The organism is Lentibacillus salinarum (genome assembly GCF_042679865.1).
Classification (GTDB): Bacteria; Bacillota; Bacilli; order Bacillales; family Amphibacillaceae; genus Lentibacillus; species Lentibacillus salinarum.
In genome coordinates, this window is sequence record NZ_JBHTNH010000003.1 from 1 (window position 1) to 57,671 (window position 57,671).

Consider the following 57,671-nt stretch of genomic DNA (forward strand, 5'->3'; position numbering starts at 1 on the left):
CCGTAGGAGTCTGGGCCGTGTCTCAGTCCCAGTGTGGCCGATCACCCTCTCAGGTCGGCTACGCATCGTGGCCTTGGTAAGCTTTTACCTTACCAACTAACTAATGCGCCGCGGGCCCATCTGTAAGCGACAGCCAGAGGCCGTCTTTCAATACCGCTTCATGCGAAGAGATATATTACCCGGTATTAGCTCGCGTTTCCACGAGTTATCCCGATCTTACAGGTAGGTTGCCCACGTGTTACTCACCCGTCCGCCGCTCGTTCCACAGGCATCACCCCCGAAGGGGATCTGCCTGCTTCCCGCGCTCGACTTGCATGTATTAGGCACGCCGCCAGCGNTCATGGAGGTCAAAAAAGTCCGGTGAAAAGGACGCATCGCAGAGGGGAACTTCTGCTAAAACCGCCCACGTCCTGTGGGCAACGCAGAAGTCACCACTTCCTGTAGCAGCTCGTTGGCTTACTTTTCCGCTGCTCATGTATTAAAAGCATACACTCCGCTGCTCAAATCTGCGCCGCCTCGAACTGCTCGGTCCTTTCCATCCTCCTTTTTGACTCGTATTTAATAAGATTGACACCGATCAATCTTATGCCTATCTTAGCTTCAAAAATTGATACAGGGTTTCGAGGTTTTCATCCAATCAGATCAGTGATCTGATTTCCGACCGCTTACCTGACATCTGTTTCAGGCTGGTTGTTTTGTTCAGTTTTCAAAGAGCAAATTCAATGTCGCCTCTCGAAAAGCGACTTAACTAATATACCATCTTTCAAAGGAAAAGTCAATAACTTTTTATTGATTTTTTGAAAGTGTGTCGCGCTGTTAAATGCGACGATATATAAAGTAACATGATATCCTCATTTTATCAAGAGAAAATTTTAAAGGGTTTTGTCGGCTGAATTCGCTATGAATTTTTGCGACGGATCTAAATGTACCATGCACAAAAATGAAAGTCAACAAGAATTTTTAAAAGATCGCCACCCCTGCTTACACGGCCAATTGACTTGGAATTCTGACGCATAGTTTAGCCGGAGGAACCAGCAGATATTCTGAATCCATCCGGCAGTCTAACTCCCATTGTATTTCCGCCAATTAAACTACCATTCATGTTTACATACAACAACTGCAATCCAACGCAAAATGACTGTATTTCAATCTATGCCGGGTTTTGAATAACCCCAAACAGGTTGTCAGGACATATCAAACCAATAGTGACGGTGATACACCCCGTGAGCATTTGTTTCAACTTTGTCAGTCATGATGATATCTTTTTCAGTTAGATAGTTGAGCATCGCTGTTAGATCCAGTTCATATGGTTTAACACCAGGATGCTCCCTAATTCCTTCATATGACCACGGACCATCCTTTGTTCTCATGATATCCAGTAAATGTTTTGCTGATACCCTTGCCCTTTTACTGATGACGAAATCCGCAGCCAGTAGCATAAGCTGGACACGTTTTTCGATATCTTCATGGCTTTCAATTAGTTCATCATACAGTTTATACACTTCCGGATCGATCTTTTTAACTTGGTCCCATAATGTCACTTCGGGAAAATAACCTTTTTCGATGACAACCAGTCGCGCCAAATAATGGAGTGAATTGACCATTTGACTGAAAGCATCTTTGTATTGCCCCGTTTGATATAGGTCTCTCACTTCAGTATAACTTTTGAGCAGCTTGCCGAATTCCATCGCTTTGCGCAAATCTCTTTTATCATGGGGGAATGTCCTTAATTGTTCCTTTAACCGGGATACATACGCATCACGGTCAAAAATGATTTTGCCAGCCATAGCCCACTCGACCGCTTTTCGGTATCCGCTTGTATCGATCCATCGCCTTAACAAGTGATCAGTTATGGTATGCATTGCGCCTATTTTATCATTAAATTGATAATGTCTTTCCTGCCACTCCGTTTCTGCTGACCTCACAATAACAAGCAAAATAACGTCAAAATTATCGGTTATCGGGCTGTCCGGTTTCTTTTTTTCGATTAAAATAATACCCAATGTATCGGGGTTACTTGCGCTTTCCTCGTAAATCGGCTTTAACAAATTTTCCATTCCACAAATCCTCCATTACTTTCAGTCCTATACATAATTCGTTATCATGTCCTGAAATCCTTTTTCTGAATCTAAAAATCCGGTAAAATATGCTATACTGGCTTCGGAACATAATAAGGAGGACTATGCATGGCAGATAAGTTGGTCTATTCCAGTAAAATAAATAAAATTCGTTCGTTCGCGCTGATCCTGATTTTCGTCGGGTTTGCCGTTATGTACGGCGGATTGTTATCCAAAAACATCGAATGGCTGATGTTGACGCTATTTCTGCTCGGTCTTTTGTTCATTCTATTCAGCTGTGTCGTTTACTTCTGGATCGGAATGCTCTCAACGAAAGCCGTTCCAATCCTTTGCCCGAACTGTGAAAAGCCGACAAAAATGCTCGGAAAAGTGGACGCCTGCATGCACTGCAAACAGCCGCTAACCCTTGATAAGGATTTGGAAGGCTTGGAATTTGACGAGAAATACAATAAACGGAAATACCGGGCTGAAGCAAAATCTCGCATGAAAAATGAATAATAGCGCAAAAAATGCCGGCTGCATTAACGACAGCTGGCATTTTTAATAATGTCATATAACATTGCGGGGCAAAAACCAATTTCCAGAAACTGGTCTCCGAAAAGGAAATAATCACTTCAAGACGATGTTCAAGAAGTCGTTGACAAGCCTTTTTTTCGTCTCTTCAAACATGTACTTTAATGCTTTTGCGTTGCGACTTGCTGGCAGTCTTCACATTTACCATAAATTTCCATACGGTGATGACTGACATCAAAACCGGTCACTTGTTCAGCCAATGATTCAACTTCATCTAGTGTTGGATAATGGAAATCCACGATTTTGCCGCATTCTTCACAAATGATATGATAATGCTCACTTGAGTTATAATCAAAACGGCTTGACGAATCGCCATAGGTCAACTCCCGGACAAGGCCGATTTGACGCAAAACGCGCAAGTTATTATACACTGTTGCCACACTCATATTAGGGAATTTCCCCTCAAGTGCTTTATAGATGTCATCGGCTGTCGGGTGGACCATCGAGTTAATAATATACTCGAGAACCGCATGACGTTGTGGTGTTATACGTACGCCAGAGTCTCTGAGTGTGTCGATTGCTTCCTGCAGTTTCTGATCTTCAGACACCGTCATGCACCCCACTTTCAGTATTTATTCAAATCCAAGTCATATTCTTATATTATAATTCTTATAATTAAAGTGTACCCGCTCTTACTGTACGCTGTCAATATAAGTATATTGCCAACTTATTTATATTATTAACTCAGATTTTTAAAAGAGCGATGCCAGTTTTTGGTCATCGCTTTTGTTATCCTTAAATATCCGCTTTTAATAGACGTTCTTCCCCATTCAGTTGCTTATTGACGTAACGTGCGGCCACAAACAGAAAACTGAGTGCCAGCCCGATCATGGAATTGGCCTCATCACACGTGCCATACGCCTCCACCCGCAGGTCCGTTTTCGGCACCCGTTTTCCATAAATTAAAGATGTGTCACCTTTATCACCTTTTCGTGTATAAATGCGCATCCTTAATACCCCCTGGTCAGATCAATTTTGTTCACATAGTTCGAACCGCCATCCAGATATGTGTCCAGATTCTGTGCAAAAATGTCGAGTGCGCGCCGCTGATAATGCGGCGAGACCCCAGATAAATGTGGTGTTACAATGATATTGGCTTCTTCCCAAAACGGATGGTCTGCCGGCAGCGGTTCTTCGTCAAACACATCCAATACCGCATGAGCAATCGCACCTTCACGCACTGCTTTCAAGATTGATTCATCCCGGGCGACATCGCCGCGACCCATGTTTAAAAACACAGCATGATTTGGCATTTTCCGGAAATGATCATCTGTGAAAAATGCCTTCGTCTCCGGCGTACTTGGGAGGACAGAAACGACGGCATCCACTTCAGGCAGCACCTTCTCCAGCTCGTCCTGGGTAAAATTTTTGTCAAAATAGTCCAGCTGCTGCCCACTTCGGGAAATGCCATATACCGTCATCCGAAAAGCTTTTGCCAGTCTGGCCACTTCCTGACCAATTGCACCGGCCCCGGCGATAAGCATCGTTTTTCCTGTTATTTCCTGCAACCGTACTGACCGATCCCATTTCCCGGCTGCTTCATTTTCCATCAATTGTTTGCCCTGGCGATAAACTTGCAGCAACATCGAAATGGCATACTCAGCCATCGGGTATTTGTGGATGCCTCGCGAATTGGTCACCAAAATCCCCCGGTCACGAATCGCCTCAAACGGCATTTTGTCCATACCGGCGGAAAGTACCATAATCCATTCCAAACGGGTCGCCTCTTCAACCAAACCGGCCGTAAGATCTTCCCCATAAGTCACTAAAATAGTCGCTTTATCTATGTCGTGACTGGCTTCATCCATATTTTTTAAAAACGTAAACGTTGTGTCAGGAAAACGCTCCCGAAGTTTTAGTTGATGTTTTTCTGAGATTTTTGCTGAAAATAGGATATTCAAGCGAATCCCCCCTTTTTTATCCTATATCTATCGTAACCGTTTTTAGCTGAAAATGCCATTTCAAAAAAACACTGGGGGTTATCATATTATTTTTTAGTGGCCAGCTCCAAATACGCTTTTTTTCGTTTAATTAATTCAAACTGATTGCGCCATTTTACTTTTAAAATAAGCACCAATAACCTGCCGCGCAATGTTTTTGGAATAAAGCTTTGGTATTCAATAACTTCTTCACCACCGAATCCCTTTTTAAATTTATTAATATTTTGGTGATCTCTATCATCTACATTTAATGATAAACCAAGAAAATCATAGGTTTTATAGTTTTGTTCTTTAAAAAATAACATGTCATGCCAATGCAGATAACGATTTGCTCGACCTATCTCTATGTTTGGAATATCTGTATTGGCAAACCGTCCGGAGCACGAGTAAAGCATTGTAGCACGTTTACCATTGGCGATATATAAATGACCTGCAAGTTTTCGCCCATCTTTATGACAAACGTATGTCATGACTAACATACCACTCAGCTTTAGCCCTCTTACCCGGTCTTCCCGAAATAATTCAATCCCTTTATCCCTGGAGAAAGCGTTATAAAATGTCTTGAATTCATTAATATCTTCAAGAGAAGGCTCGCGTATGGTATTGATAGATAATTCATCTCTTGATCCCCTATTTATCTGATAACGAGTTGTTCGGTTGAGCGCTTTTCGTAATTGCTCTTCTGTTTTGTTTAGGTCAACACATAAGGTTAAAAATTTTTTATGGATGGCACACCATTTGTCTAACCCAATTAGTTTTGGTTGTTGATAATAATAGTACATATCCGCTTTTGAAAGTTCTTCATCTTCATCCTCCGATCCTGACTCGTATATCTCTCTAATCGTGAAAAAATATTTCTTCCACTGTACCGACACCATACAATCACCCTTTATTAAAATTTGTGGTTAGTCGCAGGCCGTTTATCCAAACTATTCGATTGCCAGTTCACCCATTGTTCTACTCCTGAATGCATAGGTTTTTTTTAGAAACCAAAAGTATTCAAGCAATTCCTCTAAAAATTTGATGTTTCTCTTCGTGTCTATACCAAAATTATGTGGATGCCACCATAAATGATAAATTTCACCCTTCTTAGCCGCGTGCTTCATGTCCATTTTAATTCGGTGCAAACGAAGGCCTTCCAGCAATTTTAATCTTCTTGAATATGGGGTCAGAAAACGGCTTGATTTAATATTCATTGGCATATCGTTGTTTACTTCCGGCAATGTATATGTCTGGTGACCAAACAAATTGACATATCTGTCCAGAAAGCGTAACCCCCTTTTTAAATAGCGTCTTCGTTCATTTGATCGCAGCCGGTAAACCCAGCTTTCTTCATTACCACGATAGGTCAGTAGCCCCAGTTTTCTGCACGCCTTCAAATAATCTTGATTGATCTGGTTCCGCGGAAAAACAATCGATTTCACGTCACTTCCATTTGCTTTACTTATCTCCATAGCTAATTGCAAGTCTGTTCTAAATTGTTCTTTTGTCTGTCCTTTTTCCAATGTATAGTAATGAGAGAATGTGTGGGTAGCCATTTCCTGTTTTGGTGTGGATTGAATTTTTTCAATCAAATATGGTGCAAAAAATAAACAGTTGTCATGATCGTTTATTGGATTGGCGGCGAGATAAACATATGGTGATAAGTATTTTTGAATATAGGTGGGTTTCTGTTCGGGTATAGACTTCGTAAGTTCGTTGACATTATTGAAATACATCATGCCGACAATTGCCCATGTAGCATGAATCTGATGGGCATGAAATTTTTCCAGAATGGTCAATACTGCTTCGTGTGCTCCCTTGACATTAGCTTCATATTCCTTTTTTTCAAAGACATCATGTACGCCCCAAAACAATTCGAAATCCAGTGAAATAACCAACGTGCCAGCTCTTTTTTTCCTCATGTCACACCCCCTCTTTTTCTAATTGCCGGTTGTATAAAACCTCATCTCATTGATATGGGCATACGTCTCTGCTAAACCTTCCTCCAGCCGATATTTCGGTTTCCATTGCAAAAGCTTCCTAGCTAAATCGTTCTGCAAACAACTATGGGCAATATCTCCGGGCTTTTTGTTTCTATAGTTTACGATCGTTGATATCCCTGCATTTTCTGCCAGTAATTCAATAAGCATATTAAGCGAAACTTTTTTACCGCTGCTTACGTTAATCGTATGTGACCCGGAAAGTGACGACGCCATCACACATGCCTCTGCAACATCTTTGACGTAAATAAAATCCCGTGTCTGTGTCCCATCCCCATAAATTGTAAATGGGAGATTTTCACTTATTTTGTTTAAACAAATGGAAATAACGCCTGCTTCCCCATCAGAAGCCTGTCTTGGGCCATAAACATTGGAAAACCGAAAAATGCTATAATTGAGACCGTACAATTCCCGATATAATCTGATATACGTTTCCGCAGCAGATTTGGAAATACCGTAAAAAGATGTCGGTTGAATTGGATGGGTTTCTTCAATGGGCAGGTAATCCGGCTTGCCATATACAGAGGCACTTGAGGCAAAAATAATCTTTTTTACCTTGTATTTAACCGCACACTGCAATATACGAAGCGTTCCAACGATATTAACGTTTGCATCTGCAATCGGGTCAGCAATTGACCGTGTTACCGAAATCTGGGCTGCGAGGTGATATATTATATCAGGTTTTTCATGTTCGATAATGTTGCGCAGTCCCGAATCAAGAATATTCATTTCATAGTATGTAACATTGCTATTTTCCCACCTATTATCCCCTGACATGTCGACCACTGCCACTTCAACATTTTCATCCAGAAGCCGGTCGACAACATGTGAACCAATAAATCCTGCACCACCTGTTACAAGTACTTTCATACGAAGATACCCCTCCGTTTCATTTTTTACTTTTTATAGTCGATAAACGAACCCATGGCATAGCCAGCAATAACCACATATGACGCCAATGAATGGTATCGATAAAAATACTGTTGAATATAATGCCAATTAACGATGCAGCAATGATGACAAAATACCCCTGGATGTCCGGGGGTGCCTTTATCACTAACTGGAGTGAACGGCTTAAACAAACAACTAGAAAGCCGATAAATGATAGCGCCCCGAAAATACCATTTTCTGCTATCAATCTGATATAAAGACTGTGCGCGGCTATATCCAACACGATTTCAGATTGACCTGGCCCAAACCCTAATGGAAATCGAAATATGTTATCAAGTGCATTCTCCTGATTTTGAAATCGTGTTTGGTCATAATCCTGCAAGCCGAACCGCCCAAAAAATAATTCTCCAACAGCGGTCGACGTAACAAAATATATCAATATTGGAGCAGCAGCAATTAGCAGCAGAAATAGTGTTTGAACACGTTTATGTGTACCGTTGTTTATAAGAAGAAAAAACACCCCAATCGCTAAAACCAATTGTCCCCACGCAGCCCGTGAATAACTAAGCAAAACACCTGTTGATAAAAGCACAAATAAACACAGCCACACGATCCTCATTTTACGGCGAGTCCTTCGCCTGCCCAACTGAAGCAATGTATACAATGCTGGTGGGACAAGAAAGGGGCCAAACACATTCGGGTCTTTAAAGAAGCCTTGCACGCGGCCCTGCATCAATAGAAAGTCCAAACCCGGGATAAGCTGAACGTATGCCGCAATCCCTGACATAACCGTGATGACCGCCGCAGCTAAATAGGCACTAAAAATATACCGGTACAGGTTAACGTGAAGTCGTGAACTAACCCCGGAAAACAAGAACCAGCTCACTGCCAAATAAACTGTTATCAAAAAATAACTAAACGCTTGTGCAAAATCCCTGGCGAAATATAACGATATCAGATTAGTTAAGGTGTATATGATCAGTAGCATTGCCGGGAAGAAATGATCCTTATTAAATTCAACAAGTCCGTAGAAAAATGCAATAAAACACAGAACAACCATCAATAAATCATATGGGGCAGGCTCCATTAGTACGATGGAACTAGTCGTCATCATGACAAAGATTAATCTTAAAAATCCTCTCTCCTCTTTCGCCAACGTTTTGGTCATAGATATCCCCTCAAGATTTGTAGACGTTTCTTTTTTGTTTTTGATAAAGTCCTAATGTGTACCACGAACAGATACCAATAACCAAAAAGCCGAGGGCGTGCGCAATACTCAGACAAAGAATGACAAGCCACGCTTCAGCCACCCATACATGAACAATGACCATTCCCAAAGCCAATAAGATAAATCTGAGAAGTTCGCAATACATTTGAATATGCTGCAGTTCAAGCAGATCAAAATTTGTACTGACAGGACCGACGATAAGCTGAATGAAAGGCAGAATGCTCATACACTGTACGAATACACCCGCTTGTTCCCATGACGAACCGAATATGACTGCGAAGGCAAATGGTGCGATGACTGCCGCTAATGAAAAAATGATGAAACTGATAAGGCTAAGTTTTTTCACTGTTTCCCAAAATAAATGGACAAATGAATGAAATGAGGTGTGAATAACTTTTGCTGATTTTGCCAAATATACCTGCTCAACCGAATAACCGAGTAAAGCATCCGGAAATGACAGAATCCGATGTGCAACTAAATACCAGCCGGCTTCCTTAACGCCTAAAGTCCCCGCTATATAAAGCGGTGGTAAATGGTGGGATAACCCCCCCAGTAAAGTGGACCAGCTCGTTATTAGCGGAAAACGTCGGTAACGGATAGCCATTCGCTTTATTTTCGTCAATGACAGGCTGGACAAATTGCGCTTAATATGCCTCCAGGATAAGGCAGCTAAGCCGAATCCCCCGGCAATCCGCCCAACCGCCTCTCCGAAGATCAAACTTGATGAGGTAGCAGACCATAAACCTAACCCGGACTGACTTCCAATTGTTGCCAGGTTCATTTGGACTTTTCCCCTGGCAATTATTGCGTATGTTTCTTCCCGGAGTGACCACAATTGAAATATTTGAAAAATACCTAAACCAAAAAGACTGAGCGGAAGATACCAAAGATAGTCTCCCAGTTCCGGGGTACCGATAAAGGCTGTAATGGCATGACTAAAATAACCTGTCATCATCGCGATAATACTGGTACAAACAGCCAACATGATAAGTGATAGTGCGAGCAAATTAATCGCATCTTCATCTTTTTCGGGCAGTGGAATAGCCACTTCATATTGCAGGGAATGCAAAAGCCCTAATGTATACAAAATAGATAAATATACGGAAAATAGGCCAAATGCCTCCGGACCATACAGCCTGGTAAGAAAGGGGGTCATCAGGACCACCGCGATTTGGGAAAAGGCACTACCGGACATTAAAATGGTTACACTATTGGCGAAGCTGCCATCGGTAATTTTTTGTTTAATGTTAAACAGTTTATTCATCATTAATACCTTTTTACATAGGCATAATAGTTTGCAAGGTGTTTTTTCTTATCTTTCTTTTTATTTAATACAGCCCCCGAAATCCTTGCATCAACATTCTTAAGTTGCTCAAGGGATTGCTGTGCGTGATTGACCTTGGTTACGCCAGCATTTACGATTAACACACAGCCATCAACCTTCGTTGCTAAGATGGACGGATCTGAAAAAAACATTGGTGTACTGTCAATAATAATCATATCAAACTGCGATCTCAGTTGTTCCAGAAGCTGATCCATACGTTCAGATGATAGCAGCTCCGCCGGGTTTGGCGGTATTGGGCCTGAACTTATGGCCGTCAAATTGGGAAAGGATGTGTCTGATAAAATATTATCTGCTTCTGCATAACCGGCTAAATAGTTTGTCAGCCCATACTGACTGTTGTCAGATCCCGGAAATCTATGGTCTTCTGCCTTACGTAAATCAGCATCAATAACAACTGTTTTCTTATTATCGATTGCCATGACGATTGCCAGATTTATCCCTGTTACGGTTTTGCCATCCCCTTTTTCCGAACTGGTTATCAGCAGTGATTGCATCGATCTGATGGAGCGTTGAAACTGGATATTCGTCCTGATTGTCCGGTAAGCTTCAAACGCCGGTGTTGTTGAAGGGGTCGTACGGGAAATTAAGTGTAAATAATTAGCCGTCCCTTTCTGCTTGTTATGTTCCTTCTGATGGGAAAATCCTTTTGAAAAAATTCCAACTGATCCTAAAAGTGGAACCTGCAAATATTTCTCCACATCCGTTCTGGAGCTTAACTTCGTATTAAAATAAGCGGATAAAAAGACATGTGTACAAGAATACATGATCCCAATAAGGAACGACACGATTGTATAAATGATCGGTTTAGGGCGAATTGGGTCGTTAAGGTCAGCTGGTTCTGCTTTTGTCAGGACATTTACATTGTTCATATTCATTAACGCAGTAACCTCTGCCTGAAATATACTGGCAAATGTATTAGCAATTTCAGCAGCCATTTCGGGGTCGTTATCTTCTATATAGAGTGAGATGATCTGGGAATCTGCATTTGTTTCAACACGGAGTTTCCGTTTTAAGTCGTTGCTCGTATAAGTTTGATTTAATTCCGCCGCAACTATATCGCGGATCCGTTTACTTTTGATAATTAATTGATACGTCTCAATCAACCGTAAATTCATTTCAATATCTGTTGATGATAATGGTTCATCTTCTGTTGTTGCAGTATGATTAACCAGTAAATCGGACCGCGACTCATAAACAGGTGTAACCAGATAATAGCTGATCAGCGCTCCAGCTAACGTAAAGGATAGCGAGACGACAATGATAAATATCATCCGCTTCTTAAATATCATTAAAAATTCTTTTATTTGGAATGATTGCTCCATATACGTAACCCTTTCTTATTTGGTATCATGAAGCCGTCAAACTGCTCCATTTGCTTTAATCACCTGTATAATTGTCCGAGCGATAATTTTCAGATCAAGAAAGAATGAACAATTCTCAATGTAATACAAGTCATAAGCAATCTTCCGGCCGTGATTCATGTTTGCCCTGCCATTTATTTGTGCGTATCCCGTTATTCCTGGCTTCATGAGCAACCTTTTTTCTTGATTCTCATTATAATATTGGGTGATTGCTGGTATCTCCGGTCTTGGTCCTACCAGACTCATCTCCCCTTTCAATACGTTGATCAATTGCGGCAGCTCGTCAAGACTGTATTTTCGCAGATGTCTGCCAATCCGGGTTACGCTTGTGCTCATATTGGATTTAAAGATAAAATGATTCGGTACACCCCTCACCCATCCAGCAGAAAATGTTCCCGATGACACGTCGTTTGCAGAAGCAGTCATCGTCCGAAACTTTACAATAATAAATGGATCGTTATGTTTTCCAATCCGGGTTTGCTTAAAAAAAACAGGCTTTCCATCTTTTATATAAAGCACCAGACAAATGATTAAAAATAAAGGGGCCAATAACACCAACAGAATGAAACTGACGGATATATCAAGGGTTCGTTTTAGTAAAAAATACATGGTACCCCGCTTATCTGTTAGTTCCTGTTGTGCTTCCATGGCTTACCCCTCCATTTTCATGCTGATTTTTATTGTCTGCTGTATTTTAGTTCATTCTATTCAGGCATTTTTTCCTATATAACAACTATTTGAAAATTATTTATGTCAACCCGATATAATACTTTCAGCCCACAATAAAAATCTCTTTCTGTTTATAACAGAAAGAGGTTTTTTAAAGTTATTTTCCATTTGATTGCATTAACATACGATAATAGCTGAATGTATCTTCAAGCATTCCTTCAAACGAAAAACCCGCTTCATATTTTTGTCTTGATCGTCGACCCATTTGTTCCCGCAAGTTCGGGTTTAAGATGAGCATTTTTAAGCGATCTGCCAGTATGTCTATATCGTCTTTGGGAACCAGATATCCATTTACATTATCTTCAACCATTTCACTCACTCCGCCAACATCCGTGGCTATAACCGGTATCCCACTTCTCATCCCCTCGATAATGCTAAGTGGTAACCCCTCCAACTTAGTTGTAAGAATGCATACTTGTGATTGGACTGCTAAATCGGCAACATCACCCCTATCTCCGAGAAACCGGATTCTGTCAGAAAACGTATAATGGCTGCTGTATGTTTCCACTTCCTTGCGCATGGGGCCATCACCAACGAAGTCGAGTTCCCATTCCAAAGCCTGAAGCCTTTCAAGTGCTTTTAACAGTAAAAGATGATCTTTTGGGAAGGCAAAACGAGCTACCATCATGAGTTTTGGGGGGTGTTTTTCCGGTTTACTCCTTTTGATATGTGGTACGTCTGGAATGCCGTTATGAATAACTTTCATTTTACTTCCTGGAATAACGTTATGTTTCAATGCCAGGTTATAATCATATTTAGAAACGGTTATGATCGCTCGTGAAAATTTGCCGACAATTTTCTCTATTGTTAAGTACAATTTCCTTTTCCTTTCAGGGACACCTTCCGTAAAAGCCCAGCCATGCGCAGTAAAAACAGTTGGAATACCAAGTGTTTTCCCGGCAATCCTTCCGATGATTCCGGCCTTTGATGAGTGTATGGCCAATAAGTTAGGTTTTATCGTTTTTAATAAACGCCGTATTTCAAAAACAGCCCTTAAATCATGGAAGGGATTAATACCGTGGACCAGATGATTTAATGGCACAAAGCTTATCCCATGGTCTGTTAATTCCTCGGTTATCGGACCCTTTCCCAGTGCGATTACAATAACCTCACATCCATCATTGGCAAGACCAATGGACAGATCTCTTACATGGATTTGCGCTCCCCCAAGAACATCCATTCTCGTTACGAATTGAACAATTTTCATGTCGACACCGCTCCCCTTAGGTATGTCTACCCAAACCATGACAAAAGACTCATGAAATGGCAGTCGATATACTATACTCATGGGATGAAAGATTTATTACTTGCATCGAAGAGGTGGTGTACTTTTTATGGCACGAGGAATAGGGGGGACAGGCTCACTGCCCCGCACCGGTTAAGCGGGCTAAGCTTTCCTCTCTTTGAACAAAAAACAGCCCACTTAAAGGTGGACTGTCGTTTTTTAGTTAACTAGCTTTCCGTAAATAGTCAAGGGCTTCCTCCACATGGCCATCCACTTTCACTTTGCGGAATTCTTTCTGCAGGTTGCCTTCTTTGTCAATGATGAACGTTGATCGTTCAATGCCACCATTCCAGACACCATAATCTTCAGCCACTTGGTGATCCTCATCTGCCAAAAGCATAAACGGCAGTTCATGTTTGTCAATGAATTTCTGGTGGCTTTCCACCGGATCTGGGCTGACACCGATGATGACAGCATCAAGATCACTGAATTTTTCCTTGTTATCCCGAAAATCACACGCTTCATTGGTACAGCCCGGTGTCATATCCTTCGGGTAAAAATAAAGGACGACATGTTGGCCTTTGAAATCTGACAGGCTGACTTGTTCACCGTCCTGATTCATCAGTGTAAAATCGGGTGCTTGCTTACCTGCTTCTGCACGCATTGGAATCCCTCCGTCATTTATCATGGTCATGTTCAAAGAAAGGCTGAGCCGATCTCTTGGAACAGCCTGTTATGTCCACTATAGCATATCCTTTTTTCTCTCTCTATTATCCTGATTATTTTGCACAAGTTTCAGTACGAATGCTGCCGGCAGAACATAGCCAATCAGCGCCTGCACAAGGGCAATCAGCCGCCCAATTCCAATCGGTGTGATATCGCCGTAACCGATCGTCAAGAGCGTGACACCACTGAAATAGATCGAACGCATGAGCGAGCCAACGATACTCTCGTCCCGAAGCTCGCTGTTTTCCACCAATAACACATGACTCATGGACAACACAAAGTAAACAAGGCCAAACCCAATAATTACAACTAAATAAATTATTAAGAGTGTATAAAAAATCTCAGCTGAAAAGCGACTTTCCTGCATTTGCATACGTTCAGGGATTTTCCCGCCGCGAACAAAACCGATAAGACTGGTCGTGAGAATACCAGCAATGCATATAATGATTAGCCATGCCATGATACCCATAAAATCCCCCGCTCTCCCCCTATCCTATGCTTATCCACCCGGTGTATTGTCATTTATTTTCCGCGATTTGCTTAATCAGTTATAATGGTAGAGTAACTTGACTTTTTTATGCATGATAACATGACTTAATGAGGGCAGGAGGTATTATGTTGGATTTTTCCACATCAAAAGCATTACATAAAGAAGCGCTTGACCTGATTGTCGGCGGTGTCAACTCGCCATCCCGTGCCTATAAAGGTGTCGGTGGCGGCTCACCTGTTTATATGGACCAGGGCGAGGGGGCCTATTTCTGGGATGTTGATGGTAACAAGTACATTGATTACCTGGGAGCGTTTGGACCAATCATTACCGGTCATGGGCATCCGCATATTGCTGAGGCTATAACAAATGTTGCCAACAACGGCGTCTTGTACGGTACACCTACAAGGCTGGAAAATAAATTTGCCAAAATGCTACAAGCAGCCATTCCATCACTGGAAAAAGTACGCTTCGTCAACTCCGGGACGGAAGCGGTTATGACGACGGTTCGTGTGGCACGTGCCTATACCGGCCGAAATAAAATCATCAAGTTTTCCGGCAGTTATCACGGGCATTTTGATTCAGTGCTTGTAGAAGCAGGTTCCGGACCGGCTACTTTGGGAACACCTGATTCAGCCGGAATCCCGCAGTCTGTTGCTGAAGATGTCATTACCGTACCGTTTAACGACCTCGACACTTTCCGGCGAGCCATGGATCAATGGGGAGATCAAGTAGCCGCCGTCCTGGTGGAGCCAATCGTCGGCAACTTCGGCATTGTGAAACCACACGAAGGATTCTTGCAGGGTATTAATGATACAGCACACGATGCTGGTTCCCTTGTCATCTATGATGAAGTGATCACCGCATTCCGGTTCACTTACGGCAGTGCACAGCAAATTTATGGCGTCGAACCCGATATGACAGCCATGGGCAAAATTATCGGCGGGGGATTGCCGATTGGCGCTTACGGCGGGCGCCAGGATATTATGGAACAGGTGGCACCGCTCGGACCTGCCTATCAGGCGGGGACCATGTCCGGAAACCCTGCATCCATATCAGCCGGCATAGCCTGTCTTGAAGTACTACAGCAAGACAGTGTTTATGAAAAATTGGACCGGCTCGGCGAGCGTCTGGAAACCGGCATCACGCAAAAAGCAAGCGAAGTGGGAATTCCAATTTCTGTCAATCGCATGTGTGGTGCCATGACCATTTACTTCGGCGGTGAAACAGTGACGAACTACGAACAAGCTGAAGCGAGCGATGGTGACGCTTTTGCTGAATTTTTCCGACTGATGCTTGAACAGGGTATCAATTTAGCGCCTTCCAAGTTTGAAGCATGGTTTTTAACGACCGAACATACGGAAGCTGATATTGACGCAACAATCGAAGCAGCAGGTAAAGCTTTTGCGGCAATGCGTTAATAATCATGCGACAGAAGGTGCTTCCTTCTTATAATAACAATCGAAAAAAACGCCAAAAAAGGGGCATGAATTTTTTATTTTTTCATGCCCCTTTTTTTGTTTTCTGAACGATTATAGTAGGTAGAAGGTGGATACAGTCTTTATGGCGAACTGCACATAAAAGCTCCCCCGCACTACTTGCGGAGGAACTGTAATAAGATCACGAATCCGTATGATCATCCAAATTCTGGACTTGATACAAATCATAATAATGACCTTTTCGTGCCATCAGTTCGCTATGTGAGCCGACTTCCTTAATCTCACCATCTTCAATGTGCACAATCCGATTAGCATGGGTAATGGTCGCCAGGCGGTGTGCCACGATAAATGTCGTCCGGTCGGAAGCAAGCCGCTCCATGGCCTCCTGTATGATGTGCTCGCTTTCCAAGTCGAGCGCTGACGTGGCTTCGTCAAAAATCAGGATAGGTGGGTTTTTCAAAAATACCCTGGCAATGGCAATCCGCTGTTTCTGTCCGCCGGATAATTTCACACCGCGTTCACCAACCATTGTATCGTAACCATCCTGCAATTCCGTAATGAAGTCATGGGCGTTTGCCGCTTTGGCAGCGGCCACCACCTCTTCATCGGATGCATCGGGCTTCCCCATGCGAATGTTCATAGCGATGGATTCACTAAACAATATATTGTCCTGCAAGACCATCCCAATGTTGTCGCGTAACGAACGAGCTTTCACATCACGGATATCAACACCGTCCACTTTAATCGAACCGCCTGTCACGTCATAAAAACGTGGGATAAGGCTGATGAGCGTTGACTTACCGCCGCCGCTCATTCCGACGAACGCGATCGTTTCACCGCTTTTGACATTGAGTGAGACATTGTGCAAGACGTCCGCTTCTTCATCTTCATACTTAAACGACACATGATCAACATTAATATTGCCATCAATACGGCCGAGCTTTTTGGCATACGGTTTATCGACAATGTCATACGATTCATTCATAAGCTCAAAGACACGGTCAATCGACGCAATCGATTGGGTCAGAACCGTCGAGGAACTGATCAACCGTCGCAACGGACCATAAACCCGCTCCATATAACCAGAAAAGGCCACCATCGTCCCGACCGTTACATTGCCCTGAATCACCTGATAACCGGCAAATGCAATAACCAATAGCGGAGCAAGATCAGTAATGGTGTTCATCACCGCAAACGTTTTGGCGTTCCAGTCGGTATGGTTAAGCGCTTTTTGCAGGAAGTTGGCATTCCGTGAATCAAATTGGTCCTGTTCATAGTCTTCCAGCGCAAAACTTCTTGTTACCGGAATGCCCTGGACACGCTCATGCAAATGCCCCTGCACTTCCGCCAATGATTGCGAACGCTCACGTGTCAGTCTCCTGAGTCTGCCATAAAAAACTTTGACGCAAAAACCGAATATCGGGAATAAAATGATGGCGACAATTGTCAGTCCGACATCCATTGTCAGCATGATGCCGATTGCAATCAGGATCGTGATCATATCCAACCAAATATTCATCAATCCGGTTACAACAAAATTTTTCGTTTGTTCGACATCATGTATTACCCGGGAAATAATTTCCCCGGTTTTTGTCTGAGAATAGAAACGCAAGCTCAATTTTTGAATGTGGTCAAACAGTTTATCCCTGATATCATACAGGATTGTGTTGCCCACCCACTGCGCCAAGTATTGTCGAAAGTATTCAATCGGCGGACGCAATATAAGGAAAATAACAAAAGCGCCGCCCATCAGCCAGAATAATTGCTCGAGTTTTGCCGCATCGGCCAGATCATCCGCATTAATAATATTATCAATAACATATTTCAAAATTAATGGGACCAGGAGCGGGATGCCGAATTTGGCGATTCCGATTATAACCGTTAACAAGATTTTCCATTTATATGGTTTTACAAATTGTAAATAGTTTTTAATACTGCTCATAACCTTCAATTCCTTCATCTATAATGACTTGAAAAGAAAAACCTTGCTACAAACGTAACAAGGGTTATTCTAAGACACTCTCTCGAGTATAAACCGATTCGATGACGGGAATCAATTATTTGGATTAATACGTTAAATACCGTTCATACCACTGGTCAATGAACGTTGCTGAAAATGGACCTTTCCGTTGCCGGACCCATCCCAGCAAGTAATCGACATGACGATGCAAAATCCGATCCAGTGAGTCAGGGTAGTCCATCTGTTCTTTATGTTCTTCATACTCATCTTCATCCAATAGATCGTACGTCATATCGGGGTATACTTTGACATCGAGATCGTAATCGATGTATTTTAACGCTCCCCCATCAAAAACAAATGGTGAACTGATATTGCAATAGTAATAAATCCCATCTTCCCGCAACATCCCGATGATATTAAACCAATAATCGGCATGAAAATAACAAATGGCAGGCTCCCGTGTAATCCATGTCCGGCCATCGCTTTCCCTCACAAGGGTTTTATCATTTGCCCCAATGATGATCATGTTCGTCCCCTTGAGCACGCGTGTATTGTCCCATACCCGGTGCAGGTGTCCATTATGTTTGTAGCTGTGTATTTGCATTGTTGATCCTGCCCTTGGAGCAGCCATCCAATCTCTCCTTAGAAGAAAAAAAGGTCCTTTTCTTCATTATAAGCCGAACGGCAGAATATCAAAAGTAAAGGCCTTTTTGTAAATTTTGTTGTGCTTGAACTTTCGGAGTTGATAAAAACTGCGACCTACTATGAAAACATATTTGAGTGCTATAATACCGCTACGGAAATACACTCCGCTTTCCGCGGGGGAGTGGTGAGCCTCCTCGGGCTGATGCCCTGTGGGGTCTCACCGATCTCCTACTTCCCGCAGGAGTCTCCGTGTATTTCCTTCGCTATTGCGGCGTTGACTGAAGCGGAGGGCAGTTGACACCTGTGGGAAAGCGGACAGCTGAGATCTGAGCAGGAAGCGGTTTTTGCTTCCGAGGAAGCTGAAGCGTTGCCCACGGAAAGCGACTGCCCGGAGCGGAAATCAACTTACCGCAGTTACGTCGCAGTTTATGGGTTTTGTGTCAAAAACAGTACCCTTCTAGAAAACAGCCAAAGTAAAAAATCTTTGTGATACGTTAACGTCGATTTTATTTCTAGACGCGTGTGCTTGTTGTGTTGTAAGTTATGTGGTGACCCCATAACTCAGGCAACTCGAAGCTTAGCTTGGTGGATGTGCTGGCTCGTGGTTTTCCACAAGCCCGCGCCAAGTCCTCTTTATGGTCGGCCCAACACGATCGTTTTACGAAGCGAAAACGAAAAGAGCTCCCCAGAGAAGGGAGCTCTTTCATAATTCATCGGAGTGACTGCGTTATTTTTTCTTTTGCTGTGATTTTTGGTTCTGCTTTCTGACTTCTTGTGCGTTTGTTTCAGATGCAAATTCAGTACCATACTGACCTTGCCCTTGTTGCGCCTGCTGGTTTTGCTTTTTTACTTCCTGTACGTTGGTACCAGCAGATGTTTTGTTTGGCTGTTGTTTTTTAGCCATCACTATCACCTCCGCAGTCATTACTTTTTCCATTTTGCCGGCTGTTATCCACAATAACCAGAGTTAAAATTATCTGGTGAAGGGTAAATATGGAAAATGCGTGCAGCAACATTAACGTGACGTGATATATGGCATCATTTTCTGATGCGAAACCGGAAATGGGTACTCGTCCAACATATCACGGCTCACAAACCGCAACCGTTTATCTGCTGCCTGATCACGTGATGTTGTAGCCGTTACAATTTCCAGTTGCCAAATAATATGGGAAAAGACATGTTTCAGATCCCCTTGTTTCGCTGACAATGTGATATCGATGCCATATTCCAGTTGGAACCAATTATCCATATGATCTTTCCCGATTTCATCCACCGGAACCATCGGGAATTGCCACATATTGGCCAAAAGCCCATCATCGGGGCGTTTTTCGATCAGATATTCATCGTTATCATTACAGATGAGCAGGACCGTATAGTGAACTTTTTTCTGCTTTTTGGCTTTTGATTTAACGGGCAAATCCTGTTCCATGCCTTCTTGAAACGCTCGGCAATATTCCTGAACCGGACAGAACAGGCACATGGGTTCTTTTGGTGTGCATACCAACGCTCCGAGCTCCATAATTCCCTGATTGAATGATGATGGGTCTTTATCGGATATAATGCCATCAGCATAATGTTCAAATTGTTTTTTGACTTTTGGCTGGGCAATATCGTCTTCAATTTTTAAGACACGGGAAAGGACACGCATGACATTACCATCGACCGCTGGCTGTGGCTTGTTGAAGGCAATGGATAAAATCGCGCCCTTCGTATAGGGTCCAATTCCTTTTAGTGAGCCGAGCGCTTTTGGATCATCCGGTACTTCACCATCATATGACGCAACCACTTCCCGTACAGCGTTTTGCAAATGGCGTGCGCGTGAATAATACCCTAGGCCTTCCCACGTTTTTAAAACATCCTGCTGGTCTGCATAAGCTAAATCATGCAAAGTGGGATATTTTGCAATAAACCGTTGAAAATAAGGGATAACCGTAGCAACCTGCGTCTGCTGCAGCATAATTTCGGACACCCAGACTTTGTAGGGGTCCTGATCATGGCGCCATGGCAGGTCACGTTTATTAGCTTGATACCAATCGATCAAATTGGTCTGGAAGCCTTGAACGTCAAAACTCTGTAATATTTGTTCCGTCATTCTGTTACATCCTTTTGTTATAATGATACTAAGCTTACAACTTATTTAACTAAACTTCCCAATCCTTTATTAGGAGGAACCTGACTTATGGACACAGGTACCCACATTGTGATGGGGGTTGCAATCGGCGGGCTGGCAACATTGGATCCCGCTGTGCACAATGATCCTGCATTATTCGGTGCAATATTGGCTGGAACGGTCGTAGGATCACATGCTCCTGATTTCGATACCTTTTTAAAATTACGAAATAACGCTGTTTATATCCGTCATCACCGTGGCATCACCCATTCCATTCCTGCGGTTATCATGTGGGGAATCCTGCTGGCCGGCATTATTCATGCCATTGTACCAAGTATCAACTTCGTCCATTTATGGGCATGGACAGCACTTGCGGTGGTGCTCCATGTGCTCGTGGATATCCCTAATGCGTATGGAACACAAGCGTACCGGCCTTTTACCAATAAATGGGTGGCACACGGGGTGATTAATACGTTCGATCCGTATATTTTTCTGCTCCACATCGGCGGGATTGTTGCCTGGCTGCTCGGGGCAAATCCCGGGTACACATTCCTGATTATTTATGCCGTCATCGCGCTTTATTACGTGAAACGGTATTTGGATAAACGAGAAATCATCCGTAAAATCAGGGAATTTTATCCGGAGACAGAACAGATTGTAACCTCCCCGACGATTAAGCAAAATCGTTGGCGTGTTGCCATTACGACAACCGATTACTTTTATGTCGGCGTGGTAAAGGATGGCCACATAGACATCATCGATCAATTTAAGAAGGTTCCGCTGCCGAATAACGACCTGTTCCAACTGGCGAAACGGGATAAAAACATCGCTGCGTTCTTGTCATTTTCCCCGGTTTATCGCTGGGAACAGCGTGAATACGATGATTTTACCGAAATCCGGATGATCGACTTGCGCTACCGATCCAATGAACGCTATCCATTCGTTGCTGTTGTCCAGATTGATGACAACATGCACATTTTGACATCCTATACTGGCTGGATCTTTTCCGAGCGCAAACTGCAAAATAAACTGGAAGTCGGTGACTCACCGGTATAAGAAAAAACGCTGACGCGTCTTTTCAGATGCCAGAGGTCAGAAGTCGGATTGGAAGAAATCGGCGAGTTAGCCGATTTCGGCATTGAAAATATCGTCCAAAATTTTATACTTTCTAATCTTTTAAGAAAAACTCGGCTGCCGCCTCGTCTTTTTAGAGGTCAGAGGCCGGAAGTCAGACTTGAAATCGGCGAACCAGCCAGTTTTTTTTGATGGTCTGTCGTTGCGGCTGCCTGCTCTTTTAACGCCTATATTTCGACTTTATCGCCCAGAAGTGAAATTGGGAGGGCCTCTTCTTTTTCCTGCTCTTCATTCAATAAATTGACGCGGTGTCCCCAGGCAAACACGCCATTTATAAAATTGATTTTAAATTTATACCCCGGATCGCCTTTTAATTCATGCACGTCCTGTGGCAAAAAGTCATCCGGATTCAGCATATAGGCAATGGCAACCTGCATTTTCCGTTCGTTGATGGCCACTTCACTGATATTGCCGAGCTGTTCTGCTTTTTGCGCCTTTTCCTTTAATTTGCCAACTTCTTCGCGCAGCTGCTCAACCGTATAATCACTATATCGAAAATCCATTTTTTCATACTCCCTTCTTTATCCCGCATCTAACGGACAGTAACCCGCCTTACTACGGCGGCCAACTGTCCGTAAATGTCCGATTCGGTTCAACTAACAATCAGTGGGGAATACCACCCCACTGATTGAAGTTTCACTTTATCAGTTTACATTTTATCAACAGTTTAGGAAAATAGAAATCATCAGAGCTTATTTTCCTGGAGGGGATACAGAATGTCAACAGTAGCTATTACGGGGGCCGGGAGTGGTCTCGGCCGCGCGCTTGCCCTGAAATATGCGGTAAATAATGATAAAGTCTTTTTACTTGGGCGGGATGATACGAAACTGCATCTGGTCCAAAAGGAAATTCGGGACAATGGCGGGCACTCGGAAGTGATCCTCTGTGATGTGCAGGAGCCGGCGTCGATCAGCATTGCCTTTCAGCAAATCGGGGAACTGGATGTGTTCATCAATAATGCTGGTATCGGAATTTTCGGCCCGTTAGAGGATTATACCGTCAGCGATATCGACAAAACATTACATACCAATGTCAAAGGTACAATCCTGTGTGTTCAGTCGGCGCTGCCATTAATCCATGAAAGCAAAGGCCGCGTTTTAACGATCATTTCCACAGCCGGTCTGCGCGGGAAGGTCAGTGAGTCGATCTATTGTGCCAGTAAGTTTGCCGTCAAAGGCTTTACGGAAAGCCTGCAAAAAGAATGGGAACATGAGCCGATTACGATAACGGCTGTTTACATGGGCGGCATGAATACGCCATTCTGGGATCAGTCAGACCACATAGACGATCCTGCTGTTCTTAAAGGACCTGACGTTGTCGCTGAGCAGATTTTCAATGAAGATGACGGGCGGAACGAAATTGTCATTGACCAGTAGGCATTTGTTTAGATTATGCCTCCCGATTCTCATCCAGAAACCGGTTAATCAAATCAATAGTGAAGCCTTTGCGATATAGGGCTTCTTTCAGTTTCTGTTCCAGCTTAATACCGCTGAGCTTCTGCTGGTGTTTGCGAAGCAGCTTTTCACCCTGCTTAACGAGTGCTTCCCATTCGGTATCATCGTCCTGGTGATCCTGAAGTTCAGCCGTCACAGCCTGAACAACATCGCCAGAGAATCCTTTTTGCATGAGTGTTCCCTGCAGCTGCTGAATTTTTTGCCGGAATGCCTTAACAGGTCCGGCGGTGAGCTTTTTTTCCGCCAATTTCATGGCTTTTTCGAATTGAATATCGAATGTATACACGGCTACCGCTTCTCCGGCAAGGATACCGTCGACACCTTTTTGCCGTAACTCCTGTTCAACCAGCTTAGGGCCCTTGCTTGACGTGTTCAGCCGCGTGCGAACGAATGTGTCAGCAAATTGCCTGTCATCAATCAGTCCTTCAGTCGAGAGCTTGTTCATGATGTGGGTGATCTGTTCCTCATCCACCTCTTTTTGCACCAGATAATCGTTAATTTCTTTTTTCGTCCGCATCCGATAGCTTAAAAAATTGATGGCAAGGGTATAGTTTTTATGTCGTGTATCTTGTCGGATCAACGCATCAATCGTCGCTTCATCCAGATCCATCTGTTTACGCAGGCGATATTCGATTAACACTGCCTCATCAACACTGAAACCATACCTCTCACCCTTGCCGTCATCCAGAAAAATATTGTAACGGTCGTTATGTTTTTTCTGTGTCGTAATCCGGGAAATTTTTGGCACTGGATTCCCCCCTCCTTTTTCCCCCTATTATACCACGAAAACAGCCATCATCAGAACGTTTGGACTAAACATAACAGGTGCGGAATAAACTATAACGGAACGGAATGGAGTGAGCACTATGAATATCATGATTACCGGTGGAACCGGTTTTGTGGGTAGGCACCTTACAAAAGCATTGGCCGGACAAGACCATCATGTTTACATATTGACGCGTTCACCAGAAGAACATACTGATACCGACGAAACATCATTCATCGGCTATGATCACCCGGTTGATGGGCTGCCGGCAATTCAGGCAGTGATTAATCTGGCCGGGGATTCATTATTCGGTTATTGGACGGATAAGAAAAAAGAGTCGATCCGCCATAGCCGGATTGACACCACTAGTCGGGTTATCTGGATGATGGAACAGATGGAAAAGAAGCCGAATGTCTTTATTAGTGGATCGGCGGTAGGGTTTTACGGAACTTCCGAGGACCACATATTTACCGAAAAAACGACAAAACCCGGTAATGATTTTCTGGCCAGTGTCGTTGTGGCGTGGGAACAGGCAGCCAAAAAGGCGGAGAGTCTTGGCATCCGCACCGTTTATACACGGTTTGGCGTTATTTTGGGCGAGAAGGGTGCGCTTCCTCTCATGAAACTGCCCATGAGGCTATTTGCCGGTGGTCGAATCGGTAATGGTGAACAGTGGCTATCCTGGGTACACATTGATGATGTCGTCGGTCTCATCCAATGGTGTCTGCTTCATGATGATATCAGCGGCCCTGTTAACGTGACTGCACCGCATCCAAAGCGGAACAAAGATTTCACTAGGGTCCTGGCACGTGTCCTGCACCGGCCTAATTGGCTGGCGGTTCCCACTTTGATGGTCAGGACTGTGATCGGGGAAATGCGTCTGCTTATCGCCAATGGTCAATTCGTTTTACCAAAAAAAGCACAGAGACATGGTTATTTATTCGTCTACCCTTATCTGCAGGAGGCTCTCCAGGCAACTGAAAATAAATGAACAGCTTTTTTGTATAGTTTACGCAGATAGGGGAATCCTATGCGTAAAGCGAGGGATATGAATGCCAAAGAAACCAATCGAACAAGAACGATTTTTGTCCAAAACGCAGGAAGTCCTTTATCAAAAAGCATTCAGACGTGCCGACAAGACGTATAAACAAGCATCCCAAAGAGGAAATCGCCATTAGAGTGGCGGTTTCCTCTTCTTTTGTCCACAAGCATCCACAAAGTTGTTAACAAACTCGTATAAACCCCTCCACAGAAAGGTCACTTATTAACAGTCAGTCAGTGGGTAACCCTGCCATCCCTTGTGTATAATGTGGATATGTCTGTTGATCACTTTATGCCAGCCCATATGATTGTTGATAACGTTGTGGATCATCCAGCATTCTTTTTGCTCGGCTCAGCGCATCCCGTTTAAGCGTCGCAAACCCGAATCCGGTCGTAATTAACGCCGTTTCAAATACCAGTGCAGCCTGAAGGATAACCGTTTTCTCCACATTCCACAAATAAATGATGACCGTATTTCCCCCAACCACGTGGATTTCGAAATCGTCTTCATGAAATGTCGCCCGCAACATCATGATTTTCGTTAAACTTGTCACCGTTTTATGACATAGAATTAGACAGCTCACCATACATATCAGCCCCAAATAAGTTCTAGTTAAGAACATATTACTATATGTGCGAAATAGGCACAACAGTTTAGCCTTTCACACACTTAATCATGATAGGATTTAATTACCCTTGGGAAAACTTGGGTGCATTTATTCAGCGATGAGCAGAGTGTGATAATCATGAACCTGGAGAAAATTGCCTACAATATTAAGTTGTTGCGTGAACAAAATGGCTGGACACAGGAAAAAATGGCGGATAAACTGAACATTTCCCGCTATGTTGTCATCCGATGGGAAACAAATAAAGTCATCCCGGATACGGAGTCATTGGTCAAATTAAGTGAACTGTTCGATGTCACAATCGATCACATCGTCGGCAATCATTCATTCCGCGAAGATCTGCTGAAGGATTTCAAGCGGATATACAGTTCCAAAGCGAGGTCGTTTGACGAGGAAGCAGTGGAGCTTGTGCAATACATGATGGAGAATCCTTTCTTTAAAGAGCAGGTTTTCCGTATGCGAAATCTCCCAGCCCGAAAGCAGCGGATCGTTCATGACATGCTGGATCACTTTATTGAAAATGTCGATAAAATATAGCATAGCCTGGAAATTAAGTTTAAACTGACTTTAACCGTCTATTACTGGCTCCGATGCTGGCACTTATCATTAAAAAATATGACAAGTGCCAGTTTTCTTTTGAAAAGTGTACTTTATTTAAAACACCCGGTCTTGTTGCATTTTTAACGTTTGCGACAGTTGTCCTGCTGGGCGTCATCACAACGATTTTTGCCCACATACGCGCGTGGAGCCCGAATCGTATCGCCGACTATAGTCAGCAAATGCTCGTAACCGGCAGCGCTCCATCTGATTTAATTGGTACAGCAATCGTTACGATTATCATGATTGTGGTACTGGTTGTTGCTTCCGTCTATACACTCAAATGGCAGAGTAAGAAAAACTCGGCTCCCGCCTCGTCTTTCTAGAGGTCAGAGGCCGGAAGTCAGACTTGAGGAAATCGGCGAGTTAGCCGATTTCGGCATTGAAAACGTCACTATTAGTGATAGATATTCCTATCATATAAGAAAGGGACTGGCAGCAACCAGCCCTTTTTCTTATTTTACTTCACCTCTCATCTTGAAGTGGGGTCTTACTGCCAGTTACATGCGGGATAAATCATCAATGCCATTTATCTGACTTTAACTGTCGTAATCCTTCTTAAAAAAACGAAAGATATACCATAAATTACGATCGCCATGCCCAGGAGCCGATAAAAGAATCCGAGATCAATTCCCGTAAATACATCAATAGCGAAATTAATGAGCCAGCCCTGTGCGATTCCTAAAAGACTGATAACCAGCAGCGCGCCAAGAAAACTGCCACCGCCTGCCAGACCATATTTATAGAACAGCAGTCCTATGATAAACAACACGGCCATTAAGAAAAACATGATCGACGTATCAATGAGAATGCGTGTGTACCAAGTATCATCCACGAAATATGCAGGATGGAGGAATGTAAACAGATCAATCCCTGTTGTGTTCATTAAAGCCATGACCAACGCCTGCAGAATAGTGGCAGCAATAGCCATTGCGAACGAAAGAATGAGAAAGAATATGCCAGTGCTGACAAATAAATTTTTGCGCGTTGCTCCCATTTTAATAGCAAACGGCATTGAATCCTTCACGGTCAAAAATCCCACTATCGCACAAAAGACATACATTGGTCCGGTCAGGCTGAAAGTGAAAAATGTGTCGCCGTCATTCAATCCTGCCAGGAAATACGTGAAAGCCAATGAAACAGCTAATATTGCCAGTAAAATCATCCAAAAAACCATCAATGAGTAACGAAGATCCGATCCGTAGAAATAAAGCAATCCTTTTATCTGTCTGCTCATTGATTATGCCCCCTTATTTTCCGTCAAATAAATCATCAGTTCTTGTATAGGTATGCCTTCAGCTGTCAGACCGGCTGATTTTGCCTGCTCCATATTTCCATACACATATGCCGTCATCATACCGGCAAGCTGTTTGCTCTGAATGACTTCCTTGTCTTCGATAAACGTCTCAACATCCTTAGTAGCTCCAGAAACCGCATAAGCATTATCACGCAGCGCGTCAGCTTGCTGCTGCATGACAAGTTTCCCATCTTGCAAAATGAGCACTTCCTCAAACATCAAACTGACTTCATCGATTAAGTGGGTCGAAAAAATGATCGTGCGTTGCTCGGCCTGATATTCTTCCAGTAAAATATCATAAAACGTTTTGCGTGCAGCGGCATCAAGCCCGATATATGGCTCATCAAAAATAGTGATGGGCGCCTTGCTTGCCAGACCAACGATAATGCCGAGTGCTGAAGCCATCCCTTTTGACAAAGCTTTCACTTTCGCATTCGGATTCAGGTTATATTCACGGATCAGCTCATCAGCTAGTTCCTGATCCCAGGTCGGGTAAAAGTAAGCATAAATCCGCAGCACATTTTTGATTTTTAAATCCTTTTTAAAATTATCGCCTTCTTTAATCAGACAAATCGATTCCGTCAGGCGTTGATTATCAAACGGATTTTCCCCGTCAATCAGAACCTCACCATCTGACGCTAAAATGTGACCAGACAGTATCTCCATGAAGGTTGTTTTCCCCGCACCATTACGCCCAAGCAGTCCATAGATTTTTGGTTCTGATAACGTGAATGATACATCGTCCAGCGCTTTCGTATCTTTATAAATTTTCGTTACATGTTCAACGTCAATTTTCATTCCTTTTCCCCTCCCTGTTCACCATTTCCAGCAGTTCATCTTTATTAATGTTTAATTTCGCCGCTTCATCTTTTAATGGCAATACATAATGTTCATAAAACGTCTGCTTCCGCTTCTCGATTAAAATCGATTCGGCATCTTCGGTCACAAACATTCCGACACCCCTCCGTTTTACTAAAACACCCTCATTCACCAGCTCATTGGTGCCTTTCGCTGCCGTCGCCGGGTTGATTTGATAGTATTTGGCAAATTCATTTGTGGATGGAACACGTTCACCCGGCTTGATTGTGCCATTAATAACCGCGTCTTCTAGTTGTTGTTTAATCTGCACAAAAATGGGTTTATTTTCATCCAATTGCAATTTCATAATGAGGCTCCTTAGCTAATTGGTTAATTACTTATGTAACTAACCATATAACGTTAGTTGCTGTTTGTCAATCATTTTTTGAAAATTTTATAGACGTTGTGACTGTGTTATCTTATGTTTACTTCTTAAGCTACATCTGGCCGCTTCAAATGATAGTGAAGGTCGCTTTCCGAAATCATTCAGCCATTTCATTGCACGGGCATAAAAATACTCCGCACTTTAACCAGTGCGGAGCTCAACTAGTCTTCTCCTATTTTTTTATCCTGTGATTTTGGTAATCGGCCTGCTTTTTTGGCTGATTCTCGGAGTAAAAATTCAACATGACTGTTGACACTCCGGAATTCATCTTTAGCCCAGACCTGGAGAATCTCATATAATTTCGGGTCTATCCGTAATGGGAAATGCTTTTTTTGAGCCATCTTAACCCTCTTTTTACTGGTAAAGTGTTCCCGTGTTCACGACAGGCTGTGTGCCGTTTTCCGAAACAATGGAAACGAGCAGATTATTGGCCATTGTCACACGCCGCTCCTCATCCAAATCAACGACACCATCTTTCTCCAGCTGAGCAATCGCATCTTCTACCATTCCGACGGCCCCTTCGACAATTTGCTTGCGTGCGGCAATAATAGCACTCGCCTGCTGCCGCTGTAGCATTGCCTGAGCGACTTCTGTGGAATAAGCAAGATGTGTCAGGCGTGTTTCCAGCACTTCGACGCCGGCCACTGTCAGCCGCTTCTGCAAATCTTTCGCCAATTGTGCCGATACTTCCTCCGCATTACCGCGCAACGTCATTTCATCATCCGTAAACGTGTCGTATGGATATTGGGTGGCGACAGCACGGATCGCTGTTTCGCTCTGGATTTCCACATACTTTTCATACCGATCCACTTCAAAAACCGCCTTTGCGGCATCAACGACTTTAAAGACAATAACCGCCGCGATTTCGATCGGATTACCGTTGACGTCATTTACCTTCAATCGGCTACTGTTAAAATTCCGGACACGCAGTGAAATCATCCGTCTGACCGAGAACGGCACCGTAATCACAATGCCTTCCTTGCGAATACTTCCCATATACTTTCCCAAAAAAATCACAACAGCCGCTTGGTTCGGTTGAACAACCGTGATACCGCTTCCTAGTACAATCGCAACAACAAGTGCGATGGCACCGATAATCCAGTGCCCTTCCAGAAAACTCATGACCGTAACCGCAACAAGGACAGCGATCGCCAGTATTCCAACATAACCATTCATCATCCAGGCATCTTTTTCACGTATCACATTGACACACCTTCCCCATCTTTTTGGCAACATATTATTATGATATCAGTTTTGTTTATTTTTGTAAATATTTATCCAGCTTTCAACCGGGTCATCGGACTATTTTCATGAAACACAATGAAGCCTTTGCCATCTGTCCGGACCGTTATATCGCCAAACATCGCCGTTGGATAAATCGTCGTATCGACTTTGTGCAAATTTTCCATGACCCTGTCGACCGGGTGCCCGTATTCATTCTTTTGGCCATAAGTCAACACAGCAGCATTCGGGTTGACCGCCTGTAAAAATTCCAGCGATGTACTGGTACGGGAACCATGGTGGGCCACTTTCACGATTTCCGAATTCAGATCATACTTTTCCATCAAGCGCCTTTCCTGCTCTTTTCCGACATCACTCATTAACAGAAAATCCATTTGGTTAAACGTGAGCTTCAGAACGATGGATGATGCATTATTCGATTGCGAGCTGTTATGGGTATTCAGCACGCGAATTTTTAAATAAGGATCAATTTTAATCAGCTCATGTTGTTCGGCAATTTCAATCGGAATCTTCTGTTCCAAAATTCGGCTAACATACCTGGCATATGTTCTTGTGGAGTGGATTTTTCCGGTATCCATAATTTTTTCCACATTAAATGATTTCATGACTTCCGGCAATCCGCCGATATGATCGATATCCGGGTGTGTTGCAATCACTAAATCAAGTTTCTCCACGTTTTGCTCGTTAAGAAAAGCGGTGACTTTTTTTCCTGCAGCCGGACGACCACCATCAATCAGGATATTTTTTTCGGATGGGGTTTGGATCAGCATGCTGTCCCCCTGACCGACATTGATGAAATGCACATCCATATTCGGCTGCTGTTCAGCGTATACGGCTGGCAAACTGATAAAAGAGCAAATGATGAGAATTACAGTCAATATACTAATATACCGTTGCATGATAAACATCCTTTATAGCTGGTTGCTTTTAGTTTTTGAAGTTGGAATTTCTATTATGCGAAATGAGTGGCGAAAATATTAGCTTAGGATGAAGCTAGGTTGACGTTTTAGTGTACGCCGATTTCCTCATGTCCATACTTGTCCATTCGGGGTAAAGATTTCTTTCTTCGGCTGAAGTTCGGGCTGAAGTTCGCCCGCTCCGACGGCATTTTTAGACAGAAAAAGCCGCTGACCAGAGTCAGCGACTTCCTTTTCTTATCTACAATACTGATTGTAGATTCACTTTATTTCATTTTTCCAACAACAATCTCGCCATCGTTGACATCGACGCTGACAGCTTCAACCGATTCTTCTTCCAGAATGAGGTCGGTCAGCTGATCTTCAATTTTGTCCTGGATGACGCGGCGCAGTGGTCGTGCACCAAAGCGGCGGTCATAACCAAGGCGGACAAGTTCTTCTTTCGCAGCGTCCGTAATCGAGATGGAGATATTATTTTCTTCAATGGTTTCTTCCAGCTCGTGAAGCATCAAATCAACAATTTGCAACAAGCTTTCTTCCTGAAGTTCATTAAATTGAATTATGCTGTCAAATCGGTTCAGGAATTCAGGTTTAAAATAAGCACTCAAGTTTTCCAGGGTTGACACAGCATCATGTTCGTCACGGTTAAAACCGACATTGATTTGTTTTTCACCTGTTCCAGCGTTACTGGTCATAATGATAACCGTTTCTTTAAAGCTGACCGTGCGGCCGTGTGAGTCAGTCAGTTGCCCGTCTTCCATGATTTGCAGGAACATGTTTTGCACGTCAGGATGTGCTTTTTCAATTTCATCGAGCAAAATGATGTTATACGGATTGTGGCGGACTTTTTCAGTTAACTGACCTGCTTCTTCATGGCCGACATATCCTGGTGGTGAACCGATGATTTTCGATATGGCGTGTTTTTCCATATACTCACTCATATCGAGACGAATCAGGCTGTCACGTGTGCCGAACAATTCTTCAGCCAGTGCTTTCGTCAGTTCGGTTTTACCGACACCTGTTGGGCCGACAAACAGGAATGAACCGATTGGGCGATATTTGGATTTCAGACCTGCACGGCTGCGGCGGACGGCTTTGGCCACTTTTTGTACTGCTTCGTCCTGACCAATAACTTTGGCGCTGAGATGTTCACCCAAATTGCGCATCTTTTCCTGTTCATCTGCTTGCAGCTTCGTGACCGGAATACCGGTTTTCTCTTCCACAATCAATTCAATATCGGAAATGTCCACATCAACAACTTGTTCTTCATCTTTTGCTTTTTCCAGTTGTTTTTGCAGCTGGATTTCCTGATAACGAAGGTGTGCTGCCGTTTCGTAATCTTCTTTTTCAGCAGCGGCTTCTTTTTCCCGGACGACTTCATCCAGTCGGTTTTGGATGGTATCCGAATCTTTTTCCGCGTTGTCGAGATTCAAACGTGATCCGACCTCATCCATCAAGTCGATTGCTTTATCCGGCAGGAAGCGGTCCTGGATATAGCGTTGTGACAGTGTCACGAATGCGCGAATCGCTTCATCGGAATAGCGGACTTCATGGAATTTTTCATAGCGATCTTTGATACCGCTCATGATCTGGATAGCGTCTTCCACGGATGGTTCTTTAACCATCACTGGCTGGAAACGACGCTCAAGGGCAGCGTCTTTTTCAATCTGACGATACTCTTTCAGTGTGGTTGCCCCGATCAGTTGCAGTTCACCGCGTGCCAATGCCGGTTTCAAAATGTTGCCGGCATCCATTTGTGAACCTTCGGCGGTACCTGCGCCAACCAGCAGATGGATTTCATCGACGAATAGGATGACATTTTGCCGTTCTTGCAATTCCTGAACAAGCTGTTTCATCCGTTCTTCAAACTGGCCGCGCATGCTTGTATTAGCAACAAGTGATGCGACATCCAACAGATAAATTTCTTTATCCATCAGTTTGGCCGGCACTTTGCCTTCCGTCATTTTCAGCGCCAATCCTTCGGCGATCGCTGTTTTCCCGACACCAGCTTCACCAATCAGGATCGGATTGTTTTTGTTCCGGCGGTTCAGTGTTTCAATCACACGTTTCACCTCGGTGTCACGGCCGATAACCGGATCGATCAAACCAGCACGGGCAGCGTTGGTAACGTTTTTGCCCAGTTGATCAAGTAAACCGTTACCATTGCCGGTTCCTTGCTGTGTTTTCGTTCCGGTGAACCCTTGACCTTGCTGACCATTTCCCTGGAAAAATTTATTAGCAAAATCGCCTTGCTGGCCTTGACCGAAGTCACCATTCATCATGCTGCCCTGGATTTCCTGAAAACATTGATTACATAGATGCATATTCATTCGTTCATTGTTGATTTGCATTGCGACGTTAATGGATGCTGGACGAGTACCACAATTTTGACATTGCATATGTGATTCCTCCTTATTTTCATAAATAGATTGTTGAAAGGTTTGACTTTGACTATCTTTGACCTTTGATTCTTATTATACTCTGACCTTCTTTGACTTTCAAGGGGGTTGCCTAATTTTTTTCGAAAAAATAATTTCCTGGAAAACCCTTTGTATACGGGGGTTGCACTTCTTTTTCACGAGATCTTAATAGGTTTCACTATCACTATTAACGTCAAAAGGGCCACCCTAAACATAGGACAGCCCATTAAAAAATACACTTTAAATTTTGGCTCTTCACCATAATCTATGGTTGATAAATCAAATTTAATTTGATGATAGCGATCGCTACGGAAAAACACTACGCTTTCCGTGGGCCCCGAGCTCAGCCTCCTCGAAAAAAGAAGTTCGCTTTTTTCTGCTCAAGTCTACACTGCGCTTTCCCACAGGAGTCTACGTGTTTTTCCTCCGCTATCTAGTTGGTAATACCATATTTATTCATATATTTCAACCCTAGATTTTGGTGTTGACCCTAAATTTTATTTGACCTTTTCCTTTTCTTTCTCCCGCAGTTCTACTCTCCTGATTTTCCCTGACGTTGTTTTCGGCAGTTCATTGATAAATTCAATTTTCCTCGGGTATTTATACGGAGCGGTCAGGTCTTTTACATGGTCCTGCAGGTTCCTGACCAAATCCGGGTCATCAGGATTGATGCCATCCTGCAGCACAATAAAGGCTTTGACGATATTGCCGCGGACCGCATCAGGACTGGCTACGACCGCACATTCCTGGACAAATGGATGTTTGACCAGGGCATCTTCCACTTCAAACGGCCCAATCGTATAACCGGAGCTGATAATGATGTCATCACTGCGGCCTTCAAACCAGAAGTAGCCGTCCTCGTCCTTTGAAGCCTGATCACCTGTCACATAATAGTCCCCGCGCTGGGACATTTTCGTCCGCTCCGGATCTTTGTAATATTCTTTGAATAACGCCGGGCTGTCCAATTTCACAGCAATATCACCAATCTCATTGGCCGGAACCGGCTGCCCGTGTTCATCGATTATGTCTACATCATTTCCTGGCGTTGGTTTGCCCATTGACCCGGGTTTGACGTCCATGCCTTTCATAAACCCAAGCAATAATGTATTTTCGGTTTGACCATAACCATCGCGAACCGTCACCTTAAAGTAGTCGTGGAACGTATCCATCACTTCTCGATTCAGCGGTTCTCCGGCCGATACGGCACTGTGTAGCACAGGCAGCTGATAGTCATCCAGGTTATCCACTTTCGCCATCAGCCGGTACTCGGTTGGTGTGCAACATAATACATTAATCGCTTCATCCTGCAGTAGCCCCAAATAAGTCTTTGGATCAAATTTGCCATGATAGACAAAGCCAGTGGCGCCTGATCCAAGCACCGATAAAAACGGACTCCAGATCCATTTTTGCCAGCCTGGTCCGGCTGTGGCCCACACTTTATCACCTTCATTAATACAGAGCCAATTCTCAGGCGCCGTTTTGAGGTGGGCATATCCCCAGCCATGTGTATGTACGACTGCTTTCGGGTTTCCGGTTGTGCCCGATGTATACGATAAAAAGGCAATATCATCGCGGGATGTATCAGCCATCTCCAACTGACCCGATGCCTTGTTCTTCAATTCATCCAGATGGTGCCAGCCATCGACTTTTTCCCCGACGGAAAACAGTGTTAACTGATCGAATTCATTGACACCGGTAAATTCGTCAACGAACGGATCATAACTGACCACCGCACTTACTTCACCGTGACTGATCCGGTACTGTAAATCCTTTGTCTTCAACATTTCCGAACTTGGAACCACGATCATGCCGACCTTTAATGCAGCGAGATAGGTTTCATAGGCTTCAATCAGTCGGGGGATCATCACAAGCACTTTATCGCCTTTTGTCAGCCCATTTTCCGTAAAAACGTTACCAATTCTGTTGACATTCCCCATCAGTTGCTCATAGGTTATCGCTTTCGAATGGCCCTCTTCATCCTGCCAGATGATAGCGTTTCTATCCGGGCTTTGGGCTGCATATCGATCCATTTCCGAGACGATATTATAATCCGCCGGCGCCATTAAATCCGCTTTGTTCATCCTATCACTCCAATCCTTAAGTGTAGGGTTAGTATATCAGAATTTATATAAAATTTAAATAAATAATTGTAATCCTTGCATTGGCAGCATTCGACATTTTATGACATTTTTTAAGATAAATATTTTAATTTTTGAAACTTTATATTACAATATCTATAATGACCTTTAATAGAAGGGTGGGACTCGCCTTGCGTGAACCGCGTAAAAAACCTACCGGGCCGGCTACTTGGTCTCATTTTTTCCATAAAGAGAACGATATGCCTCAGCTATCAACGGATGATTTCCAGCAATTTGCACAAACGCTTGAAGAACTGGAAGTGAGCAAAAACCATCTCGAACATGCGCAGCAAATTGCCCAAATCGGCAGCTGGGAATATAACATTCCCGACGATATGTTAACGTTCTCCGCCTATGCCCGTGACATTTTCATATCCGAGGAATCAGACGGGAATCCCCCGCTCGATAAGGCGCTTGCTTATATCCACCCGGAAGACTATGACAAAACCTCTGCAGCCGTTTGGGAGGCAGCTGAAAAAGGGATCGGTTTTGCTGCTGATTTCCGGATTTGTCACGGCAATACGCATGACATACGCTATTTAAAAGCCCAGGCAGAAGCGATATGGAAAGATGACAAGCCCTATAAACTGGTTGGTGTCGTCCAGGACTGTACAATACAGCATTATTTGGAAAATCAGGTGGAAGCGTCGAAAAAACGGATCCAACTGATATTGGACCATTTAACTGTCGGGCTATGGATGAAAGAATATGCCACCGAAAAAGTCGTGTATGTTTCCGAAGGCGCCGGTGAATTGCTGCAATACCCGCTGTACGAGCTTTACGAGGTGCCGGGTATCTGGGATGACCTCATCCATCCGGCGGAAAGAAAAGAAGTACTCAGCCGCCAAGAGATTCTAAAAAGAGGCGAAACACTGCAACATCAATACCGTATCCAGTGCGGAGATGGCACTTTGAAATGGGTTTACGACCAGACAATCCCCTGGTTCAATGAACAAGGTGAACTCACCCACCTGTTCGGAATGCTGGCGGATATTACCCACGAAGTTGAAATGCGGCAGAAACTTGAATATCTGGCAACCCATGATGCCTTGACGGCCCTGCCAAATCAGCGCAGTTTATATGAAAAATTGGACACGCTGTGTGAACGTGATGCGTCTTCAGGATTTGCCCTGTTTTATCTCGATCTCGACCGTTTCCAGCTTATCAATGACTCGCTTGGCTATACGTTTGGTGATCAAATTCTAAAGCGGGTGTCCAACAGACTCGTGTCTGTGCTGCCGGATGATGCCTATCTTGCACGCATCAGCAGTAACGATTTTGTTGCCGTGATAGAAAACGCGCCATCGCAAGAATTTTTATTAAATTTGTCCGAACGAATGATTGAAACCATTGAAATGCCGTTTACAATCGATAGCTATGAGTTGCATATCACCACAAGTATCGGGATCAGTTTTTATCCGGAAGACGGCGATGATAAGCTTTCCCTGATTCAAAACGCGCATGCTGCCCTGCACCGGGCCAAACAACTGGGCAAAAACAATTATCAATTATACTCGATGTCCAAAGACATTACATCCTATAAAAAATTCGTACTGGAAAAAGATATGCGAAAAGCGATTGAAAATGAGGAATTTGAAATCTATTTCCAGCCGCAAATCGAAACGGGTACAGGCATTATTAAAGGGGCCGAAGCATTAATCAGGTGGCATCATGCCGATTGGGGACTGGTATCTCCGGGTGAATTCATTCCGCTGGCCGAAGAGAACCACCTCGTGCACAAAATCGGTCATTGGGTGATCGAAAATGTCTGCCGGCAATTACGTTCCTGGAAAGATCAGGGTTTTACGTTACGTCCGATTGCCATTAACGTATCCCCCATCCAGTTAATGAAAAAAGGATTGGTTGACGTTGTTGCCAAACAATTAAGCCATTACGATATACCAGCCAAGTATCTGGAACTGGAAATTACAGAAGGTACATTGCTTAAAAGTGAAAAAATGGTCTTGAATACCTTAAAGGATTTGCGGGAATTGGGGATCAAAATCGCCCTTGATGATTTTGGTACCGGTTTTTCATCCCTTATATACTTGAAAGAATTTAACCCGGATATCATCAAGATTGATAAAGCGTTTATCCAGAGTTTAAACGCAGAGAACAACAGGGAGGCAGCAATCATCTCCTCGGTTCTCCATTTGGCCAAAGGGCTTGATATGAAGGTGATCGCTGAGGGTGTGGAGGAACATTCCCAACTGGAATTCCTAAAACAAAACGAATGTGGTGAATGTCAGGGCTATCTGTTTTCCAAACCGGTTTCTCGGAAAACATTCGAGCAAATGCTGGTAACTGGTTACCTGAAACCCTCTAAACCTAAACCGCATATGCCAGCTAAAGAAGAACGCAGAAAGTATTACCGGCTCGTCTTCCCCAACCCTTTACTTGGTAACATGACCATTGTAGAAATAAACGAGCGAACGGTGAACCTCGGTTCTGCGCAGGTGTTGATCCTGGACATCGGGCTTGGCGGTTTAAAAATTATGACCTCACTCAAATTGCCAGTGCATTCAAATATTAAATTGAATTTTAACGTTCATTTGATGGGTGAATCGTTCCAGTTGGAGGGCCGATTGGTGTGGAAAAATGAAGCGAAAGGCGATACCTTTTACTATGGCGTCGAATTTAACATATCGGAGCAGGAAAAGGACAACCTCGCCGCCTTCGTCAACAAAATGAGCGCTCTTCAGCGCCTGAATCAGCAGATCCCGGATACGTATTTTATCGAAGGAAGCCCATATGCCTATATAAAGAATCATCATCTATAATAGAATAGGGGCTGGGACATAACTAAAACGTTAAACATTAAAGACGAATGATGACCGGAAGATTTAAGTATAATGTTGGGATAAGTCTTAACCATCGCTGCGGAAAAATACGCCGCTGGTTTTAGTGGAAACCCATTATATTATAAAAAGAAAAATCCAAACTGATTCGAATTTCAACTGACGAATTTTGAATCATAGTTCGGATTTTTCTTTGTTTCAATACTTTTGTCCCGACCTCTTTCTTTTGGCGCTCATTAAGAACCATCAATAACCGTAAATGGGCCGCGGCAGATTATCTTTCATCACTAGATGATCAAGACTTTTGAATTGATACCCTTGTTTTTTCAATTCCGTTATGGTTTTATCCAAGGCTTTGGCATTATCGGATGATACCGTATGAAGCAACATAATCGCCCCGGGATGGATCTGGTCCATGATCGTTTCATGGGCATACTCCCAGCCTTTTTGCTTATTCGTTTCCCAGTCGACAAATGCCAGCGACCAGAATATATGGGTGTAACCGAGCTCTTGGGCCCAGTCGAGCGTCTGTTCACTGAACATCCCTCTTGGCGGGCGTAAATAGCTGATGTTCTCCTGATCGGATACGTCGGCCACCGCCGCTTCCAAAGCCTCCAGTTCTTCCTGCATGGCTTCTTTCGTGACGATGGTAAAATCCGGGTGGTGATACGAGTGATTCCCAATAATATGCCCTTCATCAGCCATTCGTTCGACAAGGTCCGGTTCGCTCTCAACATAATGACCGGTCACAAAAAAAGCGGCCGGCACGTCATGTTTTTTCAGCACGTCCAGAATATCATCGGTATAGCCTTCTTCATAGCCATTATCAAATGTCAAATACACAACTTTTTCACCGGAATGGTCCGCATAGTAAGCACCGTATTCCTCAAGTATCTGTTTATATTGGCCAACGTCCGGAATTTGATGATCATCATTTTTTTTAAATCCCCATCCGTAACCGCCGGCCGCATGCGTGACATGCGCATTCGGCAAAACAGCAAGAAAGCAAATAAGGAGCCCAATTGCTGTGGAAACATACCTTTTCATAGCAGACCCCACCTATTTTTTCCCTTACTTTGTCCGTAACTGTTTGCATTTATTCATAGGATGGGCGGGCTGATGTTGTTCTCAGGCTGATGTTTTTATTCTTGCGCCGAAGTTCTCGCTTTCAGGCTGAAGTTTCCAGTCTCACGCCGAAGTCTTCGCTCTCAGGCTGAAGTTTCCAGTCTCGTGCTGAAGTCTTCGCTCTCAGGCTGAAGTTTCCAGTCTCGCGCTGAAGTCTTCGCTCTCCGGCTGAAGTTTCCACCTCGGAATTGGCATTTATTTTCTGACATGCATCATCATTTACAGAATCATCGACGCCGCCCACCCGAACACAATCAATGGAATATTGAAGTGAATGAATGTCGGCACACATGTATCCCAGATATGGTGGTGCTTACCGTCAGCATTCAGTCCGGATGTTGGTCCGAGTGTGCTGTCTGATGCCGGTGATCCCGCATCTCCCAATGCTCCGGCTGTACCGATTAGGGCAGCGGTGGCCATTGTGGAAAAGCCTGCTGTCAGACAAATCGGTACAAACAGTGCTGCCAGAATCGGAATGGTGCCGAATGACGACCCAATCCCAATTGTAACGACAAGGCCGACCAGCAAGAGGATTAACGCGATGATTGCCTGATTGTCACCAAGAAATCCGGATGACATTTCGACAAGTGCATCGACCGCACCCGTATCTGTCAACACCTTTCCAAAACCGGATGCAACCAACATGACAAAAGCGATTTGTCCCATCATGGCAATCCCGTCGGCCATGACCTGTTCGCCTTTTCTGAACGGCACAACCACAAGCGCAAACATGAGGACCAGCCCAGTCAGCGCACCAGCGATCAAATTTTGGGTGATAATCTGAACGAGCAGCGCACCTGCTATAGCAACCAATGTCAGACCATGTTTCCGGTTAAAGGTGACGTTTTCTGTTTTCCACGCCGTGAAATTCGCTTCACTTCCGCCTGCTCCCGGAATCGCCTCGCGATCATTTCGATACGTGAACAAGACGGCAATCAAGAGTCCGACGATCATGCCTGCCCCGGGGATCAGCATCGAAAGTGCCGTCTGCCCCATCGTAATAGCGGCACCGTTTTCAGTCATCCCGTTCTGAATGGTTTCGTGGAAGAGCAGACCGAAACCGGCCGGGATCATGACATACGGTGCTTTCAGCCCGAACGTCAAAGCTGTGGCCACACCGCGGCGGTCCACTCTCATCTCATCAAACAATTTTAATAATGGCGGAATTAATATCGGGACAAAAGCTATATGAACCGGGACCAAGTTTTGCGATAACGATGCCACACCGGCAATGGCCAGCATCATCATCGTTTTTTTGCCGGTCAACACTTTAATTAAATAGTTTACCAAAAGCGCCGTAATACCTGTATAACTGATTGCCACCGCAAAAGCACCAAGCAAAATGTAACTTAATGCGGTACTGGCCTGATCGCCCATGCCGCTAACCATCATATCGATTGCGTCAACAACGGACAATCCCGACAGCAGCCCGGCCGTTAATGCTGCAGCAATAATCGCAATAATGACATTGACCCGCAGTAAACTGAGAACGGTCAATACCAATACAGATATGATAACAACCCACTCCATAGTCGTTTCCCCTCTCTCTTATCTCTTTTCATGTTCCATTCAATACTTTAACATGATAAAGCATTAAAGAGATGAGGTCAACCCTGATCGTGAAATTAAATCCTAGTTGTGCGAAGAGGTCGTTATTATGATAAACGGTTGATGTTCTCTTTCTCCGGTTGATAAAAGGGGCTCACCCTGGGATATTCCCAGGGAGCCCCTTTTATCCATCAACCTATTGCAGCTGGAAGGAAAATGACACATGGTCCTGCACCGGTATCCAGGCACCGATACCTTGTTTAGTGACATTCTGGATCACGATTGATTTCTTATTTCCTTTTAACTGGAAGTACACTTCGCCGAATGTGACTTGTCCCCTCTCATTCACGGCAGGGGCATAAGCTTTTAGTTCCCCGTGTTTTTTTACCGGTACATTATACGAATTCTCCTTTTCTGTATTTTGACCAATGACCGTTGTATAAGCGAGCGGCAAATCAATTTTATCTTTTGCCTGTAACAGCATCATTTTTTTGATATCGTCCGGATTGGCAATCTTGTTTGTCAAAGCGCCTTTAATTTCCTTTTTTTCCTGCTGATTATACTGCATTTTCTGGTCGGACTCACCACCGATATTATTCAGTTCATTCGAATTGATTTTTTGGTATTCCCAATTGATGTTGGTCTCATCCGATTTATAATTCAGCGGCCACCTGCCGATATAGACCATCCCCCGGTAGCCAAACGAAATAGGCGATGGATTGATCGACGTTTCGTTAAGTGTCTTGATCAGATCTGGATTCTCAATCGGGATGTCAACGCCATCAATTAATTCTTTAGTCAATTCACTGGGCTCGACCACTTCCTGATCTTCCGTTGAGTTGGGATACGTGTTTTCTTTGGAAATGTTTAAGACGTGACTCGGTACCTCGAATGCGTCGTCATCTTTTTCTTCCTTTTCTTCAGCCAGTCCGTTAACAGGGATCAGTAAGACTAATGCCATTAATACCATGATGTAAAGTTGTTTATTCATGTTGTCCCATTCCTTTCGTTCTGCTTATCATATAAGAAAAAGTCGGCATTCGCCTCGCTTATAGCGAGTGCTGTCGTTTTTCTTATAAGGTCATCCTCAATGACGGTACGAAAAAAACTAACGTCTTTGGCGTTAGTTTTTTCGGACACATGAATATTATACGGTTAAATATTAACGGCTTAGCTCAATCGTTTCCAATGATTCCTCAATCGTGATGCTGTCTTCAACCGAGCGGACCATGGAACAATTTTTCCGAGCTACTTCCAGGTTTTTATATAACTTATCATCATCCAGATGGTAGCCTTTAATGATGAAATGCAAGCTGATCTTCTCAATCCGGTTGGCCACATCCGAATTGCGCTCCACGTCTGCTGTCACCTGCAGATCTTCAATGTCTATCCGCTGTTTCTTTAAAATCTTCCGAAAGACGGAAGCGCTGCAGCCAGCAATTGACGCAATCATCAATTGAAACGGACGGAAGCCGAATGCTTCATCTCCTGATATGTCCAATTGACCATAATCCAAATCAATACGTATACCTTCTTCTTTCCCGTAAAAATGCATGATAAAGTTCAACTCCCTTATAATAGTCTTCTATTATTATTTACCCTTCATCGTAAACCATAACGCATTTTGGTGGAAATATTTGAATTGACCTCCCCGTAAAAAAACATTACATTGAATGAAGCAACACGACGTTTATGGAGGGAGAAAAATAATGGTATCCGCACAGACCAGATTCTGGATATTAGTTGCACTTGTTTTTATATCAGGCTTTTCACAAGGTATGATTCTCCCATTATTATCCATTATCCTTGAACAAAACGGTGTCTCATCCTCCATCAACGGCCTTCATGCAACGGGTTTGTATATGGGTATACTGATTGCGTCACCTTTTATGGAAAAACCAATGCGGCATTTTGGCTTCAAACCGATGATTATGGCGGGTGGTATGCTCGTATTCATCTCCCTCGCCTTGTTTCCTTTCTGGGAAGCTTTATGGTTCTGGTTTATCCTTCGTGTCATGATCGGAATCGGGGACAATATGCTTCACTTCGGGACGCAAACATGGATTACCACGACCAGTCCGAAAGAAAAGCGTGGAAAAAACATTTCATTCTATGGCTTGTCATTTGCATTGGGATTCGCCGTCGGACCACTGATGACCCGGCTCCTGGAAATCCACCAGGCATTGCCGTTTCTCATATCAGCTGTCTTCAGCATAATCGTCTGGTCAGCTATGTTCTGGGTCCGAAACAGCCGGCCCGATGATACGGATGTCCACTCAGCAGGCAGTACCAGCTCTATACGGCGCTTTGCCCAAACCGGCAAATTGGCCTGGGTTGCGCTTTTGCCTGCTTTTGGCTATGGCTTTCTGGAGGCGACACTGCATGGCATTTTCCCTATTTATGGGTTGCGGATTGGGCATGATGTGAACATATTATCGTTAATCATCCCTTTCTTCGCCGGGGCAAGTATTATTACGCAGATTCCTTTGGGCGCCTTAAGCGACCGGATTGGCAGACGAAAGATTTTACTGATGGTTCTAACAGGCGGGATTCTTTGCTTTCTGTTTGCTGCAATGTTTGAAACATCGGCGGCAGCATTGTTTATTGCATTTGCCGTGTCAGGGATGCTGGTTGGTTCACTCTATTCATTAAGCATAGCCTTTATGACCGACTTGCTTCCGCCGTCACTCCTGCCGGCCGGTAACCTGATGACTGCTATTGCATTCAGCTTTGGCAGCTTATCCGGCCCTTATTTAGGCGGGTTGTTTATTGACCATTTTCCTAATGTATCCTTTTTCCATCTGATTACTGTTATGCTTGCCATTATGCTGGTGATTATCCTTTTCAAGCGGGATGGTGGCTTGCAAAGCAGTACCAGTTAAGGGACACACCATTACTAGGCACCCCTTTTCATCATGAGGTTGCTTTCACAATAGCCATAATAAAGCTGCCCCAACGATGGCAGCTTTTTAAAAAGATAAGAATGCATAAAGTTTTGGACATGGTTTTCAATACCGAAAACGGCTAACTCACCGATTTCTTCCAATCCGACTACTGACCTCTAGGATCTAAAAAGCCGTGTCAGCTTTTTCCTAATGTTCACGATCTCGTTTCCCGCAACATAGCGTTAATGACCCCGCCAACCATGATAATAATACCGGTCAAATAAAACCAGATCATGAGGACAATGACAGTGCCAAGACTCCCGTATGTTGCCGAATAATTCCCGATTGAATTGACATAAAAGGAAAAGGCCAATGAGACGAGTTGCCAGCCAATCGTGGAAAACAAGGCCCCCCAGATGACATTTTTAAACGAAATGCGCATGTTGGGTGCCAAACTGTACAAAGCCAACAGTACGATAAAAATAACCGCGGATGAAACGACCCAGCGTAATGTATTCCAAACGCTCACAAAGCCAGCAGACAAGCCGATAAATGCGAAAATATATTCACCAATCATCTTCCCGAATACCGGGAGCAGAAAAGCCATACTGATAACCAGTACCATTGCTATCGTCAGACCAATGGCAATAAGCCGCATCATAATAAACGAGCGGTCTTCCTTTACTTCATAAGCCCGGTTAAATCCTTTCATGATAGCATTAATGCCGTTTGATGAGGCCCACAATGTACCAATAATACCAATTGATAATAGTGAGCCGCTTTGCTGGTTGACAAGCTGATTAACATTTTCACTGATCAGCTGGGATATCTCTCCGGGGGCGTATCGCTCAATAAATCCGGTAACATTCCCTGCATCCAAAGGCAAATAACCGACGAGTGTCATCAGGAAAATCAGGAACGGGAACAAAGATAGCAATAGAAAAAAAGCAAGCTGTGCCCCCACTCCAACTATATCGTCATCGGTAACACGCTGAAACAGATCTTTTATAAAATCCACAGTCCGGTGCCACATTTTATCGCCCTCATATGATCCCATTTACAAATTGTTATTCAGCTCTTCCCTATCCTGTTTATTTGTAAACTGACCCAATGTGTTTTCCACCTGCTCCAAAGCATTAATGGCATTATCCGCGCCTTTTGTAAACGAGGTATTGAAACGGTCAAACGTATTTTTTGCGCTCTTCACAGCTTCTGACGGACGTTTGATATAGTATGATGATCCATTTTTAGCAATCGCCATCTTCCCTTTTGCATAATTCCTCGCCTCACGGTCCAATAACGACAGAAGACCACCTGCAATCGAACCGATTAATAAGCCCAAGCATAATTTTTGTTTACCCATTTCTTTATCGCTCCTTTATGGTAGGTTATGTTCATGTTTGATATGATTCAGCAATGCCCTGCAGCCTTCTGACACTAACGCATACGTATAATCAAAATTGCCAGTGAAATATGGGTCCGGAACATCAGCCTCTTTGGCTTCATTAACAAAATCCATCAGCTTAGCCACCATCATATCATCACTTTTTTCGCCAAATGTAGACAAAGCGCTGATATTCTGATCATCCATCGCAATCAGATAATTAAAATCACTAAAGTCGCGTTTATGTAGCTGGCGGGCCTTCATCCCGTCATAGGCGATACGCTGCCGATCAAGCAGCTCCCTTGTCCCTTCATGCGGCACCTCCCCGACGTGCCAATGGCCAAGACCGGCTGAATCCACATTGATTTTACCAGAAAGCCCTTCGTTTTTCACCAGATCCCGGAAAATCGCCTCTGCCATCGGTGACCGACAAATATTCCCGAGACATAAAAATAATACCCGTATCATTCATTCAACTCCTGCTCCATTTTGTCTGTTATTTCTATCTGTCATTATAATGGGAGGTGTCCTTAAATGCCACTATTGCCGCTTGATTGACCAACTTCCAGATTGGTCAAAACGCCAAACGGTCTACGCAAGCGGTGCAATACACATGTCATCATTATTTTTCGCCGAGTTGACATAACTCGCGACGTCATAGGCTTGCAAATCGTCTGTTTCCAATGACGTCAAAAAATGATAGGCTTCGGTGGGTGACTGGCTGCCTGCCTCGATCCACGCATCTTCCTTATCTTTTGGCAAAATGATCGGCATCCGGTGATGAATAGCCTGCATAAAATCATTTGCCGCTTTTGTCAGGATCGTACATGTAAAAAGTTTCTTATCGTCCTGTTCCCATTTGTCCCACAGCCCCGCGAAAGCGAATAACTCCCGGTCGCCCAGTTGTATCCGTTTGGGCTGTTTTTCACCGTCATGCCGCTTCCATTCATAAAAACTGTCCGCCACAATCAAACAGCGCTTCCGGGCCATAAGACGTTTAAAACTTGGCTTTTCATGGGCTGTTTCACTGCGGGCATTAATCATTTTATACCCGATTTTCGCATCATTTGCCCATGACGGCACAAGCCCCCAGCGCAAATAGCCGGCCCGTTTTTGCTTGCCGTCGTGGATGATGGCGAGCACGTTTTGGCCGGGCGCAACATTATAACTTGGCTGGTAATCGTCAATCGGTTGGTCAATCCCGAATTCCTGCAGAATTTCCAGTTCATCTGCAAGCAATGTATAACGTCCGCACATGGTGTCACTCCTCACGTTTTTCAGAAGTAAGATGTCAGAAGTCAGATTCGGAGAAACCGGCGATTGAGCCGATTTCAAGCTGTTTAAAAAATGCTCAAATCCCACTGTGTTGCGATATGCCGAAGTAAACGAATTCCGGCAATACTGTTTCCTTTTTCCCCCAAAGCAGGTCCGTAAACCCCGATTCCGCAACCATCAGTAAATGGCATGGTCTCATCCCGCACTCTTGGTGGCACAGCTGCCAATATACCACCGGACACGCCACTTTTGGCCGGTATCCCGACATAAGTCGCAAATTTTCCCGATGCATCATACATACCACACGTCAGCATCAATACCTTTGCGATTCGGGCGACCTGTCGCGGAATAATTTCTCCACCGGTTTTCGGATCCATTCCGTCATTGGCGAGAACCATGCCGAGACGGGCTAGGTCATCAATCGTCACATCGATTGAACACTGTTTAAAGTATGTTTCCAATGTGACATCCAAATCTGACTCCAAAAAATCCATTTCCAATAAATAATACCCGATTGCCCGGTTCCGCGTTGATGAATCCCGTTCCGACTCGTACACGTCAACATTCAACCTCGGACGATATCCCAGCATCCTCTCAAGCAGCTGAAAAACCGGCTCCAACCGTTCAGCCGATGTTTCCCCCGGCAACGACGATGTCACGGTAATCGCACCGGCATTATTAAATGGGTTAAGCGGTTTTTTCACCGGTTTCATTTCCAGGTGCATAATGGAATTGAATGCTTCCCCGGTCGGCTCAACATCAACCCGATTAAGCATATACGAAACCCCGCGCTCCATACAGGCAACAATAAATGTGATGGCCTTGGAGATGCTTTGCAGCGTGAACGGGCGGTGAGTATCGCCCGAACGAACTGACACCCCATTTTTGCCGATGATCGTGATTCCCAAATCGTTCGGGTCCGCTTCCTGTAAAATGGGAATATAGGATGCAACACTGCCGTCATTCGTATGCTTACGATAAAACGATACCCAGTCGTCAACATATTGCTGTAGCCATTCCTGCGTCTCACCGGTATTCCAGTTCACGATTCCTTGTACCATACGATCACCTCTTGACCTTAGTATGCCTACATATCAAGGATTTCTTCATGATTTTTCAGGTTCATTTTACACGGTCTCTATTCACACTTTAATTATATCGCTGAAAAGCGGTTATGAAAAGAAGCAAACAGACTTAACCGCCCTGTCAACAGATGCCTAAAAAAATCGCTTGTTTTTTAAATCAAATGGGCGTACGATTAGATTTTGAACTTCTTTAGAAAGGCGTCATAAGATGAATAAACGTGTCTACTTTTTGATGATTGTCGCATTCGTTGTCGGGATGGTCGAGCTGATTATTGGCGGGATCCTTGATTTGATGGCTGATGATCTGAATGTCAGCCTTAGTCAGGTCGGATTTCTGATCACCATTTTTTCGTTCATTTTTGCGATTGGCTCACCGATATTATTAATCCTGACAGCTAATATCGAACGGAAGCGGCTGACTCTTATATCTTTGGCTGTATTTCTGGCAGGAAATCTGGTGACGGTGTTCAGCCCGACATACAGCGTTGTTTTTATTGGCAGGGTTATTTCAGCATTAAGCGGCGCCTTGCTGATTATTTTATGCCTGACCATAGCTCCGTCTATTGTCGAACATAAATACCGCGGGCGTGCAATCGGCATTGTTTCCATGGGCGTTAGTGCGTCGATTGTGCTGGGTCTCCCCATCGGACTGATACTGGGGAATGCGTTTGGTTGGCGCGCCCCGTTTGTACTGATTACACTCTTGACGATTCTTTCAATGGCTGGTGTGTTTTTCCTCATGAACCGGGTTGAGCCGAAGCCTTCCAGTCCGCTTGGCAAGCAGCTGGTAACCTTGAAAAACCGGAAAATATTTTTCGGCCAGATGATTACATTAATGTTTATGACCGGTCATACGGTGCTTTATGCCTATCTGACGCCTTTTTCCAAAACAGCTTTGGGAGTGGACGGAACCTGGGTAAGTATCATCTATCTGGTTTTTGGTGCTGCAGCCGTAAGCGGTGGTGGCATTGGTGGTGTTTTATCCGATGCGATCGGGGCAAAACGCACGATTATGGTAACCACTGTTCTGTTTGGACTGGTGATATTTTCTATACCCTATACAACATTTGCACTGCCCGCATTTTTTGTTATCCTAATCATTTGGGGAATATTGAGCTGGGCATTATCTCCCGCCACACAAAGTTATCTGATTACCTTATCACCTGAAACATCAGACATTCAGCAAAGTCTGAATAATTCAGCGCTTCATCTTGGCATCGCTTTTGGATCACTCATCGGGGGCTTTGTCATTGAACATGCGTCCGTCGAACAGAACGCGACAGTTGGCGGTTTGTTTGTGATTCTTTCAGTTGGGGCGGCACTGGTTTCGATGCATGAACAGAGAAAATTGGCCAAACAAAGGGACTGACGTTTAAAATCAGGAACCGCCTGAAATGCGACGTGTCATTTTTACCGCACTTTTCGAATATCCTCTATATATGAATGTTCCAATTTAAAGAGGTTGGAAAGAAAAATCCGAACTAACTAGAAGTTATGGTTGGTGCATATACCCCGCTCCGGAAATATACTTCGCTTTCCGCGGGCGGCTGGTGAGCCTCCTCGTGCTCGTCGCGTTGCAAGTTATTGCGGCGAGGCATACGCTCCTCGCAGAAAAGATCGCTGGCGCACTGCGGGGTCTCACCTAAGCCTTTCCTCCCGCTGGAGTCTACGTATATTTCCTCCGCTCAAGCAGTGGATTGTTCATCTTTAGAATTGTCATTATAGTTATGTCCCAGCCTCTTTAACATTTAGTGCGCTGATTTTGTCATACGCCGGCCACCGATTTCAGTATATAACCCCCACTTCAAAGAAGGTTTTCAGCTGCTTTTAGCCATCAATCAACCACTTTATTCGCCTACCGCTATTTTTTGAGAAATAAGAGAAAAACTGTAAAAGTGCTAAACAACATGTATAATGATAAGTATAATTTTCTGATAGTGCATACAATTCTAATTATTAAACAACAAAGGAGGATGCACATGGATACAGACGCGCCACTCCTTGATGTACGCAATCTACATACACACTTTTTCACGAAAGCAGGCACTGTCAAAGCTGTTGATGGCGTTGACTTTTCTATTAAACCGGGAGAGACGCTCGGGATTGTCGGTGAATCGGGATCGGGCAAAAGCATCACTGCTATGTCCATACTGGGACTCATTCCTTCTCCCCCAGGAAAAATTGTCGATGGTGAGATATATTTCAAGGGTGAAAATCTTCTTGATAAAAAGGAAAAACAACTCCGGAAAATCCGCGGCAAGGAAATCAGCATGGTATTTCAAGATCCGATGACCTCGTTGAATCCTGTTTTCAGTGTGGAAAAACAAATGGTCGAAACGATACGGGCACATGAGAACTTTTCGAAAAAGCAGGCGAGAGAACGGGCCCTGGAGCTGCTGGATCTGGTTGGCATTCCTGATCCAGCAAAACGGATAGCCAACTACCCGCATGAATTCAGCGGTGGAATGCGGCAGCGCATCATGATTGCGATCGCCCTCTCGTGCAGTCCATCACTTCTGATTGCCGATGAACCAACAACAGCGCTTGATGTCACCATTCAGGCACAAATTCTCGAGCTTTTCAGCAGAATGCAGCGGGAACTCAATATGGCTATTATCATGATCACACATGATTTGGGGGTTGTGTCCGAAGTATGCGACAGGGTCATGGTCATGTATGCCGGCAAGCCAGCTGAGTTTGCCAGGACAACCAATTTGTTTGATCACGGAAAGCATCCATACACACTTGGCCTGATGAACTCTATCCCCAAAATAACGCCGGAAAAACAAAAATTGCAGGCCATTGACGGGGTTCCACCGGACTTGCATGCTTTGCCAAAAGGCTGCAGTTTCGCCCCCCGGTGCAAACATGCCATGGAGAATTGCTTGAGTATCGATCCGGTGTTAAAGGAAATGGACGATAACCACCACGTCCGGTGTTTATTATACGACGATTCAAAAGAGGCGATATCGACATGACCCCATTACTCGAAGTCAAGCAATTAAAAAAGCACTTTCCATTAAAAAGTCAGGAGATCTTCACCAGGGAAAAACCGGTCCTGAAAGCAGTTGACGGCATTTCACTTTCGGTTAATCCCGGTGAAACGCTCGGCCTTGTCGGGGAAAGCGGGTGCGGTAAATCCACCGCCGGTAGACTCATGCTGAAATTACTGGAGCCGACAGACGGCGAAATCTTATTTAAAGGCCAAAATATTACATCCGTCCGGGGCGAACAGCTGCGTAAACTGAGACGGGAGATGCAAATCATTTTTCAGGACCCGTATGCATCCCTGAATCCAAGAAAAACAATTGAAAAAACGATCACCGAGCCCATGAAGGTTTTCAACGTACCGAAAGCGGAACGTCAGGAAAAATTGGAACGCCTGCTCAATGTCGTTGGACTGAGCCCCCAGCATAAATACCGTTATCCGCATGAATTCAGTGGCGGCCAGCGCCAGCGGATCGGCATTGCTCGTGCCCTGGCCCTTGATCCTGAACTGGTAATCTGTGATGAACCGGTTTCCGCCCTAGATGTCTCGATCCAGGCACAAGTCGTGAACTTAATGGAAGATTTGCAGGCGGAATTTAACCTCACATATATTTTCATCGCACATGATTTAAGTGTGGTCCACCATATCAGCGACCGCGTTGCTGTTATGTACCTCGGGGAAATCGTGGAAACCGGTGATGTGCAGGAGGTTTACGAAAATCCACAGCATCCATATACACAAGCGCTTTTGTCAGCCGTACCGGAAGCCAATCCGCATCGTGAAAAAGAGCGCATCATTCTGACAGGTGATCTGCCATCACCTGCCAATCCGCCGACAGGCTGCAAATTTCATACGCGCTGCCCGATTGCCGAAGACATTTGCCGGACCGAGGTACCTCGTTACAGGCAAGTGTCCGAAAATGGTCAAATTGCCGCCTGTCACTTTGCCAAGGAGGTGGTGGCCCAGGGGACTTGAGGGGATTTCCAAAAAGGCGTTAACAAATCGCACCGCTCGCAATCTCTTTTTGTAAAAATTTATTAAGGGGGAATCCAACTTGAAAAAGCGGCATGTATTAATGCTTATCACATTTTTAATCATGATCGCCCTTGTTGTAAGTGGCTGTACCGAAGATGCCGGATCAGAAAATGACGGGGCGTCGGATGACGCCAATGCAGAAGATCAGGGCGCATCGGAGGATGGTGAGCAGGCAGAAGAAGACGCTGACGGTGAAAACACATTCGTATTCGGGCGCGGCAGTGACTCCATTTCGCTCGATGCTGCCATTCCGACCGATGGTGAGTCGATTTATGTCACGAACCAGATTTACGACACATTGGTCCAATATGAAGAGGACAGCACGGAGGTTAAAGAGTCATTGGCGACCGACTGGGAAGTCAATGACGATAACCTGGTCTGGACCTTCCAGCTGCGGGATGATGTGACATTCCACGACGGTAATGACTTTACAGCCGAAGACGTGGTATATAACTTCGAGCGTTGGACGACATCAAGCGAGTTTTTCTATTATGGCTACATGTTTGGCGCAACCGAGGATAATCCAAAAGGAATCATCGATAACGTGGAAGCAACAGACGATTACGAAGTAGAAATCACTCTGTCGGAGCCTAACGCGCCATTCCTGCAGACAGTGGCAATGCCGATGTTTGGCATAGCAAGCCCGGAAGCTATTGACGAATACGAGGATGACTATTTTAAAAATCCGGTTGGTACCGGACCGTTTGTATTCGAAGAGTGGATACCGGATGACAACATTACACTTTCCAAAAATGACGACTATTTCGGGGAAGCAGCCAATGTCGATGAAGTAGTTTTCCGGGTTATTGACGATAACAGTGCCCGATTCATGGAGCTTCAGGCCGGGTCGATCGATGCCATGATGGGGCTGAATCCGGAAGACATCGATACGGCAGAAGATGATGATGGACTGCAAATCATCCGGAGACCTTCCATGAATGTAAGCTACATGGCAATGAACACTGACAAAGAAGGGCCTATGTCCGAAAAGAAAGTACGCCAGGCGGTCAATCTGGCCATCGACAAGGATGAATTGCTCACACTTTATGAAGGTATCGGCAAACCGTCCAAAAATGCCATTCCACCTTCATTGTGGGGGTACAATGATGATATTGAAGATTATGACTATGATCCCGATGAAGCCAAGGCCTTACTTGCAGAAGCGGGCTACGCAGACGGGTTTGATGTCACACTATACACATTTGCCAACCCGCGCCCTTACATGCCGCAGCCAAAGGTAACAGCCCAGGCGATCCAGGAAATGCTGAGTGATGTCAATATCAACGTGGAAATCGTTGAAAATGACTGGGACAGCCATTTGACAGCAACTGAACACGGTGAACATGATATGGCATTCCTTGGCTGGACCGGTGACAATGGAGATCCGGACAATTTCTTCTATGTATTACTGGACAAAGATAACGCAACAGAGGGATCTGCCGGAAATATTGCGTTTTACAAGAGCGACGAGATTCATGATTTGTTCAAAGCTGCTCAGTCTGAAATGGACCAGGATAAGCGGACAGAGTATTATTTGGAAGCCCAGGAAATTATCCACGACGATGCACCCTGGTTCCCGATTGCTCATACGACACCGCCGCTTGCAGCAAAACAAAGCGTTACCAATTATCAGCCGCACCCGACCGGAAGCGAGCCATTTAACTTGCTGAATATCGAGAAATAGACTTTACACCGAGGGGGCTGATGTCACAGCGAACGTCAGCTTCCCTCTTTAAATCCGGTTACATATTAATTTTGGCGTGTAAATGAACGGAGGGCTTGCAACCATGGTGAAATACATTATTCGACGAGTACTTTTGCTTATCCCTGTGCTCTTTGGGGTCTCCATACTTACCTTTTCGCTTCTGCACATGATACCGGGAGACCCGGCAAGAAGTATGCTTGGCGAAAAAGCCACAGAAACACAATTGGAATTACTTCGTGAGGAATTGGGCTTGAATGAACCGTTAACTGCTCAATATGGAAAATACATTGGGAACATTCTGCAGGGGGACCTGGGTAATTCCATCCAATCAAAAGAAAGCATTACGACCGAACTGATGAGCAGACTGCCGGCTACGATGGAACTTACGATTTTTGCCATGTGTCTGGCGATAATTGTTGGCATACTTGCTGGTGTCATAGCAGCCGTCAAGCAATATTCCTGGTTTGACAACCTTAGCATGACCGGGGCATTATTCGGGGTCTCCATGCCCATTTTCTGGCTTGGACTGATGATGATTCTTCTGTTTTCCGTCATACTTGGCCTCTTGCCGCCATCGGGGAGGTTAGCTACAAATACCGAACTCAATACCATCACGAATTTTTATTTGCTGGACAGTCTATTGACGGGCAACTTCAAAGCATTTAAAGATACCTTTTTCCATTTGCTTATGCCGGGTATAGCACTCGGGACTATACCAATGGCCATCATTGCCCGGATGACACGTTCCAGTATGCTTGAAGTCATGCGGGAAGATTATATCCGATCCGCCAATGCCAAGGGTCTGAAAAAACATATCGTCATCTTCCAGCATGCCTTAAAGAATGCATTTCTACCTGTTTTAACAGTCATCGGCTTGCAATTCGGGCTGCTTTTAGGAGGAGCCGTCTTAACTGAAACCATCTTCTCCTGGCCAGGGGTTGGCCGTTATGTTTATCAGGCCGTTCTCCAGCGTGATTATCCCATCGTGCAGAGTACCATTTTGGTGATCGCGGCTATATTTGTCTTCGTCAATCTCATAACCGATATTTTGTATAAATATTTCGATCCTAGAATCCGCTATGATTGAACGTTTATTCCGCAAATCTTGTCAGTTGAAAGGATGTGCAGCATTTGTCAATACAACCCAATCCTGTTCCAAACCCAAATGAGGCCACGACAAATACCGAAAACGTGTCAAAAACTACCCGTTTATGGACCGAATCCTTTTTACGCATTATTAAAAGCAAAACATCTTTTATAGGCCTTTGTATTATTTTCATTTTAATCATCACAGCGATCCTCGCACCATTTATCGCTACCCACAGTCCGACAGAGCAAACCATTGTCAATCGCTATCAGGCACCGTCGGCGGAGCATTGGCTCGGGACAGATGAGCTGGGGCGCGATATTTTCAGCCGGATTGTTTACGGTACCCGGATTTCCATCCAGATTGGTGTGATATCAGTTGGTATCTCCATGATTATTGGCGTGTTCCTCGGAGCCGTATCCGGATATTTCGGACGCTGGATTGATCAGGTCATCATGCGTGTCATCGATATTGTCATGGCGTTTCCGAGCATTTTATTGGCCATTGCGCTTGTTGCGGTTCTCGGGCCCAGTTTGCGGAATGCCATGATTGCTGTCGGGATTGTTGGCATCCCGCAATTTGCGCGAATTGTTCGTTCCGCTGTCCTCTCTGTCAAAGAAACAGAATTCGTTGAAGCAGCCCATGCGATTGGGGCCAGACACGGCCGGGTATTAATGCAGCATGTCCTCCCCAATTGTTTGGCCCCCATTATCGTTCAGGCGACACTAAGCATCGGAACAGCTATTCTGGATGCCGCCGGGCTCAGCTTTCTCGGGCTTGGTGCCCAACCGCCCAGACCGGAGTGGGGAGCAATGCTTAGTGATGGGCGTGCAGCCCTGCAAAACGCCCCGTGGGTAGCCACATTCCCGGGACTTGCCATCTTTTTTGTGGTTCTGGGTTTTAACATGTTCGGCGACGGCCTGCGGGATGCTCTGGACCCGCGATTAAAGGAATAGATTTGCCGGAATTTTTTCCTTATGGCAGACTAAAAGGTAAAGCTCACCCGCTTTACCTTTTAAATTTTAAATAACTGCAGGTGATAGTCATTGCTGAAATATATGCCACCCGCCATTTGTTTTGCGGTTCTTCTTACCATGACGCTCGTATCTGCCAATGCAACCAGCCAACAACATGTCAATCTGTACCCTAATCTACCCGCCCCCATTGGCGGGGAAAAAATTCTGATCACTTCTGCTGGACAGGCCGCTGAAGGTTCCATCCTTTACACCATTGCAGACAACCTTCACGTTGATGCGGACTTTCGGCCACGGGCCCTTGATTCCGATCTTTACGACTACAACAGTGTTGTGATTGTACTGGGATACAGTGCCAATGGCCTTGAACAAACAAACCGGACATACCAGGCTGAACAAAGCCGGATTACAAAACTTGCGGGTGAAGCGACACAAAATCAAATCCCTGTCATTTTGGTCAATCTCTCCGGAGCATACCGTCATGATAAACCAACATGGGCACTGTTTAACCAGATTATTCCGAATACCGACTACTATATCGGATTAAAAACAATGAAAAATATGGACCAATACCTTGATATACTGGCGTCCCACAACGTTCCGGTGACGCTTGTCAATGATTTCAGTGACATCCGTACCCCGTTTAATTCCGTATTTCGTTAATCTTATTTTAATGCTATCAAGCGAAAGGCCGGTTCAACATGGTTCAAAAAAAACATATGCATATTGGCATCATCGGCATGATACTGTTTTTATCAGGTGAGTTTTTACCGTTATTGAACAATCATTGGACAGGCGTCATTGTGGCAAATATCCACCAAAGTGTGGACTTGCAGGATAGCGGTCTGCTGCTAGTGACATCGTTCATCTATATTGCAGCTTACTTTGTTGTTTTCTTTTTCATTTATTTTGGTTCCATGTTGATGGCTTGGGCCTTTTCCGGACAGATGGGGCCATTGATGTTTATTTTGCTAGTGCTTTTGGGCTTGAGCCTGTTCAACCAGTGGCATCATGATCATTTTTCCTATCATAGTCACTTCCTGGCATTGGGCATGATTACATTTCTGCAATTGTATATTCCAAAGCAAAAATATTTTTATCTGATTCTATCAATCATCATTTTTCTCGTATTGGTGTCCATTTTATGGCTCCAGCTTATCCCGGCACTGACTGTTTTTGGATTCGGAACAGACGATTTGGCAGCCAGCATCAAAATCGTGGATAATTATTTTACAGACAGCAGTTTGTTCAATACACTGGCTACCATTTTTTTCGCTGTCTTTCTGATCATTGCCATTATTTTCACACTGCTGATCCACCTTGTCGACAAGCAGAAGAGTACTCTTAAAAACTATCATCTGCAAGAGGAAGAACTGGAAGAAACCAGGACTGCCCTGGTAGAATCCAAAGTATATGAAGAAATCAACATGCTCGTGCATGATTTGAAAACACCCTTGGTGACACTGGAAGGGCTCCTATCCCTGCTCCATATGAAAATGCACGCGCAAAACATCACCACAATGGAAGCCCATTTCGAGCGGATGAATCAATCGGCGGAAAAAATGAAGGATATGATTTCTGAAATCCTCCATGAAGATAATAAACAACCGATTCCGGTGAACGAATTGCTTGAGTATGTCACAAGTCACCTCGGTCTTAATGAACAGAATGTGGATTTACACATCAATTTGGAACCTGATCTGCCAACGATATATGTCAATAAAGTCCGGTTTTCCCGTGCAATTTCCAATATTCTTGAAAACGCTGTCAAATCTTTTGCTGGAAAAGCAGGATATATCGATATTGATGTCAAAAGAATAGACGAGTCGATTCTCATTTGCATCGAAGACAATGGGACAGGCATTAAAATGACACATTTGGACGATATCTGGCGGACAGGCTTCAGTACGCGACAGTCATCCGGAATCGGCCTTTCCTTTGTCAAAAAAGTTGTGGAGAACCACCAGGGAACGATTACGGTGGACAGTGTTAAGGGCAGTCACACGCAAATGACCATTTCACTCCCGATCCACAAGGAAGGTGAAACACATGTCGATGACATTGCTGATCGTCGATGACAACGAAGATATCCGGTTTACCCTGGCAGAAATCTGTGCCTATGCGAACTGGAATACGATTGAAGCATCAACCGGGGAACAAGCCGTGAAACTTTATAAAGCACTCCAT

General features: G+C 44.3%; 56 protein-coding genes, 1 rRNA gene and 1 pseudogene (1 of these 58 running past the window's edge). 19 read left to right on the plus strand and 39 right to left on the minus strand.

The window, feature by feature from the left end; all coding sequences use genetic code 11:
• A 16S ribosomal RNA gene (locus tag ACFQ4A_RS03255) occupies positions 1-367 on the minus strand; the annotation flags it as partial.
• A gap of 817 nt (positions 368-1,184) precedes the next feature.
• Positions 1,185-2,057 (minus strand): nucleotidyltransferase-like protein, encoded by an 873-nt coding sequence (locus ACFQ4A_RS03260; RefSeq protein ID WP_382397537.1) that lies wholly within the window; start codon positions 2,055-2,057, stop codon positions 1,185-1,187.
• Positions 2,058-2,186: 129 nt separating this feature from the next.
• Here ACFQ4A_RS03260 and ACFQ4A_RS03265 point away from each other — a divergent pair, with 129 nt between their 5' ends.
• The gene (locus tag ACFQ4A_RS03265) at positions 2,187-2,576 is read left to right on the plus strand and encodes a DUF2614 family zinc ribbon-containing protein (protein WP_382397539.1); all 390 of its coding nucleotides are present in this window, start codon (positions 2,187-2,189) and stop codon (positions 2,574-2,576) included.
• Between the two features lie 176 nt (positions 2,577-2,752).
• On the opposite strand, the gene perR is transcribed toward ACFQ4A_RS03265, so the two are convergent.
• From perR to ACFQ4A_RS03330, 13 genes and pseudogenes are all read right to left on the minus strand, one after another.
• Positions 2,753-3,205, minus strand: coding sequence for a peroxide-responsive transcriptional repressor PerR (perR, locus tag ACFQ4A_RS03270; RefSeq protein ID WP_382397541.1), 453 nt, complete (start codon positions 3,203-3,205; stop codon positions 2,753-2,755).
• Between the two features lie 250 nt (positions 3,206-3,455).
• Positions 3,456-3,599, minus strand: a pseudogene (locus ACFQ4A_RS03275) (ATP:cob(I)alamin adenosyltransferase); the annotation flags it as partial.
• A 2-nt stretch (positions 3,600-3,601) separates the two neighbouring features.
• On the minus strand, positions 3,602-4,552 hold the full coding sequence (locus tag ACFQ4A_RS03280) for a D-2-hydroxyacid dehydrogenase (protein WP_382397543.1): 951 nt from the start codon (positions 4,550-4,552) through the stop codon (positions 3,602-3,604).
• 86 nt (positions 4,553-4,638) lie between these two features.
• Positions 4,639-5,466 carry a peptidoglycan bridge formation glycyltransferase FemA/FemB family protein gene (locus ACFQ4A_RS03285; RefSeq protein ID WP_382397545.1) on the minus strand — a complete coding sequence of 276 codons (828 nt, stop codon included), beginning with the start codon at positions 5,464-5,466 and terminating at the stop codon, positions 4,639-4,641.
• 54 nt (positions 5,467-5,520) lie between these two features.
• Entirely contained in the window at positions 5,521-6,495 is a 975-nt protein-coding gene (locus ACFQ4A_RS03290) for a polysaccharide deacetylase family protein (RefSeq protein ID WP_382397547.1), read from the minus strand.
• Positions 6,496-6,513: 18 nt separating this feature from the next.
• The gene (locus ACFQ4A_RS03295) at positions 6,514-7,443 is read right to left on the minus strand and encodes an NAD-dependent epimerase/dehydratase family protein (protein ID WP_382397549.1); all 930 of its coding nucleotides are present in this window, start codon (positions 7,441-7,443) and stop codon (positions 6,514-6,516) included.
• Positions 7,444-7,462: 19 nt separating this feature from the next.
• Complete coding sequence (locus ACFQ4A_RS03300) at positions 7,463-8,632, minus strand: O-antigen ligase family protein (protein WP_382397551.1); 1,170 nt, start codon at positions 8,630-8,632, stop codon at positions 7,463-7,465.
• 10 nt (positions 8,633-8,642) lie between these two features.
• Positions 8,643-9,956, minus strand: coding sequence for a lipopolysaccharide biosynthesis protein (locus ACFQ4A_RS03305; protein ID WP_382397553.1), 1,314 nt, complete (start codon positions 9,954-9,956; stop codon positions 8,643-8,645).
• Positions 9,957-9,958: 2 nt separating this feature from the next.
• The gene (locus ACFQ4A_RS03310; RefSeq protein ID WP_382397555.1) at positions 9,959-11,359 is read right to left on the minus strand and encodes a polysaccharide biosynthesis tyrosine autokinase; all 1,401 of its coding nucleotides are present in this window, start codon (positions 11,357-11,359) and stop codon (positions 9,959-9,961) included.
• Between the two features lie 36 nt (positions 11,360-11,395).
• Positions 11,396-12,046 (minus strand): sugar transferase, encoded by a 651-nt coding sequence (locus tag ACFQ4A_RS03315; protein WP_382397557.1) that lies wholly within the window; start codon positions 12,044-12,046, stop codon positions 11,396-11,398.
• A 178-nt stretch (positions 12,047-12,224) separates the two neighbouring features.
• On the minus strand, positions 12,225-13,334 hold the full coding sequence (locus ACFQ4A_RS03320; RefSeq protein ID WP_382397559.1) for a glycosyltransferase family 4 protein: 1,110 nt from the start codon (positions 13,332-13,334) through the stop codon (positions 12,225-12,227).
• A gap of 241 nt (positions 13,335-13,575) precedes the next feature.
• The gene (bcp, locus tag ACFQ4A_RS03325) at positions 13,576-14,016 is read right to left on the minus strand and encodes a thioredoxin-dependent thiol peroxidase (protein WP_382397561.1); all 441 of its coding nucleotides are present in this window, start codon (positions 14,014-14,016) and stop codon (positions 13,576-13,578) included.
• 78 nt (positions 14,017-14,094) lie between these two features.
• Entirely contained in the window at positions 14,095-14,547 is a 453-nt protein-coding gene (locus ACFQ4A_RS03330) for a potassium channel family protein (RefSeq protein WP_382397563.1), read from the minus strand.
• A gap of 149 nt (positions 14,548-14,696) precedes the next feature.
• Here ACFQ4A_RS03330 and ACFQ4A_RS03335 point away from each other — a divergent pair, with 149 nt between their 5' ends.
• A complete protein-coding gene (locus tag ACFQ4A_RS03335; RefSeq protein WP_382397565.1) occupies positions 14,697-15,986 on the plus strand; it encodes a glutamate-1-semialdehyde 2,1-aminomutase in 1,290 nt (429 codons plus the stop codon).
• A gap of 199 nt (positions 15,987-16,185) precedes the next feature.
• On the opposite strand, the gene ACFQ4A_RS03340 is transcribed toward ACFQ4A_RS03335, so the two are convergent.
• From ACFQ4A_RS03340 to mutY, 4 genes are all read right to left on the minus strand, one after another.
• Positions 16,186-17,946, minus strand: a complete 1,761-nt coding sequence (locus tag ACFQ4A_RS03340) for an ABC transporter ATP-binding protein (protein WP_382397567.1) — start codon at positions 17,944-17,946, stop codon at positions 16,186-16,188.
• A 124-nt stretch (positions 17,947-18,070) separates the two neighbouring features.
• The gene (ntdP, locus tag ACFQ4A_RS03345; protein ID WP_382397569.1) at positions 18,071-18,595 is read right to left on the minus strand and encodes a nucleoside tri-diphosphate phosphatase; all 525 of its coding nucleotides are present in this window, start codon (positions 18,593-18,595) and stop codon (positions 18,071-18,073) included.
• 741 nt (positions 18,596-19,336) lie between these two features.
• Complete coding sequence (locus ACFQ4A_RS03350; protein ID WP_382397571.1) at positions 19,337-19,513, minus strand: gamma-type small acid-soluble spore protein; 177 nt, start codon at positions 19,511-19,513, stop codon at positions 19,337-19,339.
• A 111-nt stretch (positions 19,514-19,624) separates the two neighbouring features.
• The gene (mutY, locus tag ACFQ4A_RS03355) at positions 19,625-20,701 is read right to left on the minus strand and encodes an A/G-specific adenine glycosylase (protein WP_382397573.1); all 1,077 of its coding nucleotides are present in this window, start codon (positions 20,699-20,701) and stop codon (positions 19,625-19,627) included.
• Positions 20,702-20,788: 87 nt separating this feature from the next.
• Here mutY and ACFQ4A_RS03360 point away from each other — a divergent pair, with 87 nt between their 5' ends.
• Complete coding sequence (locus ACFQ4A_RS03360; protein WP_382397575.1) at positions 20,789-21,775, plus strand: metal-dependent hydrolase; 987 nt, start codon at positions 20,789-20,791, stop codon at positions 21,773-21,775.
• 245 nt (positions 21,776-22,020) lie between these two features.
• Here ACFQ4A_RS03360 and ACFQ4A_RS03365 read toward each other — a convergent pair whose 3' ends face one another.
• Positions 22,021-22,356 carry a YfhH family protein gene (locus tag ACFQ4A_RS03365; protein ID WP_382397577.1) on the minus strand — a complete coding sequence of 112 codons (336 nt, stop codon included), beginning with the start codon at positions 22,354-22,356 and terminating at the stop codon, positions 22,021-22,023.
• Positions 22,357-22,569: 213 nt separating this feature from the next.
• On the opposite strand from ACFQ4A_RS03365, the gene ACFQ4A_RS03370 reads away from it, so the two are divergent.
• Entirely contained in the window at positions 22,570-23,229 is a 660-nt protein-coding gene (locus ACFQ4A_RS03370; RefSeq protein WP_382397579.1) for an SDR family NAD(P)-dependent oxidoreductase, read from the plus strand.
• A gap of 13 nt (positions 23,230-23,242) precedes the next feature.
• Here the strand turns inward: ACFQ4A_RS03370 and recX are convergent, their stop codons facing one another.
• Positions 23,243-24,055: a recombination regulator RecX gene (recX, locus tag ACFQ4A_RS03375; protein ID WP_382397581.1), complete on the minus strand. Its 813-nt coding sequence runs from the start codon at positions 24,053-24,055 to the stop codon at positions 23,243-23,245.
• Positions 24,056-24,173: 118 nt separating this feature from the next.
• Here recX and ACFQ4A_RS03380 point away from each other — a divergent pair, with 118 nt between their 5' ends.
• Together ACFQ4A_RS03380 and ACFQ4A_RS03385 are read left to right on the plus strand one after the other, a co-directional pair.
• On the plus strand, positions 24,174-25,064 hold the full coding sequence (locus ACFQ4A_RS03380) for a TIGR01777 family oxidoreductase (protein WP_382397583.1): 891 nt from the start codon (positions 24,174-24,176) through the stop codon (positions 25,062-25,064).
• Between the two features lie 61 nt (positions 25,065-25,125).
• Positions 25,126-25,251, plus strand: a complete 126-nt coding sequence (locus ACFQ4A_RS03385) for a YfhE family protein (protein ID WP_382397585.1) — start codon at positions 25,126-25,128, stop codon at positions 25,249-25,251.
• Between the two features lie 153 nt (positions 25,252-25,404).
• On the opposite strand, the gene ACFQ4A_RS03390 is transcribed toward ACFQ4A_RS03385, so the two are convergent.
• On the minus strand, positions 25,405-25,701 hold the full coding sequence (locus ACFQ4A_RS03390; protein ID WP_382397587.1) for a hypothetical protein: 297 nt from the start codon (positions 25,699-25,701) through the stop codon (positions 25,405-25,407).
• A gap of 159 nt (positions 25,702-25,860) precedes the next feature.
• Between ACFQ4A_RS03390 and ACFQ4A_RS03395 the strand changes: the two genes are divergently transcribed.
• On the plus strand, positions 25,861-26,277 hold the full coding sequence (locus ACFQ4A_RS03395) for a helix-turn-helix domain-containing protein (protein WP_382397589.1): 417 nt from the start codon (positions 25,861-25,863) through the stop codon (positions 26,275-26,277).
• 53 nt (positions 26,278-26,330) lie between these two features.
• Positions 26,331-26,663, plus strand: coding sequence for a hypothetical protein (locus ACFQ4A_RS03400; protein ID WP_382397591.1), 333 nt, complete (start codon positions 26,331-26,333; stop codon positions 26,661-26,663).
• Positions 26,664-26,866: 203 nt separating this feature from the next.
• Here ACFQ4A_RS03400 and ACFQ4A_RS03405 read toward each other — a convergent pair whose 3' ends face one another.
• The 8 genes from ACFQ4A_RS03405 to mbcS all read right to left on the minus strand — a co-directional run bounded on the left by ACFQ4A_RS03405 (position 26,867) and on the right by mbcS (position 35,537).
• Positions 26,867-27,574 (minus strand): hypothetical protein, encoded by a 708-nt coding sequence (locus tag ACFQ4A_RS03405; RefSeq protein ID WP_382397593.1) that lies wholly within the window; start codon positions 27,572-27,574, stop codon positions 26,867-26,869.
• A gap of 3 nt (positions 27,575-27,577) precedes the next feature.
• Positions 27,578-28,432 carry an ABC transporter ATP-binding protein gene (locus ACFQ4A_RS03410; RefSeq protein ID WP_382397595.1) on the minus strand — a complete coding sequence of 285 codons (855 nt, stop codon included), beginning with the start codon at positions 28,430-28,432 and terminating at the stop codon, positions 27,578-27,580.
• Positions 28,422-28,799: a GntR family transcriptional regulator gene (locus ACFQ4A_RS03415; RefSeq protein ID WP_382397597.1), complete on the minus strand. Its 378-nt coding sequence runs from the start codon at positions 28,797-28,799 to the stop codon at positions 28,422-28,424. The genes ACFQ4A_RS03410 and ACFQ4A_RS03415 overlap by 11 nt, the downstream gene beginning before the upstream one ends.
• Before the next feature lie 239 nt (positions 28,800-29,038).
• Positions 29,039-29,218, minus strand: coding sequence for a toxin-antitoxin system HicB family antitoxin (locus ACFQ4A_RS03420; RefSeq protein WP_382397599.1), 180 nt, complete (start codon positions 29,216-29,218; stop codon positions 29,039-29,041).
• Between the two features lie 13 nt (positions 29,219-29,231).
• On the minus strand, positions 29,232-30,077 hold the full coding sequence (locus tag ACFQ4A_RS03425; protein WP_382397968.1) for an SPFH domain-containing protein: 846 nt from the start codon (positions 30,075-30,077) through the stop codon (positions 29,232-29,234).
• A 74-nt stretch (positions 30,078-30,151) separates the two neighbouring features.
• On the minus strand, positions 30,152-31,018 hold the full coding sequence (locus ACFQ4A_RS03430; RefSeq protein ID WP_382397601.1) for a ComEC/Rec2 family competence protein: 867 nt from the start codon (positions 31,016-31,018) through the stop codon (positions 30,152-30,154).
• Between the two features lie 284 nt (positions 31,019-31,302).
• A complete protein-coding gene (locus ACFQ4A_RS03435) occupies positions 31,303-33,435 on the minus strand; it encodes an ATP-dependent Clp protease ATP-binding subunit (protein ID WP_382397603.1) in 2,133 nt (710 codons plus the stop codon).
• Positions 33,436-33,953: 518 nt separating this feature from the next.
• Entirely contained in the window at positions 33,954-35,537 is a 1,584-nt protein-coding gene (gene mbcS, locus ACFQ4A_RS03440) for an acyl-CoA synthetase MbcS (protein WP_382397605.1), read from the minus strand.
• Between the two features lie 188 nt (positions 35,538-35,725).
• On the opposite strand from mbcS, the gene ACFQ4A_RS03445 reads away from it, so the two are divergent.
• On the plus strand, positions 35,726-38,374 hold the full coding sequence (locus tag ACFQ4A_RS03445; protein WP_382397607.1) for an EAL domain-containing protein: 2,649 nt from the start codon (positions 35,726-35,728) through the stop codon (positions 38,372-38,374).
• Positions 38,375-38,638: 264 nt separating this feature from the next.
• Here ACFQ4A_RS03445 and pdaA read toward each other — a convergent pair whose 3' ends face one another.
• The 4 genes from pdaA to ACFQ4A_RS03465 form a co-directional block, all read right to left on the minus strand.
• A complete protein-coding gene (pdaA, locus tag ACFQ4A_RS03450; RefSeq protein ID WP_382397609.1) occupies positions 38,639-39,439 on the minus strand; it encodes a delta-lactam-biosynthetic de-N-acetylase in 801 nt (266 codons plus the stop codon).
• A gap of 297 nt (positions 39,440-39,736) precedes the next feature.
• A complete protein-coding gene (locus ACFQ4A_RS03455) occupies positions 39,737-41,047 on the minus strand; it encodes a Na+/H+ antiporter family protein (RefSeq protein WP_382397611.1) in 1,311 nt (436 codons plus the stop codon).
• 214 nt (positions 41,048-41,261) lie between these two features.
• Positions 41,262-42,056 carry a YfkD famly protein gene (locus ACFQ4A_RS03460; protein ID WP_382397613.1) on the minus strand — a complete coding sequence of 265 codons (795 nt, stop codon included), beginning with the start codon at positions 42,054-42,056 and terminating at the stop codon, positions 41,262-41,264.
• A gap of 171 nt (positions 42,057-42,227) precedes the next feature.
• Positions 42,228-42,620 carry an OsmC family protein gene (locus tag ACFQ4A_RS03465; protein ID WP_382397615.1) on the minus strand — a complete coding sequence of 131 codons (393 nt, stop codon included), beginning with the start codon at positions 42,618-42,620 and terminating at the stop codon, positions 42,228-42,230.
• 154 nt (positions 42,621-42,774) lie between these two features.
• Here ACFQ4A_RS03465 and ACFQ4A_RS03470 point away from each other — a divergent pair, with 154 nt between their 5' ends.
• Positions 42,775-43,947 carry an MFS transporter gene (locus tag ACFQ4A_RS03470; RefSeq protein ID WP_382397617.1) on the plus strand — a complete coding sequence of 391 codons (1,173 nt, stop codon included), beginning with the start codon at positions 42,775-42,777 and terminating at the stop codon, positions 43,945-43,947.
• A 217-nt stretch (positions 43,948-44,164) separates the two neighbouring features.
• Here ACFQ4A_RS03470 and ACFQ4A_RS03475 read toward each other — a convergent pair whose 3' ends face one another.
• The 5 genes from ACFQ4A_RS03475 to ACFQ4A_RS03495 form a co-directional block, all read right to left on the minus strand.
• Positions 44,165-44,983 (minus strand): YihY/virulence factor BrkB family protein, encoded by an 819-nt coding sequence (locus tag ACFQ4A_RS03475; RefSeq protein ID WP_382397619.1) that lies wholly within the window; start codon positions 44,981-44,983, stop codon positions 44,165-44,167.
• A 24-nt stretch (positions 44,984-45,007) separates the two neighbouring features.
• A complete protein-coding gene (locus ACFQ4A_RS03480) occupies positions 45,008-45,313 on the minus strand; it encodes a YtxH domain-containing protein (protein ID WP_382397621.1) in 306 nt (101 codons plus the stop codon).
• 15 nt (positions 45,314-45,328) lie between these two features.
• Entirely contained in the window at positions 45,329-45,802 is a 474-nt protein-coding gene (locus ACFQ4A_RS03485) for a low molecular weight protein-tyrosine-phosphatase (RefSeq protein WP_382397623.1), read from the minus strand.
• Positions 45,803-45,925: 123 nt separating this feature from the next.
• Positions 45,926-46,591 carry an SOS response-associated peptidase gene (locus tag ACFQ4A_RS03490; protein WP_382397625.1) on the minus strand — a complete coding sequence of 222 codons (666 nt, stop codon included), beginning with the start codon at positions 46,589-46,591 and terminating at the stop codon, positions 45,926-45,928.
• 83 nt (positions 46,592-46,674) lie between these two features.
• Entirely contained in the window at positions 46,675-47,670 is a 996-nt protein-coding gene (locus tag ACFQ4A_RS03495; protein ID WP_382397627.1) for a glutaminase, read from the minus strand.
• A 232-nt stretch (positions 47,671-47,902) separates the two neighbouring features.
• Between ACFQ4A_RS03495 and ACFQ4A_RS03500 the strand changes: the two genes are divergently transcribed.
• The 9 genes from ACFQ4A_RS03500 to ACFQ4A_RS03540 all read left to right on the plus strand — a co-directional run.
• Positions 47,903-49,063, plus strand: coding sequence for an MFS transporter (locus ACFQ4A_RS03500; protein WP_382397629.1), 1,161 nt, complete (start codon positions 47,903-47,905; stop codon positions 49,061-49,063).
• A gap of 610 nt (positions 49,064-49,673) precedes the next feature.
• A complete protein-coding gene (locus ACFQ4A_RS03505; protein WP_382397631.1) occupies positions 49,674-50,672 on the plus strand; it encodes an ABC transporter ATP-binding protein in 999 nt (332 codons plus the stop codon).
• Positions 50,669-51,658: an ABC transporter ATP-binding protein gene (locus ACFQ4A_RS03510; protein ID WP_382397633.1), complete on the plus strand. Its 990-nt coding sequence runs from the start codon at positions 50,669-50,671 to the stop codon at positions 51,656-51,658. Before ACFQ4A_RS03505 ends, ACFQ4A_RS03510 begins: the two co-directional genes overlap by 4 nt.
• A 79-nt stretch (positions 51,659-51,737) precedes the next feature.
• Complete coding sequence (locus ACFQ4A_RS03515) at positions 51,738-53,402, plus strand: ABC transporter substrate-binding protein (protein ID WP_382397635.1); 1,665 nt, start codon at positions 51,738-51,740, stop codon at positions 53,400-53,402.
• Between the two features lie 103 nt (positions 53,403-53,505).
• Positions 53,506-54,510: an ABC transporter permease gene (locus tag ACFQ4A_RS03520; protein WP_382397637.1), complete on the plus strand. Its 1,005-nt coding sequence runs from the start codon at positions 53,506-53,508 to the stop codon at positions 54,508-54,510.
• 35 nt (positions 54,511-54,545) lie between these two features.
• Entirely contained in the window at positions 54,546-55,466 is a 921-nt protein-coding gene (gene nikC / locus ACFQ4A_RS03525; RefSeq protein ID WP_382397639.1) for a nickel transporter permease, read from the plus strand.
• A gap of 90 nt (positions 55,467-55,556) precedes the next feature.
• Positions 55,557-56,147 (plus strand): DUF6305 family protein, encoded by a 591-nt coding sequence (locus tag ACFQ4A_RS03530; protein ID WP_382397642.1) that lies wholly within the window; start codon positions 55,557-55,559, stop codon positions 56,145-56,147.
• A 38-nt stretch (positions 56,148-56,185) separates the two neighbouring features.
• Positions 56,186-57,562 (plus strand): sensor histidine kinase, encoded by a 1,377-nt coding sequence (locus ACFQ4A_RS03535; RefSeq protein ID WP_382397644.1) that lies wholly within the window; start codon positions 56,186-56,188, stop codon positions 57,560-57,562.
• Positions 57,534-57,671, plus strand: partial view of a response regulator gene (locus ACFQ4A_RS03540; protein ID WP_382397646.1) — the 5' end (the start) only. 480 nt of this gene lie beyond the right edge of the window; 138 of the gene's 618 nt are visible here — the first part of the coding sequence; its start codon is at positions 57,534-57,536; its stop codon lies beyond the right edge, outside the window. Before ACFQ4A_RS03535 ends, ACFQ4A_RS03540 begins: the two co-directional genes overlap by 29 nt.

Excerpts from the sequence above, each read along its gene's own strand:
- ACFQ4A_RS03260 (WP_382397537.1), bottom strand. The coding sequence starts at position 2,057 with ATGGAAAATTTGTTAAAGCCGATTTACGAGGAAAGCGCAAGTAACCCC.
- ACFQ4A_RS03265 (WP_382397539.1), top strand. The coding sequence starts at position 2,187 with ATGGCAGATAAGTTGGTCTATTCCAGTAAAATAAATAAAATTCGTTCG.
- perR (WP_382397541.1), bottom strand. The coding sequence starts at position 3,205 with ATGACGGTGTCTGAAGATCAGAAACTGCAGGAAGCAATCGACACACTC.
- ACFQ4A_RS03290 (WP_382397547.1), bottom strand. The coding sequence starts at position 6,495 with ATGAGGAAAAAAAGAGCTGGCACGTTGGTTATTTCACTGGATTTCGAA.
- ACFQ4A_RS03295 (WP_382397549.1), bottom strand. The coding sequence starts at position 7,443 with ATGAAAGTACTTGTAACAGGTGGTGCAGGATTTATTGGTTCACATGTT.
- ACFQ4A_RS03300 (WP_382397551.1), bottom strand. The coding sequence starts at position 8,632 with ATGACCAAAACGTTGGCGAAAGAGGAGAGAGGATTTTTAAGATTAATC.
- ACFQ4A_RS03305 (WP_382397553.1), bottom strand. The coding sequence starts at position 9,956 with ATGAATAAACTGTTTAACATTAAACAAAAAATTACCGATGGCAGCTTC.
- ACFQ4A_RS03310 (WP_382397555.1), bottom strand. The coding sequence starts at position 11,359 with ATGGAGCAATCATTCCAAATAAAAGAATTTTTAATGATATTTAAGAAG.
- ACFQ4A_RS03315 (WP_382397557.1), bottom strand. The coding sequence starts at position 12,046 with ATGGAAGCACAACAGGAACTAACAGATAAGCGGGGTACCATGTATTTT.
- ACFQ4A_RS03320 (WP_382397559.1), bottom strand. The coding sequence starts at position 13,334 with ATGAAAATTGTTCAATTCGTAACGAGAATGGATGTTCTTGGGGGAGCG.
- bcp (WP_382397561.1), bottom strand. The coding sequence starts at position 14,016 with ATGCGTGCAGAAGCAGGTAAGCAAGCACCCGATTTTACACTGATGAAT.
- ACFQ4A_RS03330 (WP_382397563.1), bottom strand. The coding sequence starts at position 14,547 with ATGGGTATCATGGCATGGCTAATCATTATATGCATTGCTGGTATTCTC.
- ACFQ4A_RS03340 (WP_382397567.1), bottom strand. The coding sequence starts at position 17,946 with ATGAGCAGTATTAAAAACTATTTACAATTTGTAAAACCATATAAATGG.
- ntdP (WP_382397569.1), bottom strand. The coding sequence starts at position 18,595 with ATGGCTGCTCCAAGGGCAGGATCAACAATGCAAATACACAGCTACAAA.
- ACFQ4A_RS03350 (WP_382397571.1), bottom strand. The coding sequence starts at position 19,513 with ATGGCTAAAAAACAACAGCCAAACAAAACATCTGCTGGTACCAACGTA.
- mutY (WP_382397573.1), bottom strand. The coding sequence starts at position 20,701 with ATGACGGAACAAATATTACAGAGTTTTGACGTTCAAGGCTTCCAGACC.
- ACFQ4A_RS03360 (WP_382397575.1), top strand. The coding sequence starts at position 20,789 with ATGGACACAGGTACCCACATTGTGATGGGGGTTGCAATCGGCGGGCTG.
- ACFQ4A_RS03365 (WP_382397577.1), bottom strand. The coding sequence starts at position 22,356 with ATGGATTTTCGATATAGTGATTATACGGTTGAGCAGCTGCGCGAAGAA.
- ACFQ4A_RS03370 (WP_382397579.1), top strand. The coding sequence starts at position 22,570 with ATGTCAACAGTAGCTATTACGGGGGCCGGGAGTGGTCTCGGCCGCGCG.
- ACFQ4A_RS03380 (WP_382397583.1), top strand. The coding sequence starts at position 24,174 with ATGAATATCATGATTACCGGTGGAACCGGTTTTGTGGGTAGGCACCTT.
- ACFQ4A_RS03385 (WP_382397585.1), top strand. The coding sequence starts at position 25,126 with ATGCCAAAGAAACCAATCGAACAAGAACGATTTTTGTCCAAAACGCAG.
- ACFQ4A_RS03390 (WP_382397587.1), bottom strand. The coding sequence starts at position 25,701 with ATGGTGAGCTGTCTAATTCTATGTCATAAAACGGTGACAAGTTTAACG.
- ACFQ4A_RS03395 (WP_382397589.1), top strand. The coding sequence starts at position 25,861 with ATGAACCTGGAGAAAATTGCCTACAATATTAAGTTGTTGCGTGAACAA.
- ACFQ4A_RS03400 (WP_382397591.1), top strand. The coding sequence starts at position 26,331 with ATGCTGGCACTTATCATTAAAAAATATGACAAGTGCCAGTTTTCTTTT.
- ACFQ4A_RS03405 (WP_382397593.1), bottom strand. The coding sequence starts at position 27,574 with ATGAGCAGACAGATAAAAGGATTGCTTTATTTCTACGGATCGGATCTT.
- ACFQ4A_RS03410 (WP_382397595.1), bottom strand. The coding sequence starts at position 28,432 with ATGAAAATTGACGTTGAACATGTAACGAAAATTTATAAAGATACGAAA.
- ACFQ4A_RS03415 (WP_382397597.1), bottom strand. The coding sequence starts at position 28,799 with ATGAAATTGCAATTGGATGAAAATAAACCCATTTTTGTGCAGATTAAA.
- ACFQ4A_RS03420 (WP_382397599.1), bottom strand. The coding sequence starts at position 29,218 with ATGGCTCAAAAAAAGCATTTCCCATTACGGATAGACCCGAAATTATAT.
- ACFQ4A_RS03430 (WP_382397601.1), bottom strand. The coding sequence starts at position 31,018 with ATGCAACGGTATATTAGTATATTGACTGTAATTCTCATCATTTGCTCT.
- ACFQ4A_RS03435 (WP_382397603.1), bottom strand. The coding sequence starts at position 33,435 with ATGCAATGTCAAAATTGTGGTACTCGTCCAGCATCCATTAACGTCGCA.
- mbcS (WP_382397605.1), bottom strand. The coding sequence starts at position 35,537 with ATGAACAAAGCGGATTTAATGGCGCCGGCGGATTATAATATCGTCTCG.
- pdaA (WP_382397609.1), bottom strand. The coding sequence starts at position 39,439 with ATGAAAAGGTATGTTTCCACAGCAATTGGGCTCCTTATTTGCTTTCTT.
- ACFQ4A_RS03455 (WP_382397611.1), bottom strand. The coding sequence starts at position 41,047 with ATGGAGTGGGTTGTTATCATATCTGTATTGGTATTGACCGTTCTCAGT.
- ACFQ4A_RS03460 (WP_382397613.1), bottom strand. The coding sequence starts at position 42,056 with ATGAATAAACAACTTTACATCATGGTATTAATGGCATTAGTCTTACTG.
- ACFQ4A_RS03465 (WP_382397615.1), bottom strand. The coding sequence starts at position 42,620 with ATGCATTTTTACGGGAAAGAAGAAGGTATACGTATTGATTTGGATTAT.
- ACFQ4A_RS03470 (WP_382397617.1), top strand. The coding sequence starts at position 42,775 with ATGGTATCCGCACAGACCAGATTCTGGATATTAGTTGCACTTGTTTTT.
- ACFQ4A_RS03475 (WP_382397619.1), bottom strand. The coding sequence starts at position 44,983 with ATGTGGCACCGGACTGTGGATTTTATAAAAGATCTGTTTCAGCGTGTT.
- ACFQ4A_RS03480 (WP_382397621.1), bottom strand. The coding sequence starts at position 45,313 with ATGGGTAAACAAAAATTATGCTTGGGCTTATTAATCGGTTCGATTGCA.
- ACFQ4A_RS03485 (WP_382397623.1), bottom strand. The coding sequence starts at position 45,802 with ATGATACGGGTATTATTTTTATGTCTCGGGAATATTTGTCGGTCACCG.
- ACFQ4A_RS03490 (WP_382397625.1), bottom strand. The coding sequence starts at position 46,591 with ATGTGCGGACGTTATACATTGCTTGCAGATGAACTGGAAATTCTGCAG.
- ACFQ4A_RS03495 (WP_382397627.1), bottom strand. The coding sequence starts at position 47,670 with ATGGTACAAGGAATCGTGAACTGGAATACCGGTGAGACGCAGGAATGG.
- ACFQ4A_RS03500 (WP_382397629.1), top strand. The coding sequence starts at position 47,903 with ATGAATAAACGTGTCTACTTTTTGATGATTGTCGCATTCGTTGTCGGG.
- ACFQ4A_RS03505 (WP_382397631.1), top strand. The coding sequence starts at position 49,674 with ATGGATACAGACGCGCCACTCCTTGATGTACGCAATCTACATACACAC.
- ACFQ4A_RS03510 (WP_382397633.1), top strand. The coding sequence starts at position 50,669 with ATGACCCCATTACTCGAAGTCAAGCAATTAAAAAAGCACTTTCCATTA.
- ACFQ4A_RS03520 (WP_382397637.1), top strand. The coding sequence starts at position 53,506 with ATGGTGAAATACATTATTCGACGAGTACTTTTGCTTATCCCTGTGCTC.
- ACFQ4A_RS03535 (WP_382397644.1), top strand. The coding sequence starts at position 56,186 with ATGGTTCAAAAAAAACATATGCATATTGGCATCATCGGCATGATACTG.